We start from the raw sequence: 57,671 nt of genomic DNA, 5'->3' as shown, positions 1-57,671 counted from the left end.
GTGGTTGGCCACCAGCTCGCCGAGCGAGCTCAATCGCCTGTTCGTTGGTGATCACACGTAGTTGACCGACAAAGGAAATGATTCTTCCACGCAGCGGTTGAATAAACTCACAGCGGATCGCAACGCGTTGCCAATCCACGTCGCCATCACCCGATGCCAAGGACGACTGGTGCGTGCCGCCAGATTCTCGCACCATCGACTGTTCGTCGAACGGATCCATCGGAAACCGCAAAGGGCGAACCGTTCCACGGCGGAGGTTCCTGCTCGCAGCCCCTTTAGGCAGCGACCGTTTATTCGACGCCTTCGGTTTTCCCGGCCGACGTCCATCCACGCGTTTCGCGTTCTTGATTCCCCAATCGCCGTACTTGCCACGCGACAGGCGAAGCTTCTGCTCCAGTTCGTCCATTGATTCGACACCCAACGTCGCACCAGCGGCTAATAACAGCCGAGCGCAAGCACGCGAATCTTCGAGTGCGTCGTGATGTTTGAAGTCGATCCCCAGCCATGTCGAAAGAGGCTTCAATCCGTAGCGTTGTCGGTCAGGCCATGTGTGACGGGAGATTAGACGCGTGCAAGAAAACGTTTGGCTGGGGATGTCACACTGATGCTTTTCCAAACAGGCTTTCAACACGCCAATATCAAACATCGCGTTGTGGGCAATTAAACAGTCGTCCGCGATGAACTCTGAAATCTCGCCCCACAAGCCACCGAAATTTGGTTCGTCACGAACATCGTCGGGATGGATGCCGTGAATGTTGATGTTGATTGCCGAAAAGAAAAACGGTTCGGGGCGAATCATCCACATCCCTTCGCGAACGATCTTGCCGTCGCGTACCACTACGGCAGCCAACTGACAAGCACTGTCCTGTCGACGGTTCGCCGTTTCGAAATCGATCGCCGTGAAGTTCGCTTGGAATGCCATGGCGAGAGTTTAAGCTGCCGCTGGGTTCGATACCAGAGATCGCCAGGTTGCGGGTGCGTTCGCTACCGCAAGACAGCGTCACGACGCAGCATGCGTTTCCACAAACTCGCTGCCGCTTGAATATCTTGTCGGCTGGCCGTCCCGCGACCGTAAGCGACTCGGTCGTAGGTACTCCCTAGCCGTACCGCCGAGTTTTCAGCGGTCCCCAGCAGCTCACGGGCCTCCGCATCATGGCGTCCCAACTGCCTTAGACGGGCGATAAATTCGGCGGGGGTTTCATCCTGTCGACGCACGTAACCACGTTCGCGCGTCCACGCTTCGAATGCCTGAAACGTTACCACGACCACCCGCTTGGGATCCGCCCCTGGGACGCACGGATTGTCAAAAGACGAAAAAAGACGAGGCGGAGTTACTGGCTTGGTGATTGTCTTTGATTCTGCGGCGACGGTTTCGGGCAGGTCGCGTTGAAAGAGAGAGCGAAAAAAGTCGAGGATTTGATTCCGGATTCGGTATACAAAGACCGCAACAATGGCGATCAAGCCGGCAATTAGCAGAAATCGCAAGAGGCTCCCCAAGAAACTTGCGATTCCCGATAACGGATTGCTGCCACCGTTTGGAGAATCTGGTGTGGACTGTGCCGACTTCTCGTCAAACTCAATTTTCTCCTTGCTTTGTGATCCGTTTTCGGACTGCTCTTCCGATCTCGCATCATCGGAGTTTGATTCAGACGGAGGGGCTTCTGAATTTTCATCCGAACTGTTTTGATCCTGCTTCGCCGGATCGTTTTGATTGTCCGCTTGATTGCGACCCTGCTCTGAAGGCGTTGATTGTTCAGACCGGCCCTGCTCCCCTGGGTTGCTCTCGGAGGGCTCCGACGCATTCGATTCCTCAGGCTTACTCGACGATTCCTTTGAAGTCGATTTGGCATCTTTGGACGGCTTTCCAGAATCGTTCTGCTTTTGGTTCGACGACGATCCTGAATTGTCTGGTCCTGATTTCGACTGCCCCGAGGAGGTCTGTTTCGAAGCGTCGTTGTCGCCCTTGTCTGCATCGTCACTTTGCGATGCTTGTTGACCGCCAGACTGGGTTGGGGCGTTTGGGTTATCGCTCGCGCCTTGTTGGTCTTTGCCCTGTTCTTGCTGCAGCGCGTCCGTCTTGGCATCGCCTTCATCACCGGACCGATCGGCAGCTTCGTCGCCCCAGCCAAATCGACTCGCCAACATCGTGTCGGCGGTCAAGAAACTAGGGAGCGACAGGCGTGCGATCACGGTCCCTGGCATCGGTATCAAATAGGCCATCAACATCAGCGCGGCGATCAATCCGATCCCGCCGGCAAGCCAACCGACCGTCACATCACTAGGCATTTCGACATCGCGTTGCCTGAGATAACGCCGCAGGTTCAGAAAGCTGGTCGTTACCAACAACGAGAGACTGGAAAAGAGATAGACAGCCAGCAAGAGTTGCGCGGTCGACCAAGCGCGCGGTTGGTCCTGGAGTACGAATTGCCCAAGACCGAACAACGGTAACGCGGCAAACGCTAATAAAAACACAGTCCTTCCAGGCTGGTGAGACTTCTTGCGGCGACGCTGTTGCTCAGACTGCGGTCTGTCGTCGATTGATCGAGTGCCTTCAGCAGAGCCGCCATTTTTTAAGAGCTGCCACTCGTTTAAGCTGCGATCAATTAAACCTTCGCCGCTGGCATCAACGCTGTAATCAATCAGCGTGCAATCATGAACAATCCGGTCTGCCAGATACGCGATCATGGCAATGAAACCGATCAAGAATAACGGCGAGCCGAGAAAGCCGAACGACACAAAAAACATCGCCCCGCCAAGGGCTGCACTGTATCCGAGCGCATAGTTGCGGTCCTGCTCAATCACGATCCGTGCACACGCGACCGCACCCATCGTGTAGAGCAAAATCAGATACGAAACTCGGCCGCCGAACGCTCCGTCAGCGAACAGCATCACAAAGAAATTTGCCAAGCTGCTGATCATTAAGAAAATCAGAAGTGGCGCGACCCCGACCGCAGCATAGTCGGCTAGATGCGTTCTCCGCGACAAGTCAGCACCCTGCAGGTTTTATTTGATGTATCAGTCCACTTCGTCGGCGTGCGCCTTTCTCCAACGATCCATCGCGGGGCCAACTTTATTCATCGGAACCCATTTATTTCGCGTTTTAACGCTCTGAACCAACGTTTCCGGTGAGATCTCGCCCTTGTCAATTCTAGCAAGCAAGTCAGCCTCCGAAATCGGACCGACTCGCCGCGCTTTCCGGAGCCATCCGCTGGCCATGTAAAACCAATCAGCCGACATCACAGACACCTCGGATTGGGGTGGACAGTCAAGTCGCGGCACTTTCATCAAAGCGGCGTAATTCGCTCCGAAGAAAGGGTGCATACGCTTCATTGCGTCGCCTAGAGGTGGTGCTAATCACCCTACGCAAATCTCAGTTTATCTTTCTGACGCGCTCGGCTGTTCACCAATCAGGCAAGTGACGCTGCAAAAACTGCAGAAAAGTGCAAAACTTGCATGAATGCGAAGCCCCGCGTCCTGTATGGCAGCACATTCGTCTGCATTACCGTTCCCTGGGGTGGTGTCAATTCGCACAGAGGTTTACCAATCCGACGAATTGAATCGCGAAGACCAGGAATTCTTTGACTGGCTGTCGATGTAACCTTCGCTCGGGCGAATGTGCTCGTTATATTTCGCGGTTTCCCGCCCAAACGGCGGCAATCTGTCTTTGCGTGCGTCAAGTCCGCGGGACTTCGCAAATGCGGCTCGCTTAGCCGCGTCACAACGCCCCCTTCGTCTAGTTGGCCTAGGACATCAGGCTTTTCCGCCTGAGACGCTCGTTCAAATCGGGCAGGGGGTACTCTTCTCGTGGCGTCATCTCAAGTCGGGCGGGCCGCCTATCGAGTGGTTGCCACAACCTGTCCCTACGGGGGGCAGATGTATCATTCCACAGTCGAAAATGGCCGGAAATTCGGCATTTCGCGTGATGAAGTGGTGCAGATCAGCCTAATTTTGTTTGACGACGTTCGTTATATCAGAGGATAATGCGACGCATTCGGCAATCTCGCTGCCAGCCAGCTTGTCCACTCCTTAAGCTCGTCAACTCTTCACCCACAAACGGAACTGGCATGACAAGGACTTCTCACCATTCGTCGGACGCTCAAATTGGCCATGCCGAGGCCAAAGCGATCGCGATTGAATCGTCCCGGCTGCGACAACGTGCAGTGGCCGCAATGATGACGTTCATCCTGTTGGTGGTCATGGCAATGCTGGCCAGCAATGCGAGTGCACAGGCAAAACCGTACGAAGTTCTGGACGTCGATAAACAGGTCCAGGACAACTTGGGTACCGTCGAACGCTGGGCAAGGTCATTTATCTCGCTGTCCGACTTGTCAGCGATGCCAGACAATCAGCAAACCGCTGTTCGCCGCTACTTCCAGCTCTACATTCCGGCGATGATCACCCAGCCGGACAAGTTGGAAAAGATCAACGAGACAATGGCGCCAGCCTATGCGACGGCCAGCCGCGCTGTCCGTTCTCAAAGCCCAGGGACGCGCAAGGCGATGGGTTGGCTGTACGCCGGAATGAAACGTGTCGCGACAGGCAACTATCATCCGCCCGCACGGATCAACGCGATCTCGTTTATCTGTCGGCTCGCCGCACCCAGCCAAGGACGCGGTCTCCCCACGCCCTATCCGTTTATTTTGACGGACATGAAACCCATTTATTTGGACAAGACGAATCCCGAGGGTGTTCGTGCCGCTGCACTTCAGGGACTCGAACATTACGTTCGCTTTGGCGGTCGCGTTGATGATGCTTCGCTGGCCGAGTTGACCGCGGCGATGAATGAGCTTCTTGACTCCGATCCACCGGCTGGCCGCGATCCGCTCGCTCACGCGTTCATGCAACGCTACGCCGTCAGCATTTTGTCGTATACCAGCAAGGACGCCGCAATCGGAAAGCAGTTCGTTAGCATTAGCACCGACGAAGATAAGCCGAACCTGATCGGCCTCCACTCCGCCGCCGCTCTGGCCAGTCTGCCCGAAGCGATGAAAAAAGGCGACGTCCAAGCGACCGAAGTCCTGCAAAAATGGGCGGGACGATTGCAGACCGCCTTCGAAGGCGAAATTGCTCGTCTTGAGGCAATGGAAAAGAAACAGAAGACACAACAACAACCCGCCGCTCCCGATTCCTTCCTGAAAAGCACTGCCGAGTCGACGGCAACCTCACGCCGCGGCGCCGGCATGGGAATGGACATGGGCATGGATATGGAATCGATGGGATCCGGGTACGGCTCGGGATACTCTGAATCGATGGACGACCCGACCATGGGTTACGACATGTCGATGATGGGTGGTAGCGGAATGGGGATGTACGGTGGCGGAATGCGGGTTACCGAAAAACCACAGCCACCGGAAGTCACCGCCAGCCGAAAGAAACTGAACTTTGCACTTCAGCAAATCGTTCTGGGCCTCACCGGCAAACCAGACGCGATCGAAGACGCCGACGCGGCGACCAAAGCAGAGAACATCAAAGGCGGTCTGTTGGCTGGTGCTTCACCAAACGAACTGACCACCGTCAGGGCTTGGATTACTGCAATGATCGATGTCCAAACGGCGCTCAATGACAAGTCGGTGGGCAGCGCTCGTGAGTTTTCAAAGAAGCTGACCGAACAAACGGAGGTGCTCGCTTCCCTGTCGCGCGGCGAAGCGGTCAAGAAAAAAGCGACCACCGACCAACCGTTCTTCTTTGGCAATCCAGAAGCAGACGCGTCAGCCGCGGCTCCTGCGACCGAGCAACCAGCCGACGATGCGGATAGCTTGGAAGCTTTGATGAGTCAGTGATCCGCTAAGTTCTCCAATCGATTCAACGCCAGCGGCCGCCGGGACCTTCGTCTCGGCGGCCGTTTCGCGTTTGATTCTCGTAGATTGCCTGCCAAGCCAATCGTGGCAGATTGCCCCACCCCGGGGCAAATGTCCCTGGACAAAAAGCGTTTGAAGACATGCAAGACCGCAAAACACGGCGTTATACGCATTGGTACTGTGTTTTATGCATTGGCACGGTGCATGCGTTATGTCCGAAGCGAAAGAAACACCACGGGGTGATTCCGCCTTCAAGTAAGCCTGTTCGACTCGATTGCTTCGGTCGATCACGACTTCCAATTCCAAAACAGACCGCCTTCTTGTTCGGAGAGATTTCAATGCGTTCGACTGAAAAGAAACGTTCCTTGTTGTTCGGTTTAATCATGACCTCGGCGATCGGATTCGGATCCGGGGCTGCCTACATGTCAGCGAATGCGTCATCGCATCCGACGCCGCCAAAGTTGATGGATACGCTGCCTGCCGAAACGGTCGACGCGATTCATTCCGCCAATAATTTGTCGATGGCGTTTCGGGCCGTTTCCGAACACGTGATGCCGTCTCTTGTCGCTATCGAAAACCGCCCGGCTGTCGCTGTGACCAAAACACACGACACCATCAAACCGTCGTCGGATCCTTTTCATGGGGCGAACCCATTTAAGGGCACACCGTTCGAAGACATGATGCGTGATTTCGGCGGCATGCGGCGATTTGAGATGCGCCCCGATGGCAAAATGATTCCGAAAGATTTCGGACAGCCAAGCCCTCACGGCGGCCGTGGGATCGGTTCGGGTGTTGTCATTGATGCTTCCGGAATCATCCTGACGAACAATCACGTCGTCCGCGGCGGCGGCGAAGTGACCGTCCGCCTGAACGACGGCCGCGAATTCGTTGCCAGTCAAGTTTGGACTGACCCGGACACGGACATCGCGGTGGTGAAGATCGACGGCGCAACCGGTCTTGTTCCGGCGGCATTAGGCGACAGTGATACGACCGATATCGGTGATTGGGTCATCGCGATGGGCCAACCCTTTGGACTTGAAAGTAGCGTCACCGCAGGAATCATCAGTGCCAAGCATCGCGGGATTGGCATCACCGCTCGCGAAAACTTTTTGCAAACTGACGCGGCGATCAACCCCGGTAACAGCGGCGGACCACTGGTAAACCTCAACGGAGAAGTGATCGGCATCAATACAGCAATCAGCTCCCGCGGTGGTGGCAATGACGGGATCGGGTTTGCAGTACCTTCGAATCTTGCCCGCTGGGTCAGTGATCAGTTGGTCGAAAACGGAACGGTCAAGCGAGCCTACCTTGGCGTTGGCATCCAGCCGATTACGCAAGATTTGGCGGGCGAGCTGAACGTTCAACCGCGTGGCGGCGTATTAGTGACCGATGTCTATGACGAAACGCCTGCTGCCGAGATGGGACTGAAATCAGGTGACGTGATCGTCAAATTCGATGGGAAAGACGTGCGGACTCCGCAAGCGTTGCAACTCGCCGTCGAACGGTCCCCCGTCGGTAGCAAGGTGCCCGTAAAAGTCGTCCGTGACGGCGAGCAGATGGAGCTTTCTTACCGGGGTACCGAAGCGAAGAAAGGATTCTTCAACCGCGAACACAAAGCCAGCGAAACTCACGATCAAGATCAGCCATCGATGAAAATTGGTGACCTTGGGCTGGAGGTCACTTCGCTGGACTCGGCAATCGCAGATTCCCTTGGGGTATCCGCTGACCACGGCGTAGTGATTAGCGCCGTCAACGAAGGCAGTGCTGCGGAGGACGCCGGCCTGCAACCAGGCATGGTGGTCACCGAGGTCGACCGCACTCCAATCGCCAGTGTCGAAGACTTCGAAAAAGCGGTCAGTGCCGACAACGATGACAAGACACTGTTGCTCGTCAAGAGCGAACGCGGCTCTCGTTTCGTCGTGGTGAAACGAAAGTAATCGCTAGCTGAATCGATCCATGCGTGACGCGGGGGTGGTGCAATCATTGCACTGCCCTCGCTTTTTAGATTGCCCTCGCTTTTCAACCGAGCCAAGATCCGGTTGGCCCCATTTGTCATCTGGCCTATAGTCGGCTGGGAATGCAACTCTACGAATCCATGAATCAACGATGCGTCTCGCTGCCAAACTGATCCTGCTGTTTCTCTGTGGATTGTTTCTGATCGTCGGAGTGTTTGCTTTTGCAACCGTACGCCGAGAGAAGCAAACGATGATCGAACAGCACCAGCGCTATGCGCAGGAGCTCGCCGAGATGCTCAAACAAGCGGAACAACAAAAACAGCGAAGCCGCAACGAAGGGGCCACCGAATTGCCGAAAACGCGGACGCGTACCACCAAAAGCTTCATCCAAGTTCGCAAGGTCGAACTCGCGTCCGATGAACGGAGCCGACAACCGCGTGTCCCCAGTGATCAGATTATTTATAGCCAGCAGGTAACGACGATCACTGTCTCGGAACCCGAAGGGGTAGATCGGTTCTTTACTTACGTGCCGATTCAACCCAACGAAACCGATGGCGCTGCCGATGCGGAACGTGAACGCGTCGAAGTGAGCGCCCCTGATATCGATAGCGAAAACCGCGTTCGCCGCGCGATAAGCAGCACCTTGCTGACACTGCTCAGTGTTGCGGGCTTGTCGGCGATCGTAATCTACTTTGGCGGCGTTCGTATGGTCGGACAACCGCTGCAACGATTGATCGATCGGGTCAATCGCATTGCCGATGGTGACCTGTCGGAGCGTATCGAGATCCACTCACACGACGAGTTAGCCGACTTGGCTGTCGCCATCAATGCGATGTGCGACCGATTGAATCGCCAACGCGACCAAATTGAATCAGAAACCGCCGCGCGTTTGGCCGCCGTCGAACAACTTCGCCACGCCGACCGATTGCGTTCGGTCGGACGAATCGCCGCAGGTCTCGCACATGAAATTGGAACACCTCTCAACGTGGTCGCCGGACATGCCGAGTTGATCGAAGCCGGTGAGCTTTCGGGCGACGCCGTGCGTGGAAGCTGCCGCCAAATTAGGAATCAATGTGATCGAATTTCCAAAACCATTCGCAGCCTTCTTGCCTTTGCCCGCGATGGCTCGACAACCCGACAAGCGACCGATCTGCGATGTGTGATCGACGAAACCTGTCAATTGTTGCTGCCGATCGCTCGAAAAACGAGCTCCAACATCGAAACATTGCTGCCGGAAAACGAGTTGGTCGCCGAAGTCGATCGGGGGCAATTGCAGCAAGTCCTGACGAATCTAATCAGCAATGCGTTGCAATCCAAAACCGACCATGTTCAAGTCAAAATCGCGGCCGAGGCACATGGCGCCGACGAAATCAAACTGGTGGTCTCCGACGATGGCAGCGGGATTGCACCCGACATCCTGGACCAGCTCTTCGATCCATTTTTTACCACCAAGGACGTTGGTGAAGGAACCGGTTTAGGCCTTTCGATTGTGCACGGAATCGTTCACGAACACGGCGGCAGGATTGACGTCGAAAGCGAACTCGGCCAAGGTTCAACCTTCACTGTGTACTTGCCAATTCACGCTTCTACTCACGAACCCGCAAGCCAAGATGACTGAGCCAAGTAACCAAGCGACGCGGCAGACGGTTCTGATCGTCGACGACGACAAATCGATGTGCGACTTGGTCCAGGCCGCACTCTCATTAAACGGTTTCGGCACTCTGGTTTGCCAAAATGCCTCTCAAGCGATCGAGCGTCTGCATCAGCAAAACGTTGATGTCGTTTTGACGGACGTCCGCATGCCGGGAACCTCGGGTTTAGAACTTTGCCGCCAAATTCACTCGCTTCGGCCCGACCTGCCTGTCGTTGTCATGACGGCCTTCGGAAATCTTGAAACCGCCGTCGAAGCAATCCGTGGCGGAGCTTACGACTTCGTCACCAAGCCTGTCGAGATGCAGGTGCTACGGATGGCGATCCAACGGGCCGCCGAACATCGCCGTCTGTCCGAACAGATTCGTTTGCTGAGCGAAACGCAACAATCGAACGGAGACTTTCCCGATCTGCTCGGTCAAAGCGATGTAATGGGAAGCCTTCGCGAACAGATCCGTCGCGTCGCGCCAAGTGACGCCCCGATCTTGATTACCGGCGAAAGCGGCACCGGCAAGGAAGTCGTCGCCAAATCCATCCATCGACTCAGCCTCCGGGCCGACAAACCTTTCGTCGCCGTGAACTGTGCGGCAGTCTCCGAATCGTTGATCGAAAGCGAGCTGTTTGGACACGCCAAAGGCGCGTTTACCGATGCGAGAACCGACCGTAAAGGTTTGTTTCTCGAAGCCCAGGGTGGGACGTTGTTCTTGGATGAAATCGGTGACATGCCAATGAACATGCAAGTCAAACTTTTGCGTGCTTTGGAAGAGAGTCGCTTACGACCAGTCGGCGGTGATCGCGAAGTTGAATTCGATGTACGAGTACTTGCCGCGACCAACCGGGACTTAGAATCCGCCATCGATTCGGGTGACTTTCGACAGGATCTGTTTTTTCGGATCAATGTGATTCAGCTGCAACTGCCCCCGCTTCGGTCACGCGGCGCCGACATTCTCGAACTGGCCCTCAGCTCGATCGAACGTTTCGCCAGCCAAGCCAATAAAGATGTCAACGGGATCTCTAAGCCGGCTGTCGAGAAGTTGCTCGCTTACCGTTGGCCCGGTAATGTGCGTGAATTACGAAACGTGATGCAACGCGCGGTCGCGCTGACCCAGTACGACTCAATCACGGTCGAAGATTTACCCGACAAAATTCGTGAACACCAACCAACAACGGTGTTTATTGGTGGCGATGATCCTTCCGAACTGATGTCTCTCGAAGATCTCGAAGAACGCTACATCGAGCATGTCCTTCAAGCGGTCGAGGGCAACCGTACCCAGGCGGCAAAAATCCTGGGCGTTGATCGCAAAACACTCTATCGAAAACTAAAACGTAAAGACGAAGACGAGTCGTAGCGAGTGTTTGTCTTCGCCGTCATTGGAGGTCGCGAAGCATCGATTCCGTCAAGCCAACTTTTCCAGCAACGATTTGCTTCGCCAAAATTTCAGCGACTGGTGCGATGACCGAAAAGTGATCGTGTCCATCGACTTTGAAAAACTGAATTTTCGGGTTGGTATTGGCGTCTGCCATCACTTCAATCGCGCCGTCCCAGTTGCCTTCTTCGCCTTCGATGACGTAGGTCGGATTCTTGATTTGATCGAGCCAATAGATGGGAGAACGCAGCCGCAGCTCTTTCGCATAGCTTGGATCGCAATACAGAAACTCGCCTCCGTATTGGTCGGCAGCAGCAACGGCGCCGAGTGAGAAGATGGCTTGGTAACGCGCCGAACATTCGCCGACGAGCAGCACTAGCGTGCCACCGGTACTGTGCCCGCCAAGATAGATCTGATCGGGGTCAACGTACGGCTGTTTTGCCAAGTATTCCGTTGCCGCGATCACATCGTCGACTTCGCCGTAAAACCCTTCGCGTTTCCCGGGGTTATCGTTCCCGCCGCGTAGTGACGGAAACATCATCACCACGCCCTGTTTACGAAACGTACTGGCCGATTGATCGTTCCCACGGTCTTGGTACGACCAGACGTCGCCGATCGTGTTGCAGTCGCCGCCGGTGATCCAGATGATCGCCGGATAGCGTTTGCCATCGCCTGGATCAGGTGTCAGATAGGCGGCGAGTTCGCCCACCGGGGCAGGGTAATGGATCAATTCGAAGGTGTCATCGGCTGGAACATCGGGTGCCCCGTAGTCTTCGCCTGTTTTGATGATCGTTGTCTTGAAACCTGCACGAGCCTCTACCAGCGACTCGCCACTGCCAGACAACTCGCGCCGAGCGCACCCCGCGACACAAACGCAAACAACCAACCCCAAGGAAAGCAAACGCATCAAGAAACCCATCAAACGAAAAGGAGACGAGCAAAGCAAATAGAATACGCGAACAACGAACCAATGTCGCCTTTCGCCCCGCGATAGTAGCGTCTTTTGTTATCGCCCTGTTGCGAACACCAACACTCGATCAAGCAAAAAAAGAACTTGTTTACCGTTTGGTGATGGCAGAGGTAGTGCCAACTGACTTGTCGGTTGACGCGACTTGCAAGGTCGCCAGCGGTGTTCAGGCATCACGAACGTTGACGTGCCCCGGCACCTCGATGAAAGATAGACTCTGCTCGAACTGTAATCACTTGGCCGAAGGACTTAAACACCGTAGCCTGTGGCATCGCCACAGGACCATGATTCCCAAAGTTCGCTGATTGGCCGAAGGTCAATTCCACCTGCCAAGGCCCACAAAGCGAGCAGTGTTCATGGCCTTCAGCCAAAGCCAAAGATGGCGATTGGGCAATCGAAAACTGGGGCGATGCCCCAGCCTATGGTGCGAATGGCCTTCGGCCAAAATTCGATCGCTCCCGCTTGAGACCAATGGGGACGGTAATGTTCGCTGATCGCCAATGTCGCCTTTCGCTCCGCGAAAGTAGCGTTCTTCGCCTGAATCGAATGTCGAAATGCTTGCCTGGACGCCGTGTGCGCGTTGCTGATTTGCATTTTAGCGGCTTCGACGATCGGGTGAACGTTGGCTTGCATTGGTCGATGTCGGCAACGGATTTCGTAGTGACTTTAGCTGCGTGTGTTGCGGCATGTCCGCGATAGGAAACGCTACTTTCGCGGAGCGAAAGGCGACTTTGGGCACGGTCGTTTGCGATCGTTGCTTGCCTCGTTTTATGGGGCGTGCAAGCCGATCATTGATGATTGTCATGCTGCCGGTACAGAAAATCGCCGGACCGGAGGTTTGCCTTGGTTCCGTTGTCACGGATGTAATTGCATAGGTATTGATACTGCTCGGGACTTCTGACTAGGTGATCGAAGGGTTCTTGTTGCCAGAACTTCCCCTTGTTGCCAAGCTGTTGATTGATTTTCCATGCGGTGTAATGCAACCAAGAATCGCATTGTCCAATCATCGTTTCTTCCGAAGGGAAGCTGGCAAGCAGATGAACATGATTTGGCATCACAATGAAGTCGCCCAGACGATAGCGTTTACCATCGAAATGAGACAGCGAATCGGCAACGATTGATGCGAAATCTGGCTGGCGAAGGACACATTTACCATTGCACGTATCGAGGAAGTCTTCTCGCAATCGATTGAAGGTCTTTTTGAATTGATGGCGCAGTCTTGGATCAAGTTCAGGCAGCACCTTCCGCCAATCAGCGTTTCTACCCGTATTGCGAGCGATCCATTCATTCTTCTCGCGTTCCCAACGCTGCAAAACTTCATACGGGATCGAGTCCGCTGTACGAAAGGTAATGAACACGATCGCTCCCGCTTGAGACCAATGCGGGCGGTAGTGTTCGCTGATCGCAAGTGGGGCTTGAGGATCAAACAATTCACCGATCATCATTGTCCTCGCCAATGTCGCCTTTCGCTCCGCGAAAGTAGCGTCCTTCGCCTGAGTCGAATGTAGAAAATGCTTGCCAGGAAGCCGTGTGCGCGTTGCTGATTTGCATTTTAGCGGCTTCGACGATTAGTTGAACGTTGGCTTGCATTGGTCGATGTCGGCAACGGATTTCGTAGTGACTTTAGCTGCGTGTGTTGCGGCATGTCCGCGATAGGAAACGCTACTTTCGCTGAGCGAAAGGCGACTTTGGGTACGGTTGATGGTGGTTTGGCAACTGATCCGATGCGTTTGAGGATTCTTGGCTTGTGATTGACGCTGACGGATCGGGTATACTCAGGGGCCTACCCACCAACATTCCCACCTCAAAATCCGATCATGCGACGTCTCCACCTCGCTATCGCTCTCGGCGTTTCGCTGGTTTGGTTCTGCCAACCATCATCCGCGGCGACTCCGACGGACCAAATCAATTCGCAGATCGCTGCCAAATGGAAAGCCGACTCGGTCACTCCGGCGGGTCGATGCAGCGATGAAACCTTCGTCCGAAGAATCTACTTAGACTTGGCCGGGCGCGTGCCTTCGAACGACGAGCGAAACACGTTTCTTGCCAACCCAAGCGAGCAGCGACGCGAAGAACTGGTCGACGCCTTGTTGCACAGCGAAAACTACGCACAACATTTTGCCGATCTCTTTGACGCGATCTTAATGGGGCGGGCACAAGAACGCGTTTATGAACAGCGTGCACGTCACGGTTGGCGTGGATACCTGGAAAGCGCCTTTCGCGATAATCGGCCTTGGGCGGATGTCGCTCGTGAGGTTTTGTTGGCTCGCCCCGACGATCCGGATTCCGACGGTGCGGTCTGGTTCTTGTATGAACGCAAAGAAAACTACCAAGCGATTGCCGAAGCCGTCGCCCCGGCGTTTTTTGGCATTCGGATCGAGTGCGCACAATGCCATGACCACATGATGGCTGACGAAATCGAGCAGGCGCATTACTGGGGCTTGGTCGCGTTCTTTAACCGCAGCAAAAACCAAAAGACAGACAACGGCTTGCGAATGTCCGAGTCCGCGGTGGGTGGCTTTTCCGAATTCGCCAACCTGGAAGGCTCCAGCACACCGAACTACCTCACGTTCTTCGACTCTCGAACTGTTCACGAAAAACGGCCCAAAGCGGGTGAGTCGCAAGAGGACTCCGAATCTCTGTATTCGCCCGCTGACGTGAGTGGCGATCCGCGTGAGCCACTGTTTTCACGACGGACCAAGTTTGTCACTCAAATCTTAGAAGGCCACCCGCTGGTCCCACGGGCGATGGTCAACCGCGTGTGGGCGATTTTAATGGGACGCGGCATTGTCCATCCTCATGACGAAATCGATAGCATGCACGACCCGAGTCATCCCAAGTTGCTGGACTGGCTGGCCGATGACTTCGCGACACACCAATTCGATGTCCGACGATTGGTCCGCAGCATCGTCTTGTCCGATGCCTACCAATTGGATTCTCGCCGCCCAAGTGAAGCGATTTCGCCAGATACCTTCACGTGGTACATCGAACGGCCATTGACAGCAGAACAGCTTGCTCGTTCGATCCAGCAAACACTCCGCGGCTCGTTCGACAACAACGCCGACGTCGTCAAAGGATTGCGGCAGCAAATTGTCGACGTCTTGCCCGATGGTGTGGAAGTTCCCGTCGCGGACGCGTTGTACTTCAGCAACAACGCCGGATTGGATCAATTCATTCGCGATAGCTTTCGAGACGGATCGCCGATCTCGCAAATCGCCGCCGAATCAGAACCGCAGCAGCAAGCGTCTCGTTTGATCGAAACTTTGCTTGGCCGACAACCAACATCGGAAGAGCTTGACGCCATCGTCGGCTATCTGGACCAACGTCGCGAACGTGCTGAAGAAGCGATCGCCCAAGTCGCGTGGTCGTTGATCACGAGCGCCGAATTCCGTTTCAACCACTGATTGCCATGATCCGAACATCCAAACAAAGGATGACTTGCGGGAGTGACGAACACACCGTCCATCGACGGTTGTTCCTGCAAGGCTCCTTAGCCGCCAGCGCCGCATCCGTGGCCAGTTTCAACGGGCTGTTTTCCATCCCTGCATTGGCCGAGGAAACCAAACGTCAAGGCAAACGCTGCATCTTGCTTTGGCTTTGCGGGGCACCAAGCCAATTCGAAATGTGGGACCCAAAACCGGGAACGGCCACCGGCGGACCATTTGGTGCGATCCAGACGAACCTTCCCGGTGTGCAAATCAGTTCGCTGATGCCCAAGTGCGCGACCATGATGGACAAGCTGGCCGTCATTCGCAGCATGAGCACCAAACCGAGCGAGCACTTCCAGGGCATCGACGCGCTGACGCGAGGCGACGGACCGCGCCCTCCGTTCACACGCCCAATCCTCGGTTCAGTGATCGCAAAGCAACTCGGGCAACTGGACAGCCCGGTGCCGCAATTTGTGCTGCTGGATCCCTGTCCCGAAGGCAACGAATTCAAAGCGTTCAAGGCGGGTAACTGGGCCGGTTGGCTGGGTGCCGAGTACGGGCCGGTGCGGGCGGGCGGTGACTACGGCATTCCCAACATCGAAAAATTGGATTCGATCACCGATGCCGACCATGCGGACCGCGAAGCATTGCGCCGGTTCTTCAGCAAGAAATACGAACTGGACCAAAAGAGCAACGCGGCCGCATCACACAACGCCGCTTTCGAACGTGTGCAGGGCCTGATGAGCTGCGCGCCGCTGTTCGACATGGATTCACTACCCGAAGACGATCGTCAGCGTTACGGCGGCGGAGCATTCGCACAGCACGCGTTGCAAGCGAGGCACCTGATCGAAAACGGGTCGACGTTCGTGATGGTCGCCAACGGGATGCCTTGGGACAACCACGTCTATCAACACGAGATGCACCAGATGTTGGTGCCAGAACTGGACAACGTGCTTTACCAATTGGTCAACGACTTGGAAGAGCGCGGGATGCTGGACGACACCCTGGTCATTGCGATGGGCGAATTCGGTCGAACCCCGTGGATGAACGAAGCTCGTGGACGCGACCACTATCCAAACGCTTGGAGCTTAGCGATGGCTGGTGGTGGTATTCGCGGCGGCGTCGTCCACGGGGCAACCGACCCGCTCGGATTCGAAGTCGTCGAAGGCAAAGTCGATAACCGGAACCTGTTCGCGACGATTTTCACCGCGCTCGGTGTGGACCCACACGACGAATACGACCTGCCCGGATTGCCGACGTTTCATCGCGTCGAAGAAGACGCCGCACCGATTCTGGAGGTACTGGCCTAATGGACGTCAAACTCGAAAAACGATCGGGCCAGCGACTGCCGATGGCAATCCTTGGTGGAGCAGTCTCGACCGACGGTGCAACGCTGATCGGCGCCTGCATGGACGGTGTCTACAAGCTTGACTTGGCAAACGGCGAACGGCAGCAACTGTATTCGCACGACAGCTATGCGAGTTCGGTCCATTGGCTAGCTGACGATATCATCTTGTCCGGAGGCTATGACGGAACGCTACGCTGGTTCGACCTTAAGACATCGGAACTGAAACGCGAGTTGCCGCTCCACGAATTCTGGTCCTGGCAAACCGCCGTCTCACCTGACCAATCGTTGTTCGCATCGGTGACGGGACAGTATCTCGCCGGTGGATACAAATACGAACCCGCTGCCGAACGCGAACCCTCGCTGGTCATCGGCGAGACCGCGACCGGCGAGATCCTTCACCGTTTGCCGCACGTCCCGTCTGTGCAGTCGGTTGCATTCAGTCACGATGGCAAACGCGTCGCCGCAGGAAACTTGATGGGCGAAGTCCGCATTTTTTCCTGCGAGACAGGAGACCTGCAAACGACCATCCAAACCCCTGACTTTACGAGTTGGGGAATCATCAAAAGTCACTGCTACTTGGGCGGAATCTTTGCCTTGCGGTTCGCACCCGACGACCAATCGATTTTGCTGGCGGGGATGGGGCCGATGCGTGACCCGATGGCTGGCAACGGGAAGCAGCTTTGGCAGCGTTGGGAAACGTTTGGCGACACGCCCAAGATGCTGGACCAAACCCACGAAGGAGAAAACGGCGAAGGCTTGATGGAGTCGCTTGCGTTGCATCCCAACGGTAAATGCTTCGCGATGGGCGGCCGCCTTCGCGGTGGCGATTGGAACGTGGCACTGTTTTCGCTCGAAGATGGCAAGCGTTTGACCAGATTAAAAACCGGTTACCGTGTCACCACGATGCACTTTGCCGCCGATGGCAAATCGCTAGTCGTGATCGGAACCCAAGGCCAGCCAGGCAGCCTAAAAGACGGAAAGTTCCCCGACTTTGGCCGCGTCGAAATCTATGATGTGGCGATCGAGCAAGGTTAATCGCGTCGATTAAGCAACGATGTCATGGACGACGTTGCCGTGGATATCGGTCAGCCGGAAATCACGCCCGGCATAGCGGTACGTCAATCGTTCGTGATCAAAACCCAGCAGATGCAACACCGTCGCTTGCAAGTCGTGCACATGCACTCGATTTTCGACGGCCTGGAAACCGAATTCGTCAGTCGCACCATGCACGTGGCCGCCTTTGACACCTCCGCCGGCAAGCCACATCGTGAAGCCGTAGTGATTGTGGTCGCGTCCGCTGTTTGTCCCCGCGTTCGCGCCAGGCTTTGGCAATTCGACCGTTGGCGTGCGTCCAAATTCACCGCCCCAGATCACCAGGGTTTCATCCAGTAGCGACCGTTGCTTGAGGTCTTTCAGCAACGCGCCGATCGCTTGTGAGCATTCGCCGGCCAGACGTTTGTGATTCTGTTCGATTTGGTCGTGGCTGTCCCAAGGTTGGCCGGCACCGTGCCACAGTTGGATGTAGCGTACACCGCGTTCGACTAAGCGTCGGGCGATCAAGATTTGCCTTGCCTGGACCGAATCGCCATACATCTTGCGGATGTATTCAGGTTCGTCGCTGATATCGAACGCGTCGGTGGCTTCCATCTGCATTCGGTACGCGAGTTCAAAACTTTGCACTCGTGATTCAAGTTCGGCGTCTTGTTGACGCTGTTCCTGATAGCGGTTGTTGATCTGTTGCAGCAGGTCCAACTGTCGACGTTGTTGGCTGCGTTCCAAGCCAGACGCGTTGCGAATGTTGGAAATCAGCCGTTCGATGTCCTTGTGTCGGCTATCGATATAGGTGCCTTGGTACGCACCGGGAAGGAATCCTGCTTGCCAGTTTTCGGCCCCTTTGATCGGATAACCATTGGGGCACATCGCGATAAATCCCGGCAGGTTTTGGTTTTCGCTACCCAGCCCATACGTCACCCAGGAACCGACCGAAGGCCGAACGAACTGCGCATGACCGCAGTTCATCAGCATCAATGATGGTTCATGATTCGGCACGTCGGCATGCATCGAGCGGATTACACAAACGTCATCGATACTTTCGCCAACATGCGAAAACAGTTCGCTGACTTCGATTCCGCTTTCGCCGTACCTCTTGAATTTAAACGGTGATCGGTACGCCGCGCCGGTTTCGCGTTCCGTCCGCAGATCGAGCGGGATCGATTGGCCATGAAATTTATCGAGCGCTGGCTTGGGGTCGAACGTATCGACTTGTGACGGCCCGCCATTGAGAAACAGATGAATGACCGCTTTCGCTTTGCCAGGAAACTGGGGCCGTTTAGGCGCCATCGGGTTCAAGCTGTCACCCGCGAATGCTCGTGACGTGTCGTCGGACATCACGCCGGCGAGGCCGAGTGATCCTAGGCCGATACCACTGCGACGCAAAAACTCGCGTCGTGTGGACGGACCAGAACCGTTGAACCCGGGATCATTGAATGCGTGTGAATCAGACATGTTCAAATACCGAAAGGATGGAGCAGTGCTGAAAGAAAAGGAGCAATCAGAACTGCCGGAAAGGCGGGGTGTTTTGTTTAGTCGACAAACGCGAATTCGTTGCAGAGCAGCAGGACCTGGGACAATTGTTCCCAGCGATCGAGTGCCTGTTCGGATTGCGTTTGTTGGTTGTCCGTTTGTGGCTGAACGAACTCGAAGGCGGCTTGCAATTCCCAGTCTTTCGGGTTGCGATTCAATGCGAAGTGATACATCTGCCGAATTCGATCACGAAGGACTTCCGCATCAGATTGATCGCGTTGTTCGTCCGCGATGACACGGTCGGCCAGGGCCTTTGCTTGCTCTATCACGAAACCGGAATTCATCAGGTACAACGCTTGTTGCGGGACGGTGGTTTTCGTTCGCTGTGCACGACTGGCGTCGGGACTCGGGACGTCGAAGCTGGCCAGCAACCCTGGCAGGTCTTCGCGGTCAATGTAGGCGTACAGACCGCGCCGCGTCGCATCCTGGTGAATCATCACGGAACGGCCACCGATACGATCGTCCAATCGTCCGGCCGCGACCAACAAGCGATCGCGGAGTGGTTCAAATTCCAAACGTTTGCGTGGCATGTGCCACAGCAACCGGTTCTCTGGATCTTGCGTCATCGCTTTGTCACGCAAGGTGCTGGTCTGTTGCCAAGTCTTGGTCAACATGATGCGGCGTTGCAGTCGCTTGATCGACCATCCGTCCGCCATGAACTCCGCGGCCAAGTAATCGAGCAACTGTGGATGCGTTGGTGCTTCTCCGCGAGTGCCAAAGTCGCTTGACGTACGGACCAATCCTTCGCCGAAATGGTGCTGCCAAATTCGGTTGACGATAACTCGAGCGGTCAGGGGATTGTCAGGATTCGCGATTGCCTTGGCGAGCTCCAAACGACCGCTGCCGTCGATGAAGGGCTTGCCACCATCAACTTGTTCCAGGACTTGCAGAAAACGCCTTGGGACACGATCGCCACGATTCCCCGGAACGCCGCGACGGAAAATCACAGGCTCGGTCGGTTTATCTTTATCGACCAAGACCATACCGCGTGACGGGGCCCCGCTGTGCGTGACCTCGACTCCGTTGACGCCGTTCATCTTTTGGTTGTACTGATTACGTTCCGTTTGATCCAAGTGCTGGATCATCTGATCGCGGTCCAACGATGTCGGTGTTTCGGATTGCCAAATCACCAAACGCAACGCTTCGTCCTTTTCATCGGTCAAAGTGTCTGGATGCGTGTCGGCTGGTTGTGACTCTTTGGGATGGGCTTCCTTCCATTTCGCGTGCACGCCTTCGAATTGATCACCGATCGCTTGAGCGGCATCCGCGATCGTCGCCGGTTTTGCTTCGCGTAGGGCTTCGATCAATTTGGCGACGCCTGGCGCCGATTCGGCGACGGAATTCGCCGTCGCGAATTCATCCAACTTGTTCGATAATTGGTTGGCAAAGTCGTCTTCGGGAAGCTTGGTCAGTTCGCGAAACAAAGTCCACACCGGCGCCGATGACTCGTTCGCTTGATCGAGGAAACGCTGCCAGCGGAAAACGGCGGCGCGGCGGAGCGGTCCACGTTTGCCTTGAAATGAGCCGCCACGTTTGCGTTCTTTGCCGATCTGTTCGGCGTAAAAGACAAGGTAGTCCGCGATGCGGCTGCGTAGCTCGTCTTCGGTCGCCACTCGACGTTCTTCCAACCAGTCGTCGACTTCCTTTTGTTTGGCGGCTTTCGCTTTCAGGAATTCGTCGTATTCCGGCGAAGGTTGCGGTTCGCCAAGCAGCGGCAGTTCGCCCGGCTCTTCGCAGCTATCGAAGACACCATACAGCGAGTAGTAATCGGCGGTCGGAATCGGGTCGTACTTGTGATCATGACAGCGTGCGCAGGAGACACTAAGTCCGAGGAAGCCGCGAGTGACAACATCGATTTGGTCATCGATCACATCAGGCCGCCGGTTCATGAATTTGCGACCGACTGTCAGGTATCCCATCGCGGCAAGTGCCTTGCGATCGTCACCTTGCAGGTCTAACCGGTCTGCGGCGATCTGCTCAATAATGAACTCGGTGAACGGCTTGTCGTTGTTAAACGCATCGATCACATAGTCGCGGTACGTGAACGCGAACGGATAACGCGTTTCTTGGCTGCCCGCCAAGTATCCTTTCGTGTCGCCGTAGCGTGCGATGTCCAGCCAGTGCCTCGCCCAACGTTCGCCGTAGTGCGGATTGTCGAGCGAGCGGTCCACCAACTTTTCGAAAGCAAGTGGATCAGCGTCGTTAACAAATGCTTGAACCTCTTCAAATGTCGGCGGCAGGCCCAGTAAGTTGAAATAGGCACGGCGGATCAACGTTTCGCGATCAGCCGTCGGGTTCGCTTCCAGCCCCGCTTCGTCTAATCTCGCAAACACAAATTGATCGATGGGAGATAGCGATTCGCCAGAGGCCGGATCGGTGATCGTTGGCGGTTCGACCGACACGATTGGCTGGAACGACCAATGGGTATCGCGTTGCATGACGATTTGATCGGCGAACGACATCTCTTCAACGTCGTCATCTTCGCTTGCCGTTTCTTCGGGCCAGTAGGCTCCGTCGTCGACCCACTTCCGGATCGTGGCGATCGCATCGTCAGATAGCTTGTTGTCTGGCGGCATTTGCAAACCGTTGTCTTGGTAGCCGATGGCCCGGACAAGTAAGCTTGCGTCGACGTTGCCTGGCACCACGAGACGTCCCGAATCCCCGCCGCGAGCGAAGTGCGTTTTGCGGTCCAGACGCAGTTGTCCCTGCTGGTCATCCGGTCCGTGACAATCCACACAGTGCTGGACCAGCAGCGGGCGGACCTTGTTTTCGAAGAATGCTTCCTGTTCCGCAGACTTTTCGCTTGCCGGTGCTGTCTGTTCAGCCGCGACAGCGGTGTTGCCAGCGACAAGCAAGACGCTTACCGAGAGTAACAAGGTATGGCCAAAAACAGTGGCTGAATTGGATCGCAACCAGCTTCTGGCCGATTGGGCGCATGCGACTTTGGAACGATCGGTGGACATAGGTTGTTCTAGAGAGTGCGATCGGGTCAACACTTGAAACGTGCGGTCTCGATCGGACGGTGGTGGCGGGAAAGTCGTCATCGGGGCGTTGAACCCGAAGTCCGACTTTTGTTTGGTGGGGGAGGTAGGTCTGCGAGACGCCGCGCATGGTTGGACAATGCCACACTTTCATGGAGGGCCCCATTGTCATGGTGGCCACTCAGTCATGGGATCTCGCAACTCTATTCTAGACAAATCACCGCTACGAAGAAAGCAAAGTTCGATTCATCCCCACTGCTGACTGTCGCGGCGGAGAGAATCGGTGTCCGATTCAACGACATTTCGTGGAATTTTGCTCGTTCCACGGAGCCAAACTGATTGACATCTCGCGATATCCCGATATATTGACACGTAAGCAATATTTCGCGTTCCATGACACCGCACACGTGCCATGGACAAAACAAACGCCTCGTCGCCTTGCGACACTACGAAGACACAATCACGGTTCAAAGAGGGAGTTTCGCCATGTCCAGCACCATTGATGTCCGATCGCTTGCCGGAAAACAGCAGCAAGGTGAAATCAACCTGATCGATGTGCGTACCCCTGCGGAGTATTCGGGGCTACACGCTGAAGGAGCTCGAAACGTCCCGCTGGATTCGATTTCTGCGGATGCCGTGGGCAGCACATCGCCCGATCGCCCCGTTTACGTGATCTGCCAAGCGGGCAACCGCTCCAAGAAGGCTGTCGACAAGTTGGTGGCTTTTGGCGTCCCGCACGTTGTTGATGTGCAAGGCGGAACCTCGGCATGGGAATCGGCCGGATTGCCAGTCGTGCGTGGAAAGAAAACCGTCTCTTTGCCACGGCAGGTTCAGATGGTAGCCGGATCGATGGTGCTGATCGGTGCGATCCTAGGTTACTTCGTCCACCCCGGATTCATTGGCCTGTCAGGTTTCGTCGGCGCGGGGCTGTTGTTTGCTGGCCTGACGGATACCTGTGCGATGGCGACCATCCTGGGCAAAATGCCTTGGAATCAACGCAGTGGCGGCGGAAGCTGCAGCGTTTAAGTCAACGTGTTGGCAAGACCACCGCGAGCCGCTTGCAGCGGTCCTACAATCCATTCTATTTCATGACACGCGACTCATCGCGTACACGACACGACCATCAAGGAGAATCAAATGGCATCCGCACGATCACTCGAAAACCTTCAAAAGGGTTTGTCGATGGAGCTGACCGCATCGCACCAGTACCAATTACACGCCAGCGTCTTGGACGACTGGGGACTGGACTTGCTGGCCAAGCAGATGAGAGAAGAAATGACGGAAGAGCTGGGACACTCCGATCGTTTCCTAGAACGAATCATGTTCCTCAAAGGCGAGCCGGAGATGTCGTTTGACAAACCGCCACGCCGTGCGAAGTCACTCAAGGAACTGTTCGAATCCGATCTCGCAGACGAGCAAGAGGCGGTCAAGTTCTATACCAAGTCCGCTCACCAAGCCTCCGAAGACTCTGACATCGGTACGAAGCGATTGTTCGAAGACATCGCGATCGAAGAAGAAGAGCACATCGGTTGGCTGGAGTTGCAGCTGGATTTGCTGCAACGGATTGGCGAGCCGGCCTATGTGGCCAAGCACATGTCATCGCCGCATGAAGGCGCCGACGCTTAATTACAGCGTGTGCATTTCCATGTCGAAGGCTTCTGCGACGCCGCTGTTGCAGACCTTGCCGTCGTGAATATTGATCGCGTCGTACAACGGTCCCTTCGAATCGATCGCTTCTTGGACGCCCGACTGTGCCAAGCGAATCACCCAAGGTAACGTCGCATTACAAAGTGCATAGGTGCTGGTGCGACCGACGGCGCCCGGCATGTTGGCGACACAGTAATGAACCACATCGTCGATCACATAGGTCGGATCGCGGTGTGTGGTGGGGCGAGTCGTTTCGATGCATCCGCCTTGGTCAACGGCGACGTCGATGATGACGCTGCCGGGTTTCATTCGTTTGAGATCTTCGTGGCGGACGAGCTGTGGTGCTTTGGCTCCTGGAATCAACACCGACCCAACGACCAAGTCGGCGCGTTCGAGTTGTTCGAGGATGTTGTGACGGTCGCTGTAAAGCGTGTTGACGTTCGCCGGCATGATGTCGTCGAGGTATCGCAAACGATCAAGGTCGACGTCCAAAATCACGACGTCGGCTTGAAAGCCCGCAGCGATCTTTGCCGCGTTGCTGCCGACAACACCGCCGCCGAGAATCGTGATGTGTGCTGGCGGGACGCCGGGAACACCACCCAGCAGAATTCCGCGTCCCATCTGTGGGCGTTCAAGGAACTTGGCGCCTTGTTGGATGCTCATCCGCCCCGCCACTTCGCTCATCGGGGTCAACAAAGGCAGTCGGCCTCGCTGGTCACGCAGCGTTTCATAGGCGATGCAGGTCGCGCCGCTATTTAACATCGCGTTGGTCAGCGGTTCGCTGGCGGCGAAGTGAAAGTAGGTAAACACGGCTTGCCCGGGCCGGATCATGGGGTATTCATCCGCCTGCGGCTCCTTGACTTTGACGATCATGTCCGCTTTGGCAAAAACCTCCGCAGCGGTATCGACCATTGTCGCGCCGACATCGCTGTAATCTTGGTCCAGCAACCCTGAACCGACACCAGCGTTCTTTTCGACGATCACCTGATGACCGCGATTGACCAATTCTTCCACGCCGACGGGCAGCATCGAAACGCGGTACTCGTCCGATTTCGTTTCCTTGGGAACACCGATGATCATGAGTTGTCCTACTGAAAGGATGAAAAGAAATTGCGACTGCCAGCGTGATCGGAGTCAAGTGAAGCGTTACCAATGGCGATCAATTCGATTTCGGTCAACTCCTGCGACGGGGGGACCTACCTCAGGCTATCTGTCGGTTGGATTGGCTAAGGTCGGCGTTTCCGGCCTGCCGCCAAAGGCAGGGAACGCTTGCTCGCCTTGCTCACAACCGAGCATGCTAAAAATAAATTAGCAGAATTCGATTCTCTTCAATCATTCGGCCACTTATCTCAACACGTTTACGCTCGACACTCTGCCAACATCGCGTTTGACCTCACCGGACTTGCAATGAAACCCAAAATGCAAATTGATCCTTCGGAAAGCGAAGATAGCCTTTGCAAACAGATCGAATCGGCTTGTGAATTGATGGAGGAAATCTACGCGCAAGGCCACTATGTTCGCGTGACGGTGATCCGGCATTGGTCGAAACACAATCCCGAGATTTCCGGCAAGATTGCTCGCCCCAAAGCGTTTCGCTGGTACCTGCGTCGTGAGCTCCTGAAACTCGCTCGCAGAGGTGCCGTGATAACCATTGAACCGTCACGCCCACGTGTCGACTTGAATGCAGCAACATTGCTGAAAACGATCGACGAGTCTGACTTTGATTTGACACGCAAGAAAGTGTTCATGTTCGGTCCAGAGCGTTGCGAGCTGTCGATCAAACGCTTGGAACATTACACAGGCACGATGGCGGAAGATTTCCAGCGTTATGTGTTGCTGACGAACTACCACATGCACATGGAGGCGTTTGCGGAGACCTTCCCGGGCTGCAGTGGGTCAACGGCAACCAATGTCCAAATGCCGACGCTGCACCATGTCGCCGCTGACAATCGCGGGATCAGCATAGTCAACATTGGGGTCGGCCCCAGCAACGCAAAGAACCTGACGGACCATTTGGCGGTGCTGCGGCCGGACGCGATGATGATGGTGGGCCACTGTGCCGGCGTCCGAAATCACCAAGACGTCGGCGACTTTGTGTTGGCCAGCGGATACATGCGTGCGGACCGGATATTGGACGAGGCCTTACCGCCGTCAGTCCCGATTACCCCAAGCTTTCTATTAAACCGAGCACTTGCAACAACGCTGGATGAACTGGAGCTTCCCTATCGTATTGGGGCGGTCTACACGACGCTGGATAGAAACTGGGAACTGACGGTCAGTCGGACCCAACAGCACCTCCGCGCGAGTCGCTCGATCGCGGTGGACATGGAATCGGCGACCGTCGCGGCGAACGGATTTCGCTACCGCATTCCCAGCGCGACGCTGCTCTGTGTTTCCGATAAACCGCTGCACGGCCAACCGAAACTTCCCAATGAAGCGAAGCAGTTTTACGGCGACACAAAGAAGCAACACCTCAAGGTCGCGACGCAGGCGTTAGAGTCAATCAAGACACAATATCCCAATGGGTTGCCTAATAGTGACATTCGGGCACCCGAAGAGGCGTTGTTGGAAGGTCCCGATGGTCTCGGCTGTTCATTCTGAAACGATCCTCAACAATTGGCCCCTTGCCGCAGTCACCGTCGCGCGTCGGGTTGCCGAATCGGTTAGGATTCGGAAGTCGTCGATGGTCCGAGATGCCAACCGAGCAAAAATGATGGCCGAAACATTACCGCCCCAACGAACTTTCGAACGCCTACACGAAAGATCTTGCCATCGATTATGGGGCTACGCTTTTCTACTATGGTTGATGATGTCCACCGCCAGCTATTCACAACCGACCAGCGATTCGCAATCGACTTGGGTGATCGCGTTACATGGTGGAGCCGGCGCGCTGCCCCGAAGCTTGCCCCCAGAGGTAGTCGCACGATACCGCAACAGCCTTGACCGAGCGCTGCAGTGTGGAATCGATGTCCTTAGCAAGGGCGGAAAGTCTCTTGATGCGGTGACGGCGACCGTCGTTGCCTTGGAAAACGACCCGATGTTTAACGCCGGGCGTGGTGCGGTGTTCAATGCACGTGGCTTTCACGAACTCGATGCCTCGATCATGGACGGCCAAACCCTTGAAGGAGGCGGCGTCGCGGGTCTGCAACGCATTCGCAATCCAATCTTGGCCGCCCGACTTGTAATGGACGACAGCCACCACGTATTGATCTCCGGCGAAGAGGCTGATGCGTTTGCCGAAAACGGCGGCTGCGCTACGGTCGAACAGTCGTATTACTACACCGAAAAACGCTGGCAGCAGCTGCAACGGGCGCTGCCACTGATGAAGCTCGATCCGCTTTCGTCGCCAGCGTATCCGATCCCGACCGATTTGGGCCCGGACAACAATCCCGAAGGCGACACCGGCGAAACGGTTGGCTGTGTTGCTTTGGACGTCCACGGCAACCTCGCTGCCGCCACCAGCACCGGTGGTCGCACAGCGAAACGATTCGGACGAATCGGCGATTCGCCAATCCTTGGTGCAGGGACATACGCGGACAACAACACTGCCGCGATCAGCGGAACCGGGATTGGCGAAGAATACATCCGCCATTCGATCGCCGCCCGCGTCAGCCTGCGGATGGAATTGGCCAACAATACGCTTGAGGAAGCGTGCAAAAACTGCTTGGAACAAGTCCTCCGGCCGAACGACGGTGGCTTGATCGCCGTCGATTATGAAGGCAACCTGTTCTTGGGCACCAACACCCCCACGATGTCGCGGGCCTGGGCCCACAGCGACGGACGCCGCGAATGTGCGATCTGGGACGAACCGCTGCTGCCCAAATCGAATTGATCGCTGTGACGGCCCACAGTAGCACGGGTGACGGAACTTGCCGACTCGCGTAAACTAGCGGTTTGGCGACTTTGCCCGCCATTGAGCCCCGGGGCTTTGGCCCCATTCGCGTCCGTCCGAGACGCAAGACCGATCGAATTGAAGAGATGAATCGCTGATATGACGCCACGCTACCTGGTCTCGTTTGACACAAGGCATGCTACTCATCGCTTCACAGATATCCTGATCATCGGTGGCGGTCTGGCCGGTTTGCGGGCTGCCAATGCCGTTCAGCCTCACCAGCGTGTTCTGGTGGTTACCAAAGACGTCCTGCGCGAATCGAACAGCACTTATGCTCAGGGCGGTATCGCCAGCGTTCTGGACCCGGCGGACCGCTTCGAAAACCATGTTCGTGACACCTTGATCGCAGGCGCGAATCTGTGTGACACCGACGTGGTCAACATGGTTGTCCGCGACGGTCCCCGCCGAATCGAAGAACTGGTTCAGTGGGGCACGCAATTTGACGTCGAACATGGTGAACTGGAATTGGGTCGCGAAGGCGGTCACTCGCACGAACGGATCGTCCACGCACAAGGCGACGCGACGGGCGCCGAAATCATGCGTGCGGTTATCCAGCGAACGCGATCACTCGACCGCGTTCGTATCTTAGAAAACGCATTCACGTTAGACCTTCTGACCCACGACGGTCGTTGTCGTGGCGCGGTGATCAGCCAGAACGGTGGCGAGCCGATGATGGTCTGGGCCAAGGAAACGATCCTTTGCACTGGCGGTGCCGGACAAGTCTTTCGCGAGTCGACCAATCCGGCGGTAGCGACCGGCGATGGCCAAGCGATGGCATACCGCGCCGGTGCTCAAATGGCCGATTTGGAATTCATGCAGTTCCACCCCACCGTGCTTTACATCGCCGGTTCGTCCCGTTCGTTAATCAGCGAAGCCGTTCGTGGCGAAGGCGCACACCTGGTGGACGCCAAGGGGCACCGGTTCATGCCAGAGTACGACGAACGTGCAGAGCTCGCGCCGCGTGATGTCGTCAGCCAATCGATCGTCGCACAGATGCAAAAGACCGAGCATCCTTGCGTGTATCTGGATCTTTCGCATCTCGACCGAGAACACGTGCTGTCACGATTCCCAGGAATCGCGCGAGCGTGCAGCAAATTCGGACTCGATATCGCCAGCGATCGAATTCCGGTTCGCCCCGGTGCCCACTACATGCTTGGTGGTGTCACGGTCGATCGACAAGGTCGCACAAGCTTGCCGGGCCTTTGGGCGGCGGGTGAGGCAACGAGTAGTGGTTTGCATGGCGCGAATCGCTTGGCCAGCAACAGCTTGCTCGAAGGCCTCGTCTATGGCGCTGCTGCGGGTGAAGCCGCGTCTCGTGCGGCAAGCGAGGGTGGTCATGAAATGCGTGCGCTTCCCATCCGACAATCCGAATCGTCCTCTGCCGAAGCGTTCGACATCGATGACATCCGTGTGTCCCTGAAAAGCTTGATGGGGCGTTTGGTCGGCGTGCAGCGTGACGGCGAAGGACTGCAAAAAGCTGCGGATACGATTCGATCGTACAATGCGTATGTGATGAATCATCAGTTCGACCGTATCGCCGGTTGGGAGCTGCAAAACATGCTGACCTGCGCTGGAATGATGGTCAACGCCGCACTGGTGCGGACCGAATCGCGGGGCGTGCATTTCCGCAGCGATTATCCCGAACGTGATGACCAGCATTGGCGCCGTCGATTGACCACACAAATCAACGTCGACGGTGGCTATCCGCAAAAGGCAGAGATGCTTCCGGCAGAACCTGCACCGATTCGCTAGAGCTGTCTCGATGTTAACGGTCGAAAACAAACGTCGACCGCTCACAATCGATAGCAAAACCGGCTAGGATTTGACCCAATGTGTCACGCGGCCCCTCGAAAACGGAAGGGTGATGCGAGACGCGCAGCGGACGCGAACTCTAGACGCACGTTTATTAGCACGAGGGAGAAGGTCGGTGACAATGGAACTGTTCCGGGACCTTATTTTTCATCAACACTTTTTGGGCTGGGATCGCCCCTTGCCGATCACCGCGACGGAGTGGCTGGTCGAACGCAATCGAAATGGTCAAACACTTGACCTCAGCGATCGCTTGTGTGTCCTGCCAACATCGCAAACCGCCGTTCGATTGGGCGAGTTGTTGGCCCGGCGTTCGGACGAGCTTTCACTCGAATATCGCAAGCCGTCGATCATCACCGCGGGCGAGTTGCCCGAGCGTTTGTATTCGATCGACAAACCACTGGCGATCGAATTCGAACAAACCCTCGCTTGGGCACGTGTCCTTCAAAAGCAATCGGATGAACAACTTCGTCCACTGATGCCGACCATGCCCGAAAGCGACTCGTTGGCACCTTGGTTGGAAGTCGCTGGCACTCTGCGTCGACTGTCGACCGATTTGGCATCGCACAACGTCAGCTTTGAAAACGTCCTCGACATCGTGCAAACAGCCGACGATCGGCAGCGCTGGGAATTGCTCAAGCGACTCTACAACGAATACATTTCAGAGCTCTCGCGAGCCGGTTTGGTCGATCCATACGAACAGCGGCGTCTTGCGGTAAAGAATCAGCGTGTAGGTTTTCGCCAACCGATTTATCTGATCGGCACCAGCGACTTGAACGAGTCCATTGCCGCGATGGTCAAAGAGGTCGACGGCGAAGTCACCGCCTTGATCGCCGCACCAAAGGAACGGCAAAACAGCTTCGACCATCTCGGTCGCCTGAAGACCGAAGCGTTTCTCAAAGACGAATTGCCGCTTCGTGATGAACAGCTGATTTCTAGCGGCGATATCTCGGACCAAGCAATCGCTGTTGGCCAGTGGGTTTGTCGTCTGGGGGAAACGTATTCACCATCGCAGATCACGATCGGGCTGACCGATCCATCGCAAATCGCCCCGGTCGAAGCCGAACTCGAAGACTGCGATCGTCCTGCCTATCGACATGCCGGATGGACCATCAGCCAAACGGCCCCTGGCCGATTGATTCAGCGACTGACGCGTTTGATTTCACGTCCCACGTGGGAGTCTCTTGCCTCGTTCGCACGGCACACTGATTCACACGCTTGGCTAACAAGTCAGCTTGAAAGCTCCGGCGACCCTTCGCAGGACAAAGATATCCTTTGCGACCTCGACAAATTGCTCGCCGAGCACTTCCCGCTCGAACTGTCCGACACCTTGCCAATCGCGGCACTCAAGAACCAGCCCGTTGCTGTTGGGATTCGGCGTCATGTTTGCGACTGGTTAGCCCCATTTTTGCCCAGCGACTACCTGCCCGATCACCGCAAGGAAAGCTCGTCAAAACAGGCTTCAAAGAAACGAGCCACCACGACCGACCAACGTCCAATCTCGGAATGGAGTTTGGTGCTGCGGGATTGGTTGGCAACGGTCTACGACGAAGGCCCATCAACATCGTTATCGGGCAATCGCGACTTGACGATTCAAGCGATCGACAAAATCAACGAGTTGCTCGAACGCTTCTCTGAACTGAACGGCCGATTGGACGTCAAAGTGAGTGCGGCGATGGCGTTAGAAACCATCAACTCTCGCTTGAGCGAATTGCGTGTCGGTACCGAAATGCAATCCGACAGCGACGTCGAATCAAGTCACCTTCACGGCTGGTTGGACCTAGCGCTCGATGATAGCCCCGCGATGGTCGTCGTCGGATTCAATCACCCGTTCGTCCCAGGGGCGGTTACCAGTGACCCGTTTCTTCCGGGCGCGTTGCGTAGTGAACTACGTATGGCGGACAACGATCGCCGCTATGCACGTGATGTTTATGCGATGCAGTTGATGCTGCGAACACGTAAAGAGATCTACTTTATCGTCGGATCGAATGCGGCCGACGGTTCCCCGACCCCGCCCAGTCGTTTGCTCTCTGCCGCACCTCAAGAAGCGATCGCAAGACGCGTCCGCAACCTATTGCATCACAAAGCGCCGGCATCATCGATCGTGATTGGAAAGTCCGCGCCGCTGGAAGCAACGCGATTGCCAATCCCAGTGATTGAGGATACCGAATGCCCCATCGATTCGATGAGTGTGACGGCGTTTAAGTCGTACCTGGAATGCCCATTTCGGTTTTACCTGCGACACGTGTTGGGACTAAAGCCAGTTGATGACGCGGCCGGCGAATTGGCCGCCAACCAATTCGGTGACCTCGTCCACGGTGCACTCGAGAACTTCGGGTTGTCCGAGGATCGGAACGAAACATCGTCGAAGCGAATCTATGACGCATTCACTCATCACCTAAATGCCTACGCAAATCAACGCTATGGCCAAAAGGTGCGAAGTTCCGTTCAAATGCAAATTCGCCAAGCCCAGCGTCGACTAAAGTTTGTCGCCGATCAACAAGCAGAACGTATCGATCAAGGCTGGCAAATCCACGCGACGGAAGCTTCGGTAAGTCCCAAAATGGGAGCGGCGATCGAAGTCGACGGAAAAAAGATGGGGCTCAAAGGTCGCTTTGACCGGATCGATTATCACCCCGAAGACAACCGCTGGGCGATTCTGGATTACAAAACACACGGCAGCCCGCCCGAGAAAAAACACCTGCGTCGAAGTAAAGACGAAGGCAAAGACAATTGGATCGATTTGCAGTTACCTCTTTATCGCGAGATGATTCCCTACCTTGGAATCGAAGTCCCCAGGGATGAAGTCCAGCTTGGATATTTCAATGTCAGCGACAAGGAAGAAGAAACCAAGATCAACCTTGCCAACTTCTCTCCCGCACAACTGGATTCGGCAACGGAGCTGATTCGCGACTGCATCCGCAATATCTTCGCTTGCCGTTTCGAACCGAGCGAGGAAATGGTGATGTACGACGATTACGAAACGATCATGCAAACCGGCGTCCCAACGCGGATGTTGTCCAGCATTGGAAGCGGTGACGAGGAGGTAGGCGAATGAGTCACGATCCATTTCACGACGGGCACTTGCCGCCAATGCTGGTTCGTGCCTCGGCCGGTACCGGCAAAACTTACCGTCTGACCGCGCGTATGCTGCAGATCTTTTTTCAAGGTGCTGCACCACAGACCGTTTTGGCGACAACGTTCACGCGCAAGGCAGCAGGCGAAATCCTGGATCGGATTTTGCTAACGCTTGCTGACGCGGCCGACGAAGGCCAACCCGATGCGCTAAACAACCTCCGCCAACAGGTTGGTCTGCCAACGTTGCAGCGAAGTGCGTGTTTGCAACTGCTGAAGAAACTTGTTGCGAACGTCCACCGCTTGCGAATCTGTACGCTCGATAGCCTGTTCACACAGCTCGCCAAGTCGTTCCCGTTCGAATTGAATTTGCCGCCCGCTTGGCGATTGACCGATGAAATCGAGGAAGTTTGGCTTCGAGAACGCGCGATCGACTTGGTCATCGCGTCGCTGAATCCCAACGAATTGGCGACCCTGTTGTCGATGCTCAGCAAAGGCGAAACGAAACGTTCGATCGTCCGTGAATTAGATTCGGTTGTTACAGGTGCTTATCAGTTATCGCGGCGTAGTCGCGGCGACGCGTGGGATCAACTTGACGTGCCTACCGGGCCAGACGACGAGATTCTCAAGCAGTCAGTCGCGACATTGCGGTTCGCCGACGCGCCACAAAAATCGATTCGCAAGAAACTCGAAGACATCGCTGACCTGATGGAACAGCGTGACTTCGACGTCATCGGTTCCGATCGCTTGGTGCTCAACTATGCCAAAGCAAAGGCTTGTGGCGAACCGGTCAAGTTCGGCCGATCAACACTGCCAGACGGTTTGGACAATGCTCTCGGTGCGATGTATGCGGCCGCACGCAGTCGCACCCTTGCACTGCTGCAAGCACAAAATCAAGCCACGGGCGAAATCCTGACAGTGTACGACCACAACATTGGCCAACTGAAACAGTCCGCTCGGACGCTTGGATTCGACGACATCGCGATCCGTCTGGCCAACTTTTTCAGCTCGGTCGACTATCAATCCCTCAGCCGGCGGATGGATGGTGCGATCGATCACCTGCTACTTGACGAGTTCCAGGATACCTCGCCGTCGCAGTGGCAAGTGCTGCGTCCACTGGCGATCCGTTCGGCCGACCAATCCGTCGATCGTGACGCGTCACCTGAATCTGCCGTCTCGCGGTCGTTCTTCTGTGTTGGTGATACGAAGCAAGCGATCTATGGATGGCGTGGCGGAGTTGCCGAGATCTTTGAAGCCGTCGATGACGAGATCCCTGGTGTCAAAGCGATTGAGCAAAACACGAGCTATCGCAGCAGCCAAGTGATCATGGATGTTGTCAACCGGGTTTTCCAAAACCTGCATCGACACCCGATGGCAGACCCCGATGACGATCCACTGGAAATGGACAAGGCGACGTATGAAGCCGACGCGGTTAGAAGTTTTGCCAAACTGTTTCCGACGCACCTCGCGTTTAAAAAGTCACTGCCTGGTTACGTCCGTTTCGAAACTTGCGAAAAAATCGCTGGCCCAAAGTCCGCCCCCAAAACGGCTGCCTGCTTCGAACTCGTTGCGGATCAAATTCAGAAGCTTAATCAGGCCGCTCCCGACGTCAGTATCGGTGTGTTGACGCGAACGAACCGAGCAGTCGCGAACTTGATCTTTGTGCTGCAAGCGAAAGGCGTCGATGTCAGCCAAGAAGGCGGTAACCCGCTGGTCGATTCAGCGGCGGTCGAATTGGTGTTGTCGGCACTGATGATGAGCGAGCACCCTGGCGACGGACGCTGGCAATATCACCTGCAAAGCTGCCCTGTCGCTGAACTGCAGTCGTTAACGCCAGCAGGTGTTCGCGAGTTAGTGACCGAACTCGGTTTGGCTCGGACCGTGCGGCGTCTGGCTTCTTGGATCGCACCGCACTGTGATGCACGCGACCAACAACGCTTAAAGCAGCTAACGCAACTGACGATCAACTACGAACAAAATGCGCCGCCTCGTGTCCGAGACTACGTCCGCATGGTTCGCGAAAAACGCGTCGAGCGACCACAAGCGGCGCCGGTTCGTGTGATGACGGTGCACCAATCCAAAGGTTTGGAATTCGACGCGGTGTTTTTGCCAGAGCTCGAAGGCAGCGTATCCGGTCAGCCACCGCTGTACCTGGCCGACGCGCCCACGGTCAGTGAACCGCCACGTGCGATGTCGCGTTTTTTGAGCAAGGACTCCTGGCATTTCTTAGATCCGACTTGGCGTCAAGCTTTTGGCAAGCACTCCGAAGCCAAAGTGACCGAAACGCTGTGCTTGATGTACGTCGCGATGACACGTGCACGACAGGCGTTGTACATGGTCACTCATCCGGCTAAACCGGAAACCAAGACGATGGCGTCTCTGATTCACGCCGGCCTTCATACCGACACCAGCTTGCTGGATGGCGAAACGCTGCTTTACGAAGACGGTACCGAGGATTGGTATCTTCCCGCACAATACAACTGATCTCGCATTGCTTTTCTGTCCCACGGCAACGAATTGAAAACTCGAAAGATCCTTCATGCGGCAGACATCCATTTGGACAGTCCGCTGCAAAAACTTGATCGCTACGAAAACGCGCCCGTCGAACAGATTCGTGGTGCCAGTCGTCGCGCGCTTGCCAACATGACGACGCTCGCGATCGATCAAGAAGTCGACTTGGTCGTCATCGCTGGCGATTTGTACGACGGTGATTGGACCGACCAAAATACCGGGCTGGCCTTCGTCGCGCAAGCCGCGCGTTTATCCGACGCAGGCATCCCGTTGCTAGTCATTCGTGGAAATCACGACGCGGCAAACCTAATGACCTCGTCGCTGCCGCTGCCGTCACAGCCTGAAATTGGGCCGATGTTTTTGTCGGAAAAGAAGGCCGAAACGCGGATCCTCGAGGACCTCGGCATCGCGGTGCACGGCCAATCGTTCGCACGTCGATCGGAAAGCGGCAACATGGCTGCGTCTTATCCGGATCCGATCAATGGCATGTTCAATTTGGGCATGTTGCACACCGGATTAGAAGGCAACTCAATGCACGCCAACTACGCACCGTGCACCCCACGTGAATTGACCGATAAAGGCTATCACTATTGGGCACTGGGGCACATTCATCTGCGTGCCAATCACGGTCTGGATGGCGGTCCGCCAATTGTTTTTTCAGGCAACCTGCAAGGGCGGCATATCAACGAAACGGGCGAGAAAGGTTGCTTGATTCTTAATGTCGACGACCGCGACAACTGCGAATTCAGTTTTCATGCGTGTGACGTTTTGCGATGGCACGAATGCGTGATCGATGTGTCCAAGATCAAACATCAAGAAGAGGTTCTGGACCTGTTCGATGTGAGCATTCGGAAAACCTTGGAGTCGGCGGAAGACCGATTGCTGGTCACGCGAGTACGGCTGGTTGGCCAAACGCCATTGGCAACCGAATTGCTACGAAACGAAGTAAAGCTGCGCAGTGATTTGCAAGCCGTCGCGGTCATGGTGGCACGGGAACAGTTGTGGCTGGAAGACTTGCGGGTTCGCGTCCAATTACCAAAGGCAAACACCAATCAAGATCTGGACGGGCCGCTGCAAAGTGTGACCGAAGTGCTCGGAGAGTTGCGGCAGTCGTCCGATGCCGAGAAAACGATCGGCAACGAACTGGATGACTTAATCAAGAAACTGCCCACCGAATTGCGAAACGACGCGATGTTTTCGGCGCTGCCTGTTAATGACCCCGAATGGCTGGCCAACCTTGTCGATTCGGCCGCCGCCGAAGTCCACGCCCGTATTCAAAGTGACCAGTAAGCACAGCCAACCTTCACCCATGATTTTAGAACAACTTGATCTGTTGGCGTTTGGCGGTTTCACAAACCACACGCTGGACCTCTCCGCCGGGCCACGCCGATTCCATGTCGTTTATGGCCCAAATGAATCGGGCAAATCGACGTGTCTGCGCGCGATCACTGCGCTGCTGTATGGTGTTCCGAACCAAACGACCGACAATTACTTGCACGCCAACGCAAAAATGCGAATCGGCGGGACACTTCGTACTGGCGACGAACAGCATTTGGAATTCATCCGTCGCAAAGGCCGCCAAAACACGGTCCTGAAGCCAGATGGAAAAACCGCTCTGGATGACCAAGTGCTATTGCGCGTGTTAGGTGGCGTCGACCAAGCGGCGTTTCATCAACGGTTTGCGCTTTCGCACGAACAACTGATCGAAGGCGGCAAAGCGATCTTGGAATCGCAGGGCGAGCTCGGGGAAATCTTGTTCGCCGCAGGGGCCGGCGTTGGCAAATTACGCGCCATCCTGGCGCAACTTGAATCTGACGAGCGCGAGCTATTCGCAGCGCGTGCGCGGCGAACGATCATCAACGGTGCCCTGTCCGAACTGGACGAAAAACGGACCGAGATGAAAGGTTTGCAAACGTTGCCGGCAAGTTACAACGGGCTTTGTGAATCAATCGAACAGGCCGAACAGCAGGCGTCGCAGATTGGCAGTCAAATCGCGGAAACGCGACAGGAATTATTGTGCAATCAAGCTTACGAAGAAGCTCGCAAGATTGTGCCGCTGTGGCGTCATGCACTTGAGAGACTCGGCGAACTTGCCGCGACCCCAATGCTTGACGATGAATTCACCGCTCGACGCCGCGAAGCGAGTGCCAATCACGACGCGCTCCAGAAAAGTGCAAATGAATTGCAATCGGAGTTGTCCGGCTCAATTGAACGCCAAAAATCGCTGGTCTTGGACCAATCGATTTTGGAACATGCGGACCAAGTCGTCACGCTGTTTCAATCGGCCGCTTCCCGGCAATCAGCGAGTGTCGAACGGAGCGGACTGGTCGGTGTGGTTCAGGATCAACAGCGTCAGCTTCGGCAAACCCTTGCGGAACTGGACGTTGTGGTTGCAGAGGCTGATTTGTTCGATAGCACCTCCGATTCTGCGGTCGACGAAGCAATCGCGGGACTACAGTTCTCCGATTCGGCGCATGCTCGCATCACCGAATTGGCGTCGGAGTCCGAAGTGCTTCGACAACAAGAGCAAGTCGCCAGCGAACAGGTCCAAACGCTTAAACGTGAATTGGACGACGTCACTGAAGAACTTGAACAACTCACGTTGCCCGCCGATCCGCAGTTGTTGGAACAAGTGCTCGGCGAAATCGGGCCGCCGCGTGAATTCTTAAGCAACCGCGATCAGGCAAGAGAGTCTCACGAAAGCCTCCGTCGTGATTGTGAGCAGTTGCTGCAGCAATTGGGGATCGCTCAGAAAACGTTAGAAAGCGTCGCGAGTCTTAACGTCCCGTCGACGAATCAGATCGAGCAGTTCGAACAGTCATTCGGAACGCTTGATCGTACCCTTGACCAGATCAAGACCGAGCAATCGAAGCAAACCAAGCGGCGACAAAAACTCGAATCCGATCTGGCAACGTTACAAACCGAGCATGACTTGCCATCAGAACAGTCGCTTGTGGATGCACGCGAACATCGCGATCAAATGCTCGATCAGTGGATCGCCGCAAGCACTGACGAACAACGCTTGCAAGCTGCCCAGAACACCCGCAAAGGAATTCGTGCGTCAGACCAAATCGTTGATGCACTTCGTTTGCATCAACAAAAAGTCATCAAAGCGGATGCGATCCGCAGTGAACTCGTGCAGCTTCAGGATTCGATGAAGCAATTGGATGTCGAATTAACATCAACACTGGCCGAGCATGCCGAGACGACGAAGGGCTGGGAGTCACTCTGGCAAGACGAAGGGATCGCGCCAGGGACGACCAATGAAATGCGTCAATGGATTGCACGATACCAAAGCTTGGTCGAACGGATCGGATCGCTCGCGCAATCGCAATCACAGCTGGATCGATTCGATGAAAAGCAGTCGCGAATGACTGAACGATTGGGAAATGCGGTCAAGCTGGCTTGGTCGCAACGTAACGTCTCAAGCGGATCAGAGGATGCGAGTCGCCCCGATCTGGGTGACCTTCCGCTCGAATCACTGCATGACCTTGCAACCGGGCTGCGCAGCGAGCTGAATCGGGCACTACTTCGCCATAATCAGTTGCTCGAAAAAAAGAACGAACTGACTTCGACGCTTCCGGCGGCTCAAACGAAACACGAGTTCTGTCGCAATCGACGTCAGGAATGGGACGAAGCATGGAAATTAGCGACGTCGAAGATCATCCGCGAAGAAAACGCGACGCCAGCTGTTATCAACGCAAGAATCAAGCGGATCAACGATCTGTTGCAACTCAAACGCGATCGTGACAGCACGTTGCAGCGCATCCGCACTCTCGATCGAGACCAGCAGACGTATGAACAACAAGTGAATTCGATGTTGGAATTGACGGAGCATCCCCGTCAAGACCGCGACCAAGCAGCCGAGTTGGCCCGTTCGCTTTACGAGCGTTTGCAACAAGCCCAAGCGTCACAGCAGGAGCACAAACGTGTCGCTGAAAGCGTTCATTCGCTGCAAAACAAACTGACGAAGCTCAACGAAAACCTACAGTCCGCGTCAAGCGTGCTCGATCAATTACGCCGCGAAGCTGGTGTCGATACTGTCGACGAGCTGCCGATGGTCGAGAGATCGGCGGCTGAGAAACGTCGCGTGCAACAAGAGTTTGAAAACGCCAAACGCCAGTTGGTCATGTTGGCTGGCAAAACGGATCCCGAGGCATTTGCGACGCACGTCGAATCGCTTGACCAAGGCGAACTAAGTGAAAAACTCGAGTCATTGCAGACTGAACTGAAGCGTCTTTCCACGCAGCGTACCGAAATCGAACAGCAGATCGGCGGGTTGAAGCAAGATCGGCGACGAATCGACGGCAGCGACCGTGCGGCGTCGCTAAACCAAGACGTCCAGATGATTTTGGGACGAATCAGCCACCATGCCGAACGCTGGGCCAAACTGCGGATCGCATCGATGGTAATGCGTCAAGCGATCGACCACTACCGACGCGCCAACGAAAGTCCTGTATTGAAAATCGCCTGCGATGCATTTTCGAAACTGACACTTGGACGATACAGCGGTTTGCGCCCCGAGTATGACGACAAAGACCGTTGGGCGCTCGTCGGAGTGCGGACCGGATCCGATGGCAGCGAGCAAACCGTCCCGGTGGAATTGATGAGTGACGGGACTCGCGATTCCGTGTTTTTGGCGATGCGTTTAGCTTCGATCGAGCACCAGTTGTCGTCGGGGCGAACGTTCCCTGTGATCGTGGACGACTGCTTGATTCAGCTCGATGACGCCCGAGCCGCGGCCGGCCTGAAGCTTTTCTCCGAACTGTCGACCAAGACTCAGGTGTTGATGTTCACACACCACGAGCACGTTCTGGAATTGGCAAACGACGTACTCGATCAAGACGCCTATCATCCACATCGATTGCCAACTTAACCGCGTGTTTCTATCCACGTTTCGGTCTTGGGATTTTGCTTCGCCCCTTCGATTGACCGCGGGGGCTTTTGCGACGTTGATTACGGCCGCTGCCGGAAGAAGGCTTTGAATCGAATTCGACTTCAGAAAGCGGCTTGCCGATATTCTCTTTCAATTGCAAGACGCGGTCACGCAACTGTGCCGCACGCTCAAATTCCAGATCCTCTGCCGCAGCCAACATCTCTTGTTCGAGTGCTTCCACAAACTCGATCGTGATGTACGTCGCGTCCGACTCTTCTCTTGCCGCAGCGGTTGTCTTGCGGCGTTTTGCGGCATCAGATTCAATCCCCGACTTGATTCGCTTGTGAACCGTTTCTGGGGTGATCCCGTGTTCTTCGTTGTACGCTATTTGCAATGCACGTCGACGTTCGGTCTCGTCCATGGCCAATCGCATCGACTCGGTCACCGAATCGGCATACAAGATCACTTTGCTATTTGCGTTCCTTGCGGCGCGTCCGATCGTCTGGATCAAACTGGTTTCGCTACGCAGGAACCCTTCCTTATCGGCGTCAAGGATCGCGACCAGAGAAACTTCGGGAAGGTCCAATCCTTCACGTAGCAAGTTCACCCCGACCAAACAGTCGAAATGTCCTGAACGCAGTTCTTGCAACAAGTCGACTCGTTCGAACGCGTTCAGCTCGCTGTGTAACCAGCGACAGCGAATGTTCTGTTCTTGCAGGTACGTCGACAAGTCTTCAGCCAATCGTTTCGTCAGCGCCGTGACCAAGACACGTTCGTCTCGTTCGGCGCGGATTCGAATTTGACCGACCAGATGGTTCACTTGCCCGCGTGCGGAGACGACTTCGATTTCCGGATCCAGCAACCCAGTCGGGCGGATGATCTGTTCAACCACCTCGCCTCCGGTTCGCTGCAATTCGTAATCGCTGGGCGTTGCACTGACAAAACAGATTTGGCCTGTCCGCGCTTCCCACTCTTCAAATTTCAACGGGCGGTTGTCCAGCGCACTGGGTAAACGAAAACCGTGGTCCACCAAGGTCGTTTTTCGACTTCGGTCGCCAGCGTACATCGCGCGAACCTGCGGTACCGTGACGTGAGACTCGTCGACGAAGGTGACGAAGTCTTCGGGGAAAAAACTATACAGCGTGTCTGGAGTCGCCCCTGGCGGTTTCCCGGACAACGGCCGCGAGTAGTTCTCCACGCCTGGACAGTGCCCCACTTCGGCTAGCATCTCCAAGTCGAATCGAGTTCGCGCCGAAAGCCGCTGGGCCTCGAGCAGCTTGCCTTGCTGTTCGAATTTTTCGAGTTGCATCTTTAGCTCTTCGCGGATGACCGCGAGCGCCCGCTGGATACGATCTTCTGGCATGACGAAGTGCTTTGCCGGATAGACAAACACCTGCGACACCGTTTTGATCGTTTCGCCGGAGACCGGTTTGATAAGCGAGATCTTTTCGATCTGGTCGCCCCACATCTCGATTCGGTAGGCGAATTCCTCGTAGCTGGGCCAAAGTTCAACACTGTCGCCACGGACGCGGAACTTGCCACGCTCGAAAGCCATGTCGTTACGTTCGTAAAGCACATCGACGAGCTTTAGCAGCAAGTGGTCGCGTCGGATCGTTTCACCCACGGTCAACGAAACGACCAATTGCTTGTAGTCGTCCGGTGAACCCAAACCGTAGATGCTGCTGACCGAAGCAACGATCACGACATCGCGGCGACTGACAAGCGAACTGGTCGTGGCCAGCCGCAGACGGTCGATTTCTTCGTTGATCGATGCGTCCTTCTCGATATAGACGTCGCGCTGGGGGATGTACGCTTCTGGCTGATAGTAGTCGTAGTAGCTGACGAAGTAGTGGACTGCGTTTTCAGGAAAGAACTCTTTGAACTCGCTATACAGCTGCGCTGCGAGCGTCTTGTTGTGGCTGAGGACCAGGGCGGGTCGTCCAAGGTTGGCGATCACATTGGCCATCGAGAACGTTTTTCCCGTTCCGGTTGCCCCAAGCAGCACTTGGGCAGATTTTCCCGATTGGAATCCGCGAGTCAGCTTTTCGATCGCTGCCGGCTGATCCCCGGCCGGTTCGAATTGGCTGCTGAGGTGAAATTCGGCCTTGGGATAGGTTTTCTGTTTCTCGCCAGCCGCTGCCATGTTGATTCCTGTGCCACGTTCTCGAATTCGGTCGCTGGATTATCGCGGAAAGCACACCCCAAGGGGAGTGGTCCGATACGGTCACGATTTTTCGGTACAAACGATTTGGTCGCTACAGGCCTTGCGGGCCCGAGAATCGTTAATGTCGCGCCAGATCGAATCCGATACCTAAACCAACGGACTTCAGTGCGCCATCACTGAGGGCTACCGGTGTGCCAAGGGGGGCACATCCGGGCCGAATGACAAACGCTTGTCATTTGACCTTAATCACCGGACCAGGAATGCGGCATGCGTGCAACGAGCACCCAAATCACGACGAAACCAGTACTCATTTCGAACAAGTTCGCGAAACGCGCGTTACTGATGTCGTTCGTCTTGGCCTCGTCTAGCTTCTCAGTGACACCCCAGTTGGCTAGCGCACAGCAGCCCACCCGCGGAACCGCTTCGGTCGCCGGGCAAGGACGCATTGGCGGATTGCAACACCGCTCGACTTTTGTGCAGCCACAGGGATCACGTGTCGTTTCGACGCAACGCCAAGAGGGCCAAGCAACCGACGGGCAAATCCGCTCGAACCCGTTCTTCGCACCCGTTGCGAGACGGAATCCAAATGCACATGTTCAATTGGCCAGCGGCGATGAACCCAACGTGCGTTTGAAACAGGCCGAGACGTCCATCGGATTCCAGTCGATCGACCAAGCACCTGCCAGTCAGCAGGGCAAAGGCAATCCACGCATCAATCCGTTGGTCCAGAATCCCAATCGCGACTGGGACGAAAAGGCATCGACCGCCAACGCTTTCGAAAAGCAAGCTGCTTTGGAATCAACTTCTGCACCGCAACTGCAGCAGGTGCAAACGCCCGTCTACTATCCGCAAAACGAGGCGGCGAAGGGCACCGTCGGGCCAATCATCCCGGTTACCGAAACCCGCGAAAACCAAGCGGTCGTCGAAGAAACGCAGCCGATCTTCTTTACCTTGTCCGACGACAGCGTTGCCAAGGAAGACTTGCCGGAAGCGACTCAAGTTGTCGAAGAAGCCATTCCGCCGAACGAAGAGTCGCTTGCCCCGGAAGAGTCGCTAGACATTGGCGCCCAAGAACTGCCCATCGAATTCGTCATCGAAGAAGCTCCGATGATCGACTTCAGCAAGCTTGAACTGGCGGCAGAATCGAATCCGCCAACGGAAACCGAGTTGGCGGAAGCCCTTTCGGCCGACCTCTCCGAAGTTGACTCGCCGGTCACGCTGGCACCAGTGGTTAGCCTGGCCGCGAAAGTCCCCACCCCTTTGCAGGTGGAGAACAGCCCCAAGAACATCCAGGTCAACCCCAACGTTCCGGCTTCAGAAGTTGCGAAGAACGAAAACGGAACCAGCCCGATTCAGGTCAACACCGCACAGAATGCGACGCCATTGGTTGTCGAAGACTCTGGCCAAACGCCTGTCGTCGTGGCGATGCCACCAAGCGTTATTGAACAATCCTTGTCGGATGACGATTCGGCGGGTGCAGCGGTGTTTGCACTGACCGATGATCCAACGTTCGAGAGCCAGCAGCGTCACGAAAGTGCTTCCCAACAGCACGCCGAACTGCAAGATTCCCAGTTCGAAGCAACGGCGGACGCGTTGGCCGACCTGCCGCCGCTCCCAGAAGTCGAACCGGCTGAGCCCGTCTCGATTCCATCGCCCACAAAGTCCGCGATCGCCAGTGGTACGCCGGCACTTGAAACCGAACACAGTGTTCCGAAGCCTGTATTCGCCGTTCGACCTCCTTCGATCAATACGGTTGCTGAAAACGGAAAGTCTCCGCTGATCGGTTCGCCGGTCGAAGTTGACCCGATGCGATCCATCACACGACCAAACGCCAAGCTGGCTTCGGTGAAACGTCGCAACGACGACCTTGCCGGTGGCTTCGCGATGGCGCAAGCAGGGCCCGTACTGGCACCAGCACCGAATGCCTCGCTATCTGAAGACAACTTGGTATCTGAGGCACAACAACCAACGTCTACGGGACCCGCCATTGCGGTGGCGAAGTCTTCCGACGTGGTACTAAACCTAAAACGTGCACAGGTTCGTGCGATGACGATCGGCGGAACACTGCGAGGTGTCACGATCGCCGACAAAGATGTCTGCCAAGCATTCGCCGCTGGGCCCAACCAATTCAAATTGATCGGCACCGGGCTCGGGTCGACAACGCTGACCGTTTGGGCAGACGTCGCAGCGGGTGAGCCCACTCGGAAACAGACGTTCCGAATCGACGTGATCGACTCGGTGGATGCGAAAGGCGACAAAGTTGCCGAGCACACCAGCCTACTCAACGATTCGATCTGCAAAGCCTTTCCGGCCGCAGAAGTGTTTGTTTCAAAACGCAACGGCAAACTTTATGTCGAAGGTCGATGCTCGTCGGAATCCGACGCGACAAAGATCGTTCGCATGGTTCGCAAAAGCTGTTTGATCCCGGTTGAAGACAATTTGATCGTGCGATAACGACAGACTTTCGAGGCTGTCTTATCAGTGACCGACTAAAAACCCACCCATTGATTTCCAGCGGAAACGTTCCGCCCCGATTTTGTCAACGAGGTTCGACATGAACATCCGTCTGATCCACTCCGTCATGCGGCGCTCTCGCGTTCGAGTGATGACGATCGCTGCCGCAGCCGCCGTGGTTGCTTTCGGCGGCGGAGATGCCTCAGCACAAGGTTCGCCATCCGGAATGCTGACCAGCGCTCAATGGGGACCAGAAACTCAGGTCGTCCAAGCGTCGGCCGTCCAAACCGCCGCCGACCTTGGCTCGCCGCGAATGGCTCCCGGTTCGATTTCACACGCGGTCCAATCGATCGTCGGTGACGCGGCCGATGCGAACTACGGCCAAATCCAGCAAGTCGGATTCGGCTGTCGCTCGTGCAACCAGCCAAGCTGCTATGGCGGGTGCAATTCCTGCGGCAACTTCCCGCTGGCGAACCCTTGCGGCACGCCTTGTGATCCATACTGGTATGTGAACGCCGAAGCCGTCTACGTTCAACGTACCGGGAACGACGGATACAGCTTGATTCGCAACCAAGAACTCGACGACTTTGAACTTCAACTCGCGCCACGCATCACCATCGGCAGCCTGCCGAACTGCGTCAACGGTTATGAGTTCACGTTTACCGGACCGATCGAATCAGATCGCTATCTGGTCGCCGCGGATGCCGCAAACAATCTGAACACGGTCCTTTACGGATCCGATACCGATGCGACGGACGCGATCGATCCGTTTACCGACGCGAGCCTGCAAACACTGTCTTACAACAGTGACTACTGGAGTGCAGAACTGAACCGCACGATGGTTGGCTGGGACGTTGCCAAGGTTCTCTTCGGCGGCAAGTTCATTCGCATCGAAGAAGACTTGATCTACACCAGTGAAAAACAAACGGCGGGATCCTACGCCGACTTGACCAGTCGCCCAGAAAACTCCATTGCCGCCTTGCAAGCGGGACTGGACTTAATGTATCCCGTTCGACCACACCTCTACACAGACTTCCGTGGTCGTGTCGGTGCCTACATCAACTTTGCCGAATCGAACGTACGTTTGAGCAACACCGGAAACAGTTTGATTCACAACGTTCGTGATGACGAAGAGTTCGGCGGGTTCTTTGAACTCGGATTGGGGATGCGTTACCAACTCGGCGAGATCCTGACCATTCGTGCGATGGGCGAGATGTGGTACCTTTCCGACGTCGCGACCGCTACCGGACAAGTCGATTACAGTGTCTCAAGATACTTGGGCACGAAGGTCGAATTTGATGATATCTTCTACCTTGGTGTTTCGGTCGGAGCAGAGCTGAAGTTCTAACCGACTTCGCGGGCTGAGCCGCCCGCGTTTAACGTCACCCAGTAGCCGCTGGCTTCGGACCTGAATTGGAAAGAAGCCCGCGGCTATTTTTGTTTACGCGCGACCTTGTTTCGCAACCAGCTCTGCACACTCCGCTGGCCATCATCAGCACTCGATTGCTTGGCAACCTTTGGGTCACTGGGAATCGCTTTGATCGCTTGCTTGACCTCGCGTGCTTCCTTTGCACCGACGTCATGTAAACAATTCGCACAGGTCACCGGCGGCTGCGAAATCTGCTTTCCGCAAGAAGGACAGTAGTAATTGATTTCCGGACGATAGGCCGCTTCGAACAGTCCGCCGACTTCGCTTGCAGGGAACCAAGCAGAATCGTCTTTGCGCAACATCGTCTCTGGCTTGATCTCGCCTCGTCGGACCAACGCGAGTAATTCGCGCGGTTGCATCGGCCCGACTTCGGATTTGACATTGCCTTCCAATCGTTGCAGAAACCAAAGTGCCACGTGTGTCGCTCGCTCCATTGAATTGGTCAAACAGATGAGATCAGTCGGTGCTGTCGCACACCGCGTGAACAACGATTGCGTGCATTCCGCCTACGGAACGCCTCCACATCGCCTCTCACCGTCCTGGTGGGTGGTCCAGTCTATCACATAAACGATCGAATGGCCCAAATGGGCTCAGCCGAGTTTGACCAATCACGTCCCCGACGAAAAACCCCCTCGCGGTGGCAGCATCACGACGATTCGGATCACCAAAACAGCACCAATCGTTCTGCTGGCCCGTTCACTTGGGCGACAGCGCGGAACATTGGCGGACTTGTATTTTCTTTGTTTTTTTGGACATTGTTAACACAGTTCTCTGCCTCCGGACAAAAGAGTTTCCATGCGCTGCCCATATTGCCACTGCGACGACGATCGCGTCATTGATACCCGGGCCGCCGAAGGGGGCTACATGATCCGACGAAAACGGACCTGCAGTAACTGCGGTCGCCGTTTTGGAACGGTCGAGAAGATCGAACAGCAAACGCTTCGGGTCGTCAAACGTGATAACACCCGTGAACCGCTCGACCGTGAAAAAATTCGTCGTGGGATCGAACGCGCTTGCTCAAAACGGCCTGTCTCCAGCGAACGCATCGAGCAACTCGTGCAGTCGATCGAGTCACATATCTACAACGACTACGAAACAGAGATCCCGGCCAAAGAAGTCGGCGAGATCGTGATGGGGCACTTATCGAAACTCGACGAAGTCGCCTACATCCGTTTTGCTAGCGTCTACCAAGAGTTTCATACCGCAAAAGACTTCATCACCGAAGTCGCACGCTTGACCCAAGGTCCAGTGCCGTCGCGTTAAACGAGCGCCTTGACGTTTAAAACTCTTCGCCGCTGACCTCCCCAAAGCCGGTTCGGCGCACTCCAGGCACCAAACAAAAATGCCCACGTTTCAACAACAGTGGGCATCTCGATCTTTCTCTCTAAATCGCAGTCGCACTATTTCTGTGCGATCTTCGTTTCCGTGACAAAGGGATTGTTCTTAATCGCACCCAACGTCGCTTGGGGAACCGGTTTCGCGTGGCTGATGCAGGGATTGCAGCTGGTGTCGACAGGCTTTTCATAGTCGCTGTAAACAAATTCGCTGCGAAGACGACCGCGGTAGTCATTTCCGGCGGTGACCATCGGTGGTGACGCGAAAGGACTCATGCCGTATGGACGTGCATGGCGTGCACCGTAGTAAACCGGCGGATTGAGTGCGAAGTACGGGGGCGTCGGCATGCTGGAACCGTACTGGGCCCCATAGGGCTGGTAAAATCCAAACGGAACGAAGGGATAGCCGAATGGCGACGCTGCGGACGCCGATTCGACACTGCTGAAAGCGATTGCCAATGCGGCAAACGCAAGCGCGATGCGTTTCATGATGTTCTGGCCTGTTGCAATTGATGTTTGTTTGAGAGTTCCCCCCAACCAACACCTCACGCTAGTTAGCCGTGAAAGCCTTGCAACCGTTACCAGCGTCGAATTTTACGAAAGCCGCAAAAGGTGTGCGGGTTGTGCAGCCTGAACAGCGTCCAAGAGAAAACGCTTTCATTGAAGGAAAACCTTCCGCACGCCACAAGAACACGTGCTATCAACGTCCAGGTCGTAAAATGGGCTCAAATTGAGCACACTCAGATGTAAAACATCGTGCCGTCGTCTGCCGATGCACGCTCGACGATCTCGGCAAGTGTGATGCCGCCCAAGACTCGCCGCCAGGCATCGCTAGCGCGATCCCAAGTGCCCTGCAATTCGCGCTCGAGCAACGTTTTTTGGTCGGGACCGTTCTCTTTGCCACAGCTTGTTTCGGCACAGCCAATTGCGTCTGCGATTTCCAGCAACGTCAATTCAGCCGGGTCCGCAATCAAGCGGTATCCACCCTGGCTGCCACGGATGCTTTGCACCCAACCGGCGCTACGGAGTGCTTGCAGAATCTGCACCAAAAAGGGCCCGGGAATGTCATGCTTTGCCGTGATTTCACGGACAGCAACGGGCGCGACGTTCGATTGACAGCGGGCCAGTTCGGCGAGCGCGATCGAAGCGTAGTGCACACGGGCGGACACGAGCATCGCTGATCTCCGGTGCTAATTGTGTAGACCGCACTCGGTCTTCTGAAATCCGCTCCATCGGCCCGCACGTTCGTCTTCGCCAAGCTGTGTCGCTCGGGTACATGGCCAGCACCCCACACTAGGATATCCCTGGTCGTGCAAGGCGTTGTACGGGATGTCGTTGTCCATGATCAACTTCCACACATCGCTTTTTGACCAATTGGCGAGCGGGCTGACTTTGACCAACTGGAATTTCTTGTCCCAACCAACGATCGGGGCCTTTGCGCGGTCCGGGCTCTGATCGCGTCGAATCGCGCTCGCCCAGGCATGCAGACCTTTCGCTGATTCTCGAAGCACCGTCAATTTGCGATCGTTGCAGCAGCGATTAGGTTCCGTCTTATAGACCGGACCGCCGTTGGCCGCCTCGTACTCGGCGACGGTCGTGCTGGGATACTTGAACTCGACCTCAATTCCATAGCGTTCTTTGACACGCTCTCGCAGTTCCAGGGTTTCCTTGAACTGATAGCCGGTCTCCAAATTGAAAATCGGAGTCTCCGGCGCGATCTCACTCAACATGTGAATGATCGTCATGCCCTCGGGACCAAACGCCGTCGCCATCGAAAAACGCGGTGCGAAACGCTCGACCGCAAAACGCAGAATCTCCTGTGGAGTCGCGGTTTCAAGCCGAGCACTATGCTCCGCCAATTCTGCCAACAGCTCATCGGTAGGGTGCAGCGGTGGATCCGCTGCCAACGCCCCCTGGGGCCCGTCGTCTTGCGGTTCGCCAGGTTCAAGCACCGGCAACATCGTAATTCGTCCTGATTAAATCGTGGTCTGGCTAGGTCAACGGCCGGAAAAAGACTGCTTCTCCGACCGCCGCGCGAGGAATAATACAAACCTGATCGAGTTAGTCAAGTTTGATATCGACTGGGATTCTGGATGACGTGAGCCGATTCTTCGTTTCAGGCTACAATTGAGTGACCGGGCGCGGCGTGAAATCGAGCGTTCGCTGACACCAGGCCTACTTTTGTCACAGCCTGCTGACGTCATGTTCGGCACGACTCCGGGACCACTCCTTTTCTTCGCATTGGATTTCTGATGGCTTATTCCTTCGATCGCCGCCAAAAGACAGCCAGCAGAAAAATCACCGGGCGGCTGGTCGCATCTTTGCTGGGGCTGACTTCTATGGTTGCCGGGCCGAGTATTGCCTCGGTTCACGCGGACACCGTCGAGCTATTAGGCGGAGCGACGATCGACGGCAAAATCTTACGTGAAGGCGAAGATGGTCGACGACCGGTTATCGTCGAGATCGATCCGGACCTCAAAGTCGCCGTGCCGCGGGTGCGTGTTCGCAAGACGATCCAAGAAGACGACGAAGAATTGCAGTGGTACCGCGCCGAGCTGGCCAAGCTTCCAAACGACGCGGAAGCACATTACGAGTTCGCGCGTCAGTGCAAAGCGCATCATTTGAGCGCTCAATGCGATTATCACTTTCGCCGCGCCGTCGAGTTGGACCCGAATCACAGCAAGGCGCGAGCGGCTTTGCAGTATGTCAAAGACGGAAACGAATGGGTTCGCTTCGAAGACCTCCAGCGTCAACGCGGTCTGATCGAAACCTCCAAGGGCTGGCAAGTCCCAGAAGTTTATCTACGTCTGGAAGCACAAGACGAGGCCCGCAGCGAAACAAACCGCTGGAAAACGGAACTGACAAAACTACGGACCGCGATCCTTCGCAACAACAAACGTTCGCCTGAAGCTCTGGAAACACTCAAAGCAATCGACGACCCGCTAGCCACGACTGCTTTCGCCGAAGCCTTGAAAGACTCGCGTGGTTCCTCCGCCGATTCTCCGGCCTTGCGTAGGATTTACTTGGACAAACTCGCAGCGTTCAAGAACATGGGCGCCGTTGCGGCATTGGTTGAATGCGGCATGTTCGAACCCGACAGTGTCCTTCGCGGCGAAGCGTTGCATCACTTACAAAGCTACGGCGCGTCGTCTGCGGTCGCGACATACTTACAAGTCCTCCGCAATCCGAAAACAAAACCCGCCGACATCACCGCCGCGCTGCGAGCGCTGATGTATTTTCCCGACCCTGAGCTATGGGAAGACTATGTCAACGCATTGACGACGGAATATCGAACCATCGCGCCGCCAGGACCATCGATGCAAGTCGGACGCAGCAGCACCGGTGGGATGGGAATGAATATGGGTGGCAAGCCGCAAGAAAAAATCGAGTACCAGCAAAATGCCGATGCGCTCGCACTGTTAAAAGAAATCGCGCCGGAAGCGGATTACCGTTACGACGAAGCCATGTGGCGAACGTTCTTCGCTAACAAGTTGATGGGCGACGTCAGTGACCTGCGGCGAGATCCTTAGCGGACTTGCAGTGGGATTCGGCCTGCACGCCTTCGCATCCAATTAGCCGAACGCAAAATCGCTGGCCGTCGGACCAACCATCGTTCGAATCGCCGTTTTCCTGGAAAATCCATCAACAGGATGCCAGCCGCCATGGTCAATAACCCCTGACCGGGCAAAACCAGCATTGCGATTCCCAAGATCAGCAAGATCACGCCGAAAATATTTTTGGCGACCTTCACGATCCACCGAAAGATCGGATACCGCCACTGGGTATAGCTTGCGGAAGCCCGTGGCCGAATGAAGTAATCCGGCGGCATTCGGATGACGAGCCACGGCACAATCAACATGCCACCTAGAAAGACGACGAACGAGCCAAACACGACCCACCCCGCAAAGTCGGCGTGATCGCTTAAGGTCTGTGTGAGTTCCGTCGGCAATATTGAATTCAAGGTTGGTCAACCATGTTGGATGATTCGGATCCGGCGTTAAAACGAGGGAACGCGACGATGACGACTCCAGTATTCAGCGCTGGCGACTTTAAGCAAATCAAAGAACACCGACTGGTACTTGCCGCAGCGGGCATCCCGACGCAAACGATTCAGAAGAACGGCGGATGGCAATTGCTCGTTCGCCCCGACGACAGCGAACACGCGATCGAGGAACTTCAAGATTACCGCTCCGAGAACCAATCTCGCACTGTCGAAACACCTCATCTAGGGATCGTTCCGGGTGCGGCTTGGGGCTCGCTTGTGTACTGTTTTGTGATCGGATCGATCAGCACTCTGGCCGCTTCGTGGGGATACGGCGTCAACCTTAGCGAGATCGGTACATCCGTTGCCGCAAACGTTACTTCCGGCGAATGGTATCGATGTGTGACCGCACTCACGTTGCACCTCGACATCGGACACCTCGCGTCAAACTTGCTCTTTGGAAGCTTCTTCGGTTTTCTACTTGGCCAGTCCTTCGGTGGCGGACTTGCATGGATTCTGATCGTGATCGCGGGGTTCCTCGGTAATCTGATGAACGCCTACTTCCAAGGCGCCGGCCACCAATCCATCGGCGCGTCGACCGCGGTTTTCGGTGCGTTGGGCATCATGGTTGCCGAAGCCTTTCAAACCTTCAGTCGCCAAAATCGTTACCGCAAATGGACACCAATTTTGGGTGGAATCATGCTGCTGTCATTCCTGGGCGTCGGTGGCGAGCGCACCGACGTGATGGCACATGTGTTTGGATTTGTTGCTGGGATAGCGATCGGTTTTATCGCAACCAAGATTTCGCATCAACGAAGAATGAATTTGGCGTTTCAATGGGCCGGTGGAGTCGCCGCTCTATTGGTTGTCTGTCTCGCATGGACACTGGCACTCCGCTCGCTATGAACTTCGTTTGTCACGCTCGCCCGATCGCTTCGACGGACCGATGCGACGACCTTCGCCAGATAAAACCGTCCAGGACATAGTGAGTGATCTGGGGAACTGCCAACAGCGGAACGATCAACATGTCCAATGATTCCGCTGACCAGGATCCCCCAAACAGCCAATCTCGCTCGTGCCAGACTCCACGGTCCCAAAGCAACTCTTCGGCATAGGCCAGCACCCACAACAAGCCAAGAAAACGCGACAGACGAAAGATGGCTCGGCTTGAATTGCCAGACTTCGAATTCGATTCTTGATTAGTTTGCTGATACCAATAAACCAGCACCAGGTAGGGGATTCCGTGGATGATCACGTTGGTCACCGTAAAGGCATAGTCGGAATTGAACCAGACAATTCCGACGTACCAGCACAGCGCTGTTGTCGCTACGACCAGATCCTTACCAGGATTCCAACGCCCCGACAGGATTCCTCGGTAGATCGAGCGTGCCGAATAGGCCAACAAGCTGGACCAATACACCGGCGCCAACCACGCCGACCAATCCCTATTCAAACTGGCAAAGTCATCTTCTTGGAACCACCAAAATCCGCGAGGAAGGTGACAGTGCCAGTACACCAACGGATAGATCGTCGCTAGGTAGATCGCCATGCTGTCGATCCACTTACCAGCCCGTGATCGCTCATTCGCTTTGCGACGATAGAGAGCGACCCAGCCGTATTGTTGACGGATAAAGTGAAAGACGGCGAGGTAGGCAAGGCATCGCCAAAACAACGTGGCACTTTCGCTATAGACTGCCCAACTAACCGCAAAAGCCAGGATCGGAGTGAGCCCGTATAACCAGGGCCGCCGTCGCAGTTCTGTCTGATCAAAGTAGACTCGGAATCCGGTCGCATAAACGTGTGCGACGTCGATCAACAAGATTGCGATGACCCAAGTCCATTCGGGCGTGTCACTGTGCAACACCCCCAGCATGCCACCGATCGCTAGGAACACGATCGCCAACAGACAGCTTCCGCCAAAGGTTGCCAAGTCAGCCCATGGGCCAAACAGCCAAGGTAGCTTGCTCGGTCGATCGTCAGCGATCGCACTCGTCATTTCAATTTCTGCGTAAGGCGTCTGCTTTGCTATTCTCTGGCGGCTTCTTCCGCAACATCCGTATCGATAGGCTCGGTCGTGTTGCTCACCCCGTTCAATGGTTCTTCCGTTTTCGAATCGGCGTTCTCGTTTAGAAATTCGAAAGACTGATCAAGGACTTCCTGAGGGATCATGTTGATCGCTGGCATCTCGAAGCAAATCGCTTGTCGATCGTTCCGCACCAAGACAAATCGGCCGGCGACTGTCGGAATGTTCCATGTCTTTGAATCCAACGCATCCAAACGCAGTAATTCCATGTATTGGTCTTTGTTCGCACTGACAAAGACCACATCGCCCTGTTCGTCTTGGACAACCAATACGTCCCCGACCAAAACACATTGGCCTTCACCACAACGGCTTCCACGGGGCTGTGTCCAATCGGCCTTGGGCTTTTCCAAATCCACCGCTTGCAAAGAACCGTTGTTGATTCCGAAGCCGGTTTGATCTTGAACGCAGGTGTGATTGAATTTCGTTTTCAAGACGCGATTCGATCGCCAAACATCCTCCGTCGACCAGCCTCCGTCGTCGTGTTTGATTTGCACCAGGGCGCTGCCTCCGCCGTACCCTTTGCCAACCAAGACGCGATCTCGTTCGACATACACCGCCGCCGCGCAAGTTGCACCCGTATTTGTCGATCCTGGCCAGTCAAATTCCCATAACACTTCTCCGCCAGCAAGCGAGTGACCGGTCACCGTTTTTTCGTTAACTGAAACGATTTGCTGGACACCGTCGAACGTCATCAACATCGGTGACGCATAGCTCAACTGGTCTTCACCGGCCTTCCAGACAACCTCGCCCGTCGCTACATCGAGCGCGATCAGCGACGCGGACTTTTCACCATCGATCGGACCGCCTAACGGTACCACGCACTGATCATTGACAATCAACGGCGACGGTGCGTAACCCCATGGCGCGGCTATTTCGAACGCCACTTGATCCCAACCCGCCATCGCAAACAGGTCTTGTTTCCAAATCACATCACCATTGCCGAAGTCGACACACAAGAGTTTTCCCGTCGGCGTGGAGGCATAAACACGACCATCGACGATTGTCGGAGTGGAGCGTGGCCCCGTCCCGCCCAACGCGTTGTAATGAGACCCATCGTTTTGCACCATCCAGACCAAGTCGCCATCGGCCAATCGATAACATGTCAAGCATTCTTTTTCGTCACGCTGTTCAAGTGTGACCGCGTATTCCCCGGAGACCGCGAAAGACGACCAGCCTTGGCCGATGCCATGTGACCAAACTGTTTTTACTTCTTGGGGGTCAGACGGGATGTCGAAAACACGTTCCCCATAGACGCCGTTACGATTCGGCCCCAGGAACTGTGGAGATTCGAACGCGAGGTGCAAGTCGTCGGTCGGCATACCTTCTGGATCCGCTTGCTCGGTGGTTTCTAGGGTTTCTAATTCGAAATCGCTGGAATTACCAAACCGATAACTGAACTGTGGAACCATCGTTCCGCTGAAACCTTCGAAGCGATAGCAGATTCCCAAGCCGACCAGCACGACAAGGATCAATGCCGGCAGTCGCAGTCGATGGCCTCCGCCCCATTCCGCTCGGTAGATCGTGATCAGCAGGAACAGCGTGGGCAACGCGATTGCGGCCAAACTGATCAGGTTGGCGTTCTGGTGGTCAAAGTCCGGCGCAAAGTACTGTGCCGTGACCGCAATCAAAAATCCGGCCGCCACCAGTCCGCCGGATATCCGCAGGCCTTTCATGGATTGTCGTGATTCGTTCTCCGCTTTCTTCTGAGAACGACGTTTATTGTTTGGCATCGATGGAAACCGGTGTTTCGTACAAAAAGTGCAGTTCCGCGGAGGGGTAACAGCTCGTCGAGAATGCTGTCAGACGTTGGGTTCCGCCCTCACGGGACCGTAGGCTAACATGTCAGACTGTTCATTCGTCCTTTCATTCCCAATCTTGTTTTACAAACGATGGAGCAAGCTTACGAGACCGCACGCCGCCTCCGTGAAAACATGGAATCGGTGATGCTGGGGAAAAGTGAAGCGATTCGCTCGATCGTCTTAACTCTGCTGGCCGGAGAGCACCTCTTACTTGAGGATGTCCCTGGTGTAGGGAAAACGCTCGCCGCAAAAGCGTTGGCTGGCAGCATTGATACCGATTTTAACCGGATCCAATTCACACCCGATTTGTTGCCAAGCGACATCACGGGAAGTTCGATTTACCGCAGCGACGAAAAAAAGTTCCAATTCACCCCGGGACCAATTTTTGCCAATGTGGTGCTGGCCGACGAAATCAACCGCGCCCCGCCACGGACGCAATCAGCGTTGCTAGAAGCGATGAGTGATGGCCAGGTCAGCGTGGACGGCAAAACCTACGAGTTGCCAAAACCGTTCATCGTTGTTGCCACACAAAACCCCTACGAATTCGAAGGGACCTACGTGCTGCCGGAAAGCCAGATGGACCGATTCTTGATGCGGACCAGCATTGGTTATCCGGAACCAGAAAGCGAACGTAAAGTGTTGCAATCACACCGCGATGGCGAACCGGTCGACTCGATCAAGAACGTGGTCGGTACCGACGATATCTTGCAAGCTCAAGCTGCCGTTCGACGTGTCCGCTTCGATGAATCGCTCGAGGACTATCTACTGCAAATCGTTCATGCGACACGCACCAGTGGCGACTTTCGATTGGGCGTCAGCACGCGAGCGGCACTCAGTTTTTATAGAGGCTGCCAAGCCCGGGCGATCACCGAAAACCGTGACTATGTCATCCCCGACGATATCAAATCGCTTGCCACCAGCGTCTTGTCCCACCGCGTCTTGGTCGACGACTTCGCCAGCCAATCGTCTCGCCAAGTCGTCGAAGACCTGATCACGCGATTGTTGCAGTCGATCCCGGTCCCGGTCTGATTGACGTCTCTCGTCGAAGTCATCATTCCACTCCCAAGCACTCACATTCCCGCTCCTCGGACGCTCGTCAACTCGCATGACTCGATTCGGAATCATCGGTACCGGCCGTATCACACGTCGACTGGTCGCCGATTTACAATCCACCGATACCGTAACCGTCACCGCGATTGCCAGTCGCCAAAAAGAGCGTGCTGATTGGTTTGCTTCGCAATATGGAATCGCTGCCGCCGTCGAAGGCTACGAGCAACTCTTGCAACGCGACGATGTGGATGCGGTTTATGTGTCGCTGCCGCCGTCACTTCACGCACAGTGGTGCATTGCGGCCGCCCGCGCCAAGAAAACAATTCTTTGCGAAAAGCCCTTGGCCATAAGCGGCGACGAAGCCGAGCAGATCGCTCGTGTTTGCGCCGAAGAAGGCGTCCGTTGGTTGGACGCCACCGCGTACTTTCATCATCGCCGGACGGTCGAGATGCGAGACATTGTGCGCCGTGGTGAACTCGGCCAACTCGGGCACATCTCCGCGGCCGTTTCATTCTACCGACCGTTCCAAGCGGGTGAGCACCGGCTGGACAAGTCACTCGGCGGAGGGTGCCTGCTGGATCTCGGTTGGTATGCCGTCAGCCTCGCCTGCATCATGGCCCAGTCCGCGCCGACACGCGTTTTCGCCGATCATACCGTCACCGAAAACGACGTGCCAATTCGTACCGTCGGAACGCTATGGTTCGCTGATAACATCACCGCCAGCCTTTCGGTTGGCTACGACACAGCCACACGAAAATGGTTCGAAGTCGCCGGCTCGGAAGCCTCATTGATCTGCGACGACTTCACACGCCCCTGGTTGGAGCGACCGACGCGGTTCTGGATCCACGACGCCAAAGGAAGCGTGACCGCGAACGAAATTGCGGATCGACAAGAACCACGAATGATCGAAACACTCATCGGTGACCAACCGCTGGACGAATACAACCAGCTTTCCGTGACAACCCAACGAGTTCTAGAACAACTCGATCGCTCGGCAAACAGCGGACAACCGGTTATGATGAGCGAAACGGATACGACCTTTTCCCCTTAACGCTTTCGATCAAACATGCGTGTCGTCGTCGCCATCATTCAACCGACTAAGTTGTCCAGCGTTCGTGACGCACTTCGCGAGCTGAACGTCGAAGACTTGACGATTTGTGACGCGATGGGATACGGTCGCCAACGCGGTCAAACGGCTCTCTTTCGCGGAAACGAATACAAAGTCGACTTGTTGCGAAAAGTCGTGATCGAAATCATGGTCAGCGAAGATCAACTCGAAGAAGTCATCGATGCCATTTCACGCAAGGCGTTGACCGGTTCGGCTGGCCAAATTGGCGACGGCAAAATCTTCGTCCTACCAGTCGCCCACGTCATCGTTGCCGCACCCAGGGCCATGTCGACTTCTTCGGTGGTCCACACCTTTTCGCGATCTATCCACACGTCCTTTGTTTTGACGTGCAAAGGCTGTTTGTCGGTGAGGTCACCGGCG

39 protein-coding genes and 1 tRNA gene (1 of these 40 running past the window's edge) are annotated in these 57,671 nt (G+C 55.5%); 25 read left to right on the top strand and 15 right to left on the bottom strand.

Annotation, left to right across the window (positions count from 1 at the left end; translation table 11 throughout):
* Together CGZ80_RS01865 and CGZ80_RS01860 are read right to left on the bottom strand one after the other, a co-directional pair.
* Positions 1–922: the 5' portion of an exonuclease domain-containing protein gene (locus CGZ80_RS01865; RefSeq protein WP_094411075.1), read on the bottom strand. 131 nt of this gene lie to the left of the window's left edge; 922 of the gene's 1,053 nt are visible here — the first part of the coding sequence; the start codon lies at positions 920–922; the stop codon falls past the left edge of the window.
* 62 nt (positions 923–984) lie between these two features.
* Positions 985–2,919, bottom strand: coding sequence for a DUF4129 domain-containing protein (locus CGZ80_RS01860; protein ID WP_094411074.1), 1,935 nt, complete (start codon positions 2,917–2,919; stop codon positions 985–987).
* A gap of 803 nt (positions 2,920–3,722) precedes the next feature.
* Between CGZ80_RS01860 and CGZ80_RS01850 the strand changes: the two genes are divergently transcribed.
* From CGZ80_RS01850 to CGZ80_RS01830, 5 genes are all read left to right on the top strand, one after another.
* A tRNA-OTHER gene (locus tag CGZ80_RS01850) sits at positions 3,723–3,796 on the top strand.
* 268 nt (positions 3,797–4,064) lie between these two features.
* A complete protein-coding gene (locus tag CGZ80_RS01845; protein WP_094411073.1) occupies positions 4,065–5,780 on the top strand; it encodes a hypothetical protein in 1,716 nt (571 codons plus the stop codon).
* Between the two features lie 356 nt (positions 5,781–6,136).
* The gene (locus CGZ80_RS01840) at positions 6,137–7,735 is read left to right on the top strand and encodes a Do family serine endopeptidase (protein WP_158222509.1); all 1,599 of its coding nucleotides are present in this window, start codon (positions 6,137–6,139) and stop codon (positions 7,733–7,735) included.
* A gap of 169 nt (positions 7,736–7,904) precedes the next feature.
* A complete protein-coding gene (locus CGZ80_RS01835) occupies positions 7,905–9,371 on the top strand; it encodes a sensor histidine kinase (protein WP_094411071.1) in 1,467 nt (488 codons plus the stop codon).
* Positions 9,364–10,752 carry a sigma-54-dependent transcriptional regulator gene (locus CGZ80_RS01830; RefSeq protein WP_094411070.1) on the top strand — a complete coding sequence of 463 codons (1,389 nt, stop codon included), beginning with the start codon at positions 9,364–9,366 and terminating at the stop codon, positions 10,750–10,752. The genes CGZ80_RS01835 and CGZ80_RS01830 overlap by 8 nt, the downstream gene beginning before the upstream one ends.
* A 19-nt stretch (positions 10,753–10,771) precedes the next feature.
* Here CGZ80_RS01830 and CGZ80_RS01825 read toward each other — a convergent pair whose 3' ends face one another.
* Together CGZ80_RS01825 and CGZ80_RS01805 are read right to left on the bottom strand one after the other, a co-directional pair.
* Complete coding sequence (locus tag CGZ80_RS01825; RefSeq protein ID WP_094411116.1) at positions 10,772–11,677, bottom strand: alpha/beta hydrolase family protein; 906 nt, start codon at positions 11,675–11,677, stop codon at positions 10,772–10,774.
* A gap of 848 nt (positions 11,678–12,525) precedes the next feature.
* The gene (locus CGZ80_RS01805; RefSeq protein ID WP_233148165.1) at positions 12,526–13,182 is read right to left on the bottom strand and encodes a transposase; all 657 of its coding nucleotides are present in this window, start codon (positions 13,180–13,182) and stop codon (positions 12,526–12,528) included.
* 372 nt (positions 13,183–13,554) lie between these two features.
* On the opposite strand from CGZ80_RS01805, the gene CGZ80_RS01800 reads away from it, so the two are divergent.
* Genes CGZ80_RS01800 through CGZ80_RS01790 form a run of 3 tightly spaced genes read left to right on the top strand, consistent with a single transcriptional unit; the run spans position 13,555 to position 17,548 of the window.
* On the top strand, positions 13,555–15,141 hold the full coding sequence (locus CGZ80_RS01800) for a DUF1549 domain-containing protein (protein WP_094411066.1): 1,587 nt from the start codon (positions 13,555–13,557) through the stop codon (positions 15,139–15,141).
* A gap of 5 nt (positions 15,142–15,146) precedes the next feature.
* Entirely contained in the window at positions 15,147–16,475 is a 1,329-nt protein-coding gene (locus tag CGZ80_RS01795; protein WP_094411114.1) for a DUF1501 domain-containing protein, read from the top strand.
* The gene (locus CGZ80_RS01790; RefSeq protein WP_094411065.1) at positions 16,475–17,548 is read left to right on the top strand and encodes a WD40 repeat domain-containing protein; all 1,074 of its coding nucleotides are present in this window, start codon (positions 16,475–16,477) and stop codon (positions 17,546–17,548) included. Before CGZ80_RS01795 ends, CGZ80_RS01790 begins: the two co-directional genes overlap by 1 nt.
* Before the next feature lie 9 nt (positions 17,549–17,557).
* On the opposite strand, the gene CGZ80_RS01785 is transcribed toward CGZ80_RS01790, so the two are convergent.
* Together CGZ80_RS01785 and CGZ80_RS01780 are read right to left on the bottom strand one after the other, a co-directional pair.
* On the bottom strand, positions 17,558–19,018 hold the full coding sequence (locus CGZ80_RS01785; protein WP_094411064.1) for a DUF1501 domain-containing protein: 1,461 nt from the start codon (positions 19,016–19,018) through the stop codon (positions 17,558–17,560).
* Positions 19,019–19,095: 77 nt separating this feature from the next.
* On the bottom strand, positions 19,096–22,059 hold the full coding sequence (locus CGZ80_RS01780; protein WP_158222508.1) for a PSD1 and planctomycete cytochrome C domain-containing protein: 2,964 nt from the start codon (positions 22,057–22,059) through the stop codon (positions 19,096–19,098).
* Between the two features lie 504 nt (positions 22,060–22,563).
* On the opposite strand from CGZ80_RS01780, the gene CGZ80_RS01770 reads away from it, so the two are divergent.
* Together CGZ80_RS01770 and CGZ80_RS01765 are read left to right on the top strand one after the other, a co-directional pair.
* On the top strand, positions 22,564–23,103 hold the full coding sequence (locus CGZ80_RS01770) for a rhodanese-like domain-containing protein (protein ID WP_094411113.1): 540 nt from the start codon (positions 22,564–22,566) through the stop codon (positions 23,101–23,103).
* A gap of 111 nt (positions 23,104–23,214) precedes the next feature.
* A complete protein-coding gene (locus tag CGZ80_RS01765; RefSeq protein ID WP_094411061.1) occupies positions 23,215–23,703 on the top strand; it encodes a bacterioferritin in 489 nt (162 codons plus the stop codon).
* Here the strand turns inward: CGZ80_RS01765 and ald are convergent, their stop codons facing one another.
* Positions 23,704–24,804, bottom strand: a complete 1,101-nt coding sequence (gene ald, locus CGZ80_RS01760; protein WP_094411060.1) for an alanine dehydrogenase — start codon at positions 24,802–24,804, stop codon at positions 23,704–23,706. It lies immediately after the preceding gene.
* 327 nt (positions 24,805–25,131) lie between these two features.
* Here ald and CGZ80_RS01755 point away from each other — a divergent pair, with 327 nt between their 5' ends.
* The 7 genes from CGZ80_RS01755 to CGZ80_RS01725 all read left to right on the top strand — a co-directional run bounded on the left by CGZ80_RS01755 (position 25,132) and on the right by CGZ80_RS01725 (position 39,887).
* A complete protein-coding gene (locus CGZ80_RS01755) occupies positions 25,132–26,325 on the top strand; it encodes an AMP nucleosidase (protein WP_094411112.1) in 1,194 nt (397 codons plus the stop codon).
* Between the two features lie 205 nt (positions 26,326–26,530).
* Positions 26,531–27,556 carry an isoaspartyl peptidase/L-asparaginase family protein gene (locus CGZ80_RS01750; RefSeq protein ID WP_158222507.1) on the top strand — a complete coding sequence of 342 codons (1,026 nt, stop codon included), beginning with the start codon at positions 26,531–26,533 and terminating at the stop codon, positions 27,554–27,556.
* A 159-nt stretch (positions 27,557–27,715) separates the two neighbouring features.
* Positions 27,716–29,368, top strand: a complete 1,653-nt coding sequence (gene nadB, locus CGZ80_RS01745; protein ID WP_094411058.1) for an L-aspartate oxidase — start codon at positions 27,716–27,718, stop codon at positions 29,366–29,368.
* A gap of 181 nt (positions 29,369–29,549) precedes the next feature.
* The gene (locus CGZ80_RS01740) at positions 29,550–32,483 is read left to right on the top strand and encodes a PD-(D/E)XK nuclease family protein (RefSeq protein WP_158249848.1); all 2,934 of its coding nucleotides are present in this window, start codon (positions 29,550–29,552) and stop codon (positions 32,481–32,483) included.
* Entirely contained in the window at positions 32,480–34,984 is a 2,505-nt protein-coding gene (locus CGZ80_RS01735; RefSeq protein ID WP_094411056.1) for a UvrD-helicase domain-containing protein, read from the top strand. Before CGZ80_RS01740 ends, CGZ80_RS01735 begins: the two co-directional genes overlap by 4 nt.
* A 33-nt stretch (positions 34,985–35,017) precedes the next feature.
* Positions 35,018–36,301, top strand: coding sequence for an exonuclease SbcCD subunit D (locus CGZ80_RS01730; RefSeq protein WP_094411055.1), 1,284 nt, complete (start codon positions 35,018–35,020; stop codon positions 36,299–36,301).
* Between the two features lie 19 nt (positions 36,302–36,320).
* Positions 36,321–39,887: a YhaN family protein gene (locus tag CGZ80_RS01725; protein ID WP_158222505.1), complete on the top strand. Its 3,567-nt coding sequence runs from the start codon at positions 36,321–36,323 to the stop codon at positions 39,885–39,887.
* A gap of 10 nt (positions 39,888–39,897) precedes the next feature.
* Here CGZ80_RS01725 and uvrB read toward each other — a convergent pair whose 3' ends face one another.
* The gene (uvrB, locus tag CGZ80_RS01720; protein ID WP_094411053.1) at positions 39,898–42,030 is read right to left on the bottom strand and encodes an excinuclease ABC subunit UvrB; all 2,133 of its coding nucleotides are present in this window, start codon (positions 42,028–42,030) and stop codon (positions 39,898–39,900) included.
* Between the two features lie 288 nt (positions 42,031–42,318).
* Between uvrB and CGZ80_RS01715 the strand changes: the two genes are divergently transcribed.
* Both CGZ80_RS01715 and CGZ80_RS01710 read left to right on the top strand, forming a co-directional pair.
* Complete coding sequence (locus CGZ80_RS01715; protein ID WP_094411052.1) at positions 42,319–44,505, top strand: pilus assembly protein N-terminal domain-containing protein; 2,187 nt, start codon at positions 42,319–42,321, stop codon at positions 44,503–44,505.
* A gap of 100 nt (positions 44,506–44,605) precedes the next feature.
* Positions 44,606–45,853, top strand: a complete 1,248-nt coding sequence (locus CGZ80_RS01710) for a hypothetical protein (RefSeq protein ID WP_094411051.1) — start codon at positions 44,606–44,608, stop codon at positions 45,851–45,853.
* An 83-nt stretch (positions 45,854–45,936) separates the two neighbouring features.
* On the opposite strand, the gene CGZ80_RS01705 is transcribed toward CGZ80_RS01710, so the two are convergent.
* Positions 45,937–46,350, bottom strand: a complete 414-nt coding sequence (locus CGZ80_RS01705) for a GYF domain-containing protein (RefSeq protein ID WP_146043121.1) — start codon at positions 46,348–46,350, stop codon at positions 45,937–45,939.
* A gap of 379 nt (positions 46,351–46,729) precedes the next feature.
* Between CGZ80_RS01705 and nrdR the strand changes: the two genes are divergently transcribed.
* Entirely contained in the window at positions 46,730–47,197 is a 468-nt protein-coding gene (gene nrdR / locus CGZ80_RS01700; RefSeq protein WP_094411049.1) for a transcriptional regulator NrdR, read from the top strand.
* A gap of 137 nt (positions 47,198–47,334) precedes the next feature.
* Here nrdR and CGZ80_RS01695 read toward each other — a convergent pair whose 3' ends face one another.
* The 3 genes from CGZ80_RS01695 to CGZ80_RS01685 all read right to left on the bottom strand — a co-directional run bounded on the left by CGZ80_RS01695 (position 47,335) and on the right by CGZ80_RS01685 (position 49,229).
* On the bottom strand, positions 47,335–47,757 hold the full coding sequence (locus tag CGZ80_RS01695; RefSeq protein WP_094411048.1) for a hypothetical protein: 423 nt from the start codon (positions 47,755–47,757) through the stop codon (positions 47,335–47,337).
* A gap of 251 nt (positions 47,758–48,008) precedes the next feature.
* A complete protein-coding gene (locus tag CGZ80_RS01690) occupies positions 48,009–48,443 on the bottom strand; it encodes an RrF2 family transcriptional regulator (RefSeq protein ID WP_094411047.1) in 435 nt (144 codons plus the stop codon).
* Positions 48,444–48,458: 15 nt separating this feature from the next.
* A complete protein-coding gene (locus CGZ80_RS01685; protein WP_094411046.1) occupies positions 48,459–49,229 on the bottom strand; it encodes a phosphoadenylyl-sulfate reductase in 771 nt (256 codons plus the stop codon).
* 291 nt (positions 49,230–49,520) lie between these two features.
* On the opposite strand from CGZ80_RS01685, the gene CGZ80_RS01680 reads away from it, so the two are divergent.
* Positions 49,521–50,798: a hypothetical protein gene (locus CGZ80_RS01680; RefSeq protein ID WP_094411045.1), complete on the top strand. Its 1,278-nt coding sequence runs from the start codon at positions 49,521–49,523 to the stop codon at positions 50,796–50,798.
* Here the strand turns inward: CGZ80_RS01680 and CGZ80_RS01675 are convergent.
* Positions 50,795–51,229 (bottom strand): PGPGW domain-containing protein, encoded by a 435-nt coding sequence (locus CGZ80_RS01675; protein WP_198953604.1) that lies wholly within the window; start codon positions 51,227–51,229, stop codon positions 50,795–50,797. The genes CGZ80_RS01680 and CGZ80_RS01675 overlap by 4 nt on opposite strands.
* Before the next feature lie 57 nt (positions 51,230–51,286).
* Between CGZ80_RS01675 and CGZ80_RS01670 the strand changes: the two genes are divergently transcribed.
* Complete coding sequence (locus tag CGZ80_RS01670; protein WP_158222504.1) at positions 51,287–52,156, top strand: rhomboid family intramembrane serine protease; 870 nt, start codon at positions 51,287–51,289, stop codon at positions 52,154–52,156.
* Positions 52,157–52,166: 10 nt separating this feature from the next.
* Here the strand turns inward: CGZ80_RS01670 and CGZ80_RS01665 are convergent, their stop codons facing one another.
* Both CGZ80_RS01665 and CGZ80_RS01660 read right to left on the bottom strand, forming a co-directional pair.
* The gene (locus tag CGZ80_RS01665) at positions 52,167–53,246 is read right to left on the bottom strand and encodes a hypothetical protein (RefSeq protein ID WP_094411043.1); all 1,080 of its coding nucleotides are present in this window, start codon (positions 53,244–53,246) and stop codon (positions 52,167–52,169) included.
* 29 nt (positions 53,247–53,275) lie between these two features.
* Complete coding sequence (locus CGZ80_RS01660) at positions 53,276–55,063, bottom strand: PQQ-binding-like beta-propeller repeat protein (RefSeq protein ID WP_094411042.1); 1,788 nt, start codon at positions 55,061–55,063, stop codon at positions 53,276–53,278.
* Between the two features lie 201 nt (positions 55,064–55,264).
* On the opposite strand from CGZ80_RS01660, the gene CGZ80_RS01655 reads away from it, so the two are divergent.
* From CGZ80_RS01655 to CGZ80_RS01645, 3 genes are all read left to right on the top strand, one after another.
* Positions 55,265–56,161 carry an AAA family ATPase gene (locus tag CGZ80_RS01655; protein ID WP_094411110.1) on the top strand — a complete coding sequence of 299 codons (897 nt, stop codon included), beginning with the start codon at positions 55,265–55,267 and terminating at the stop codon, positions 56,159–56,161.
* Between the two features lie 76 nt (positions 56,162–56,237).
* Positions 56,238–57,233: a Gfo/Idh/MocA family protein gene (locus CGZ80_RS01650; protein WP_094411041.1), complete on the top strand. Its 996-nt coding sequence runs from the start codon at positions 56,238–56,240 to the stop codon at positions 57,231–57,233.
* Between the two features lie 15 nt (positions 57,234–57,248).
* The coding region (locus CGZ80_RS01645; protein WP_143543692.1) for a P-II family nitrogen regulator at positions 57,249–57,671 on the top strand (423 nt) is incomplete at its 3' end.

The sequence above is a fragment of the Rhodopirellula sp. MGV genome (assembly GCF_002251265.1).
In the GTDB taxonomy this organism is placed as follows: domain Bacteria; phylum Planctomycetota; class Planctomycetia; order Pirellulales; family Pirellulaceae; genus Stieleria; species Stieleria baltica_A.
Note: the sequence above shows the minus strand (reverse complement) of the source record. Positions and strands in the feature narration are given on the sequence as shown.

Excerpts from the sequence above, each read along its gene's own strand:
- uvrB (WP_094411053.1), bottom strand. The coding sequence starts at position 42,030 with ATGGCAGCGGCTGGCGAGAAACAGAAAACCTATCCCAAGGCCGAATTT.
- CGZ80_RS01710 (WP_094411051.1), top strand. The coding sequence starts at position 44,606 with ATGAACATCCGTCTGATCCACTCCGTCATGCGGCGCTCTCGCGTTCGA.
- CGZ80_RS01780 (WP_158222508.1), bottom strand. The coding sequence starts at position 22,059 with ATGTCCACCGATCGTTCCAAAGTCGCATGCGCCCAATCGGCCAGAAGC.
- CGZ80_RS01795 (WP_094411114.1), top strand. The coding sequence starts at position 15,147 with ATGATCCGAACATCCAAACAAAGGATGACTTGCGGGAGTGACGAACAC.
- CGZ80_RS01755 (WP_094411112.1), top strand. The coding sequence starts at position 25,132 with ATGAAACCCAAAATGCAAATTGATCCTTCGGAAAGCGAAGATAGCCTT.
- CGZ80_RS01740 (WP_158249848.1), top strand. The coding sequence starts at position 29,550 with ATGGAACTGTTCCGGGACCTTATTTTTCATCAACACTTTTTGGGCTGG.
- CGZ80_RS01805 (WP_233148165.1), bottom strand. The coding sequence starts at position 13,182 with ATGATGATCGGTGAATTGTTTGATCCTCAAGCCCCACTTGCGATCAGC.
- CGZ80_RS01835 (WP_094411071.1), top strand. The coding sequence starts at position 7,905 with ATGCGTCTCGCTGCCAAACTGATCCTGCTGTTTCTCTGTGGATTGTTT.
- CGZ80_RS01670 (WP_158222504.1), top strand. The coding sequence starts at position 51,287 with ATGACGACTCCAGTATTCAGCGCTGGCGACTTTAAGCAAATCAAAGAA.
- CGZ80_RS01650 (WP_094411041.1), top strand. The coding sequence starts at position 56,238 with ATGACTCGATTCGGAATCATCGGTACCGGCCGTATCACACGTCGACTG.
- CGZ80_RS01695 (WP_094411048.1), bottom strand. The coding sequence starts at position 47,757 with ATGAAACGCATCGCGCTTGCGTTTGCCGCATTGGCAATCGCTTTCAGC.
- CGZ80_RS01735 (WP_094411056.1), top strand. The coding sequence starts at position 32,480 with ATGAGTCACGATCCATTTCACGACGGGCACTTGCCGCCAATGCTGGTT.
- CGZ80_RS01825 (WP_094411116.1), bottom strand. The coding sequence starts at position 11,677 with ATGCGTTTGCTTTCCTTGGGGTTGGTTGTTTGCGTTTGTGTCGCGGGG.
- CGZ80_RS01725 (WP_158222505.1), top strand. The coding sequence starts at position 36,321 with ATGATTTTAGAACAACTTGATCTGTTGGCGTTTGGCGGTTTCACAAAC.
- CGZ80_RS01800 (WP_094411066.1), top strand. The coding sequence starts at position 13,555 with ATGCGACGTCTCCACCTCGCTATCGCTCTCGGCGTTTCGCTGGTTTGG.
- CGZ80_RS01840 (WP_158222509.1), top strand. The coding sequence starts at position 6,137 with ATGCGTTCGACTGAAAAGAAACGTTCCTTGTTGTTCGGTTTAATCATG.
- CGZ80_RS01830 (WP_094411070.1), top strand. The coding sequence starts at position 9,364 with ATGACTGAGCCAAGTAACCAAGCGACGCGGCAGACGGTTCTGATCGTC.
- ald (WP_094411060.1), bottom strand. The coding sequence starts at position 24,804 with ATGATCATCGGTGTTCCCAAGGAAACGAAATCGGACGAGTACCGCGTT.
- CGZ80_RS01790 (WP_094411065.1), top strand. The coding sequence starts at position 16,475 with ATGGACGTCAAACTCGAAAAACGATCGGGCCAGCGACTGCCGATGGCA.
- CGZ80_RS01715 (WP_094411052.1), top strand. The coding sequence starts at position 42,319 with ATGCGTGCAACGAGCACCCAAATCACGACGAAACCAGTACTCATTTCG.
- nadB (WP_094411058.1), top strand. The coding sequence starts at position 27,716 with ATGACGCCACGCTACCTGGTCTCGTTTGACACAAGGCATGCTACTCAT.
- CGZ80_RS01655 (WP_094411110.1), top strand. The coding sequence starts at position 55,265 with ATGGAATCGGTGATGCTGGGGAAAAGTGAAGCGATTCGCTCGATCGTC.
- CGZ80_RS01770 (WP_094411113.1), top strand. The coding sequence starts at position 22,564 with ATGTCCAGCACCATTGATGTCCGATCGCTTGCCGGAAAACAGCAGCAA.
- CGZ80_RS01785 (WP_094411064.1), bottom strand. The coding sequence starts at position 19,018 with ATGTCTGATTCACACGCATTCAATGATCCCGGGTTCAACGGTTCTGGT.
- CGZ80_RS01660 (WP_094411042.1), bottom strand. The coding sequence starts at position 55,063 with ATGCCAAACAATAAACGTCGTTCTCAGAAGAAAGCGGAGAACGAATCA.
- CGZ80_RS01750 (WP_158222507.1), top strand. The coding sequence starts at position 26,531 with ATGATGTCCACCGCCAGCTATTCACAACCGACCAGCGATTCGCAATCG.
- CGZ80_RS01685 (WP_094411046.1), bottom strand. The coding sequence starts at position 49,229 with ATGTTGCCGGTGCTTGAACCTGGCGAACCGCAAGACGACGGGCCCCAG.
- CGZ80_RS01860 (WP_094411074.1), bottom strand. The coding sequence starts at position 2,919 with ATGATCAGCAGCTTGGCAAATTTCTTTGTGATGCTGTTCGCTGACGGA.
- CGZ80_RS01680 (WP_094411045.1), top strand. The coding sequence starts at position 49,521 with ATGGCTTATTCCTTCGATCGCCGCCAAAAGACAGCCAGCAGAAAAATC.
- CGZ80_RS01765 (WP_094411061.1), top strand. The coding sequence starts at position 23,215 with ATGGCATCCGCACGATCACTCGAAAACCTTCAAAAGGGTTTGTCGATG.
- CGZ80_RS01845 (WP_094411073.1), top strand. The coding sequence starts at position 4,065 with ATGACAAGGACTTCTCACCATTCGTCGGACGCTCAAATTGGCCATGCC.
- CGZ80_RS01665 (WP_094411043.1), bottom strand. The coding sequence starts at position 53,246 with ATGACGAGTGCGATCGCTGACGATCGACCGAGCAAGCTACCTTGGCTG.
- CGZ80_RS01690 (WP_094411047.1), bottom strand. The coding sequence starts at position 48,443 with ATGCTCGTGTCCGCCCGTGTGCACTACGCTTCGATCGCGCTCGCCGAA.
- nrdR (WP_094411049.1), top strand. The coding sequence starts at position 46,730 with ATGCGCTGCCCATATTGCCACTGCGACGACGATCGCGTCATTGATACC.